The following is a 53,311-nucleotide window of genomic DNA, read 5'->3' as shown; positions in this document are numbered from 1 at the left end:
TCCGGCGGGGCTTTTTATTCTTGCCCGGATGGGGACGACGAAGGCTTAAGCCTCGTCTTCGCCCTGGATCAGGTAGTCGCCGGCGTCGGCGTCAGTGCCGTGGGTTTCCCCTTCGACTGCCGCCAGCGCATCGTCGCCAAGGTCATCAGCAGGATCGCGCCGCAGTTCGGCGGCGTGTTCCGCTGCCGCGCTTTCAGGCGCGATCAGCGATTCCTGCAGCTTGCGGTAGGAAGCACGCAGCGCGGCGTCGCGGCTCGACGCGGTGACGCGGACGCGGTTCATGCCCGCACCGGTCCCCGCCGGGATCAGACGGCCGACGATGACGTTTTCCTTCAGACCGATCAGCGAGTCCTTCTTCCCTTCGACCGCCGCCTGCGTCAGCACGCGGGTGGTTTCCTGGAACGAAGCGGCCGAGATGAACGAACGGGTCTGCAGCGAGGCCTTGGTGATGCCTAGCAGCACCGGCTTGCCTTCGGCGCGGCGCATGCCGTCCGCGAGCTTGCCGTTGATCTCGTTCATTTCCTCGTAATCGACCTGCTCGCCCGGCAGCAGCGTGGTATCGCCGCCGTCGGTGATCTCGACCTTCTGCAGCATCTGGCGAACGATCACCTCGATGTGCTTGTCGTTGATCTTCACGCCCTGGAGACGGTAGACTTCCTGAATTTCCGCCACCAGGTATTCCGCCAGCGCCTCGACGCCGAGGACTTCCAGAATGTCGTGCGGATCCGGCGAACCGGAGATCAGGTTGTCGCCCTTCTTGACGTAGTCGCCTTCCTGGACGTCGATCACGCGGCTCTTGGGGATCAGGTACTCGATCGGCTCACCCTCTTCCGGGATGATCGCGATCTTGCGCTTGGCCTTGTAGTCGCGGACGAACTCGATCCGGCCGGAAACCTTGGCGATGATCGAATTGTCCTTGGGCTTGCGGGCTTCGAACAGTTCGGCAACGCGCGGCAGACCGCCGGTGATGTCGCGGGTCTTGGCGGCTTCGCGGCTGGCGCGGGCGATGATGTCGCCCGCTTCGACCGTCTGGCCATCCTCGACCGACAGGGTGGTGCCGGGTGCCATCATGTAGCGCGCGGCCTCGCCCGATCCGGCATCCAGAAGGGTGATGCGCGGACGCAGGTCTTCCTTCTTCTTCGAACGGTTCGACGAACGGTCTTCCGTCACCACGCGGCTGGTCATGCCGGTGGCGTCGTCGACATGCTCGGTCAGCGTGCGGGTGTCGATCAGGTCCTGATACTTCACCACACCCGAGGTTTCGGTGATAATCGGCAGGGTGAACGGGTCCCACTCGGCCAGGCGTTCGCCTTCCTTCACCGCCGCGCCGTCGGTGTGCAGCAGCACGGTACCGTAAGGCACGCGGTGAAGCGCGCGCTCACGACCTTCGCTGTCAAGCACCACGACCTCGCCGTTGCGGGCGAGCGACAGGCGACGGCCGCGCTTGTCGACGATGGTCGGAATGTCGCGATACTGGACCGAACCTTCGCAGATCGCTTCGAGGTGGCTGGTTTCGTTGAGCTGAGCCGCACCACCGATGTGGAAGGTACGCATGGTCAACTGGGTGCCCGGTTCACCGATCGACTGGGCGGCGATGACGCCGACCGCTTCACCGATGTTGACCGGGGTACCGCGGGCCAGATCGCGGCCATAGCAGGTGGCACAAACCCCCTGCTCCGCTTCGCAGACCAGCGGCGAGCGGATGCGCGCAGCCTGGAGGCCGGTGGCTTCGATCGCCGCCACGGCAGGTTCGTCAAGAAGCTGACCCTTGGCCGCGACGACCTGGCCTTCCTTGTTGACGATGTCCTCGGCCAGGGTCCGGCCCAGGATACGCTCGGCAAGCGAGGCGATGACCGAACCGCCCTGCACGATCGCGCGCATTTCCAGCGCACGCTCGGTGCCGCAATCGTCGATGACGACCACGCAGTCCTGCGACACGTCGACCAGACGGCGGGTCAGGTAACCCGAGTTCGCCGTCTTGAGCGCGGTGTCGGCCAGACCCTTGCGGGCACCGTGAGTGGAGTTGAAGTATTCAAGGACGGTCAGACCTTCCTTGAAGTTCGAGATGATCGGCGTCTCGATGATCTCGCCCGAAGGCTTGGCCATCAGCCCGCGCATACCCGCCAACTGCTTCATCTGCGCCGGGCTGCCGCGGGCGCCCGAGTGGCTCATCATGTAGATCGAGTTGATCGGCTTCTGACGGCCGGTCTCCGGGTCGATCGGCGAGGCCTTGATCTCGTCCATCATGGCGTTCGCGACCTGGTCGCCGCAACGGCTCCAGGCGTCGATCACCTTGTTGTACTTTTCCTGCTGGGTGATCAGGCCGTCCTGGTACTGCTGTTCGTAATCAGCCACCAGTTCCTTGGTCTCGTTGACCAGCGCGTCCTTCGAATCCGGGATGATCATGTCATCCTTGCCGAAGGAAATGCCCGCCTTGAACGCGTTACGGAAGCCCAGCGCCATGATCGCATCGGCGAACAGCACCGTGTCCTTCTGGCCGGTGTGGCGATAGACCTGATCGATGACGTCGCCGATTTCCTTCTTCGTCAGCACCTTGTTGATGACGTCGAAAGGCACGGTGTGGCTCTTGGGCAGGCATTCGCCGATCAGCATGCGGCCCGGCGTGGTTTCGAACCGCTTCATGTACTGATCGCCGTTCTCGTCGGTCTGCGGCACGCGGGCCTCGATCTTCGAGTGCAGCGTGACCGCGCCGGTGAACAGCGCCTGGTGCACTTCGGCCATGTCGGCGAACTTCATGCCCTCGCCCGGCTCGCCGGTGCGATCCAGCGAGAGGTAGTAGAGGCCCAGCACCATGTCCTGCGAAGGCACGATGATCGGCTTGCCGTTGGCGGGCGACAGGATGTTGTTGGTCGACATCATCAGCACGCGCGCTTCAAGCTGGGCTTCCAGCGAAAGCGGTACGTGGACGGCCATCTGGTCACCGTCGAAGTCGGCGTTGAAGGCCGAGCAGACCAGCGGGTGAAGCTGGATCGCCTTGCCTTCGATCAGCACGGGTTCGAACGCCTGGATGCCCAGACGGTGCAGCGTCGGCGCGCGGTTCAGCATGACCGGGTGTTCGCGGATCACTTCGTCCAGGATATCCCAGACTTCCTTGCGTTCCTTCTCGACCCACTTCTTGGCCTGCTTGAGGGTCATCGACAGACCCTTGGCATCGAGCCGCGCGTAGATGAACGGCTTGAACAGTTCGAGCGCCATCTTCTTGGGCAGGCCGCACTGGTGCAGCTTGAGCTCCGGCCCGGTGACGATGACCGAACGGCCCGAATAGTCGACGCGCTTGCCGAGCAGGTTCTGACGGAAGCGGCCCTGCTTGCCCTTGAGCATGTCGGACAGCGACTTGAGCGGGCGCTTGTTAGCACCGGTGATCACCCGGCCGCGACGGCCGTTGTCGAACAGTGCGTCGACCGCTTCCTGAAGCATGCGCTTTTCGTTGCGCACGATGATATCGGGCGCGCGCAGTTCGATCAGGCGCTTCAGGCGGTTGTTGCGGTTGATGACGCGGCGATAGAGGTCGTTGAGGTCGGACGTCGCGAAGCGGCCGCCGTCCAGCGGCACCAGCGGGCGCAGTTCCGGCGGAATGACCGGCACCACATCGAGGATCATCCATTCCGGACGGTTGCCCGAATCGATGAACGATTCCACGACCTTGAGCCGCTTGATGATCTTCTTCGGTTTCAATTCCGACTTGGTGGTCGCCAGGTCTTCGAGCAGATCGACCTTTTCCTGTTCGAGGTCGAGGCTCATCAGCATCTGCTTGACCGCTTCGGCACCGATCCCGGCCGAGAAGGCGTCTTCGCCATACTCGTCCTGCGCGTCCAGCATCTCGTCTTCGGTGAGGAGCTGATACTTTTCGAGCGGGGTCAGGCCCGGCTCGATGACGATGTAGCTTTCGAAGTACAGGACGCGCTCAAGCTGCTTGAGCTGCATGTCCAGCAGCAGGCCGATGCGCGAAGGCAGCGACTTGAGGAACCAGATGTGCGCGACCGGCGCGGCCAGTTCGATGTGGCCCATGCGCTCGCGGCGCACCTTGGTCACAGTCACTTCGACGCCGCACTTCTCGCAGACGACGCCCTTGTACTTCATGCGCTTGTACTTGCCGCAAAGGCACTCGTAGTCCTTCACCGGGCCGAAGATGCGCGCGCAGAACAGGCCGTCACGCTCGGGCTTGAACGTGCGGTAGTTGATCGTCTCCGGCTTCTTGATCTCGCCGAAGGACCACGAACGGATGCGCTCGGGCGAGGCAAGGCCGATCTGGATCTGGTCGAAGGTTTCGGGCTTCGCCATCTGGTTGGTGAACTTGGTCAGGTCGTTCATATTTCGCTCCGGTCCCCCTCCCGCTTGCGGGAGGGGCTAGGGGAGGGCTTGTTCTGTCACCGGGGAGACGGGCTTGCCCTAACAGGCCCTCCCCCGGCCCCTCCCGCAAGCGGGAGGGGAGAATGCGGTGCCCGGGTGAACCGGGCCGGCTGGCTACTCCGCCGCGATCGCGATGCCGTCGTCGTCCTCGTCGGTGTCGAGCGAGGAGAGTTCGACGTTGAGGCCCAGCGAGCGCATTTCCTTGACGAGCACGTTGAAGCTCTCGGGAATGCCGGCCTCGAAGGTGTCGTCGCCCTTGACGATCGCTTCGTAGACCTTGGTGCGGCCGACCACGTCGTCCGATTTCACCGTCAGCATTTCCTGCAAGGTATAGGCGGCGCCGTAGGCCTGGAGGGCCCAGACCTCCATTTCGCCGAAGCGCTGGCCACCGAACTGCGCCTTGCCGCCCAGCGGCTGCTGGGTGACGAGCGAGTAGGGCCCGATCGAACGCGCGTGGATCTTGTCGTCGACCAGGTGGTGGAGCTTGAGCATGTAGATGATGCCCACGGTCACCTTGCGGTCGAACGCCTCGCCGCTGCGGCCGTCATACAGGGTCGACTGGCCCGACTTGTCGAGACCGGCCAGTTCCAGCATCGCCGCAACGTCCGCTTCCACCGCGCCGTCGAACACCGGGGTGCCCATCGGCACGCCGTTGACCACGTTGTTGGCCAGTTCGAGCAGGCTTTCGGTATCGCGCCCGGCGATATCGGCCGAGTAGTGATCGCCGTAGATCGTCTGCAACCGCTCGCGCACCGCCTCGGGCGGCGCTGCCGCTTCGGGGTTCGGGTTGGCGTGACGCCAGTCTTCCAGCGCCTGCTTGACCTGCTGGCCCAAACCGCGCGCGGCCCAGCCCAGGTGGGTTTCGAAGATCTGGCCGACGTTCATGCGCGAAGGCACGCCCAGCGGGTTGAGCACGAGATCGACCGGGGTGCCGTCCTCCAGGAACGGCATGTCCTCGACCGGCAGGATGCGGCTGATGACGCCCTTGTTGCCGTGACGGCCGGCCATCTTGTCGCCCGGCTGCAGCTTGCGCTTCACCGCCACGAAGACCTTGACCATCTTGAGCACGCCGGGGGCCAGCTCGTCGCCGCGCTCCAGCTTTTCCTTGCGGTCCTCGAACTTCTCGCTGATCGCCTTGACGGTCGCGTCGTACTGCGCCTTCACCGCTTCGAGCTGACCCTGCATGTGGTCGTCCGCCACGGCGAACTTCCACCATTCGTGACGCTCGACCTCGGCCAGCACGTCCTCGTCGATTTCCACGCCCTTCTTCACGCCCTTGGGAGCAGACGCGGCGGTCTGGCCGATCAGCATATCCTTAAGGCGGTTGTACGTGGCGCGGTTGAGGATCGCACGTTCGTCCTCACGGTCCTTGGCGAGGCGTTCGATTTCCTCGTTCTGGATCGCGCGGGTACGGTCGTCGATCTCGATGCCGTGGCGGTTGAACACGCGCACATCGACGATGGTGCCCGAAACGCCAGGCGGCAGGCGCAGCGAGGTGTCGCGCACATCGCTCGCCTTTTCGCCGAAGATCGCGCGCAGCAGCTTTTCTTCCGGCGTCATCGGGCTTTCGCCCTTGGGCGTGATCTTGCCGACCAGGATGTCGCCCGGGTGCACTTCGGCACCGATGTAGACGATGCCCGCCTCGTCGAGGTTGCGCAGGGCTTCCTCGCCGACGTTCGGGATGTCACGGGTAATGTCTTCCGGCCCCAGCTTGGTATCGCGGGCCATGACCTCGAACTCGTCGATGTGGATCGAGGTGAAGACGTCGTCCTTCACGATCCGCTCGGAGATGAGGATGGAGTCTTCGTAGTTGTAGCCGTTCCACGGCATGAACGCGACGAGGCTGTTGCGGCCCAGTGCCAGTTCGCCCAGTTCGGTGGACGGGCCGTCGGCGATGATGTCGCCGGCCTTGACCACGTCACCCACCTTCACCAGCGGACGCTGGTTGATGCAGGTCGACTGGTTCGAACGCTCGAACTTCTGCAGGCGGTAGATATCGACGCCCGACTTGCCGGGTTCGATATCGCCGCTGGCGCGGATGACGATACGGGTGGCATCGACCTGGTCGACCACGCCGCCGCGCAGGGAGGAGATCGCCGCGCCCGAATCGCGCGCCACGGTCTCTTCCATGCCGGTGCCCACGAACGGCGCGTCGGCCTTGACCAACGGCACCGCCTGGCGCTGCATGTTCGAGCCCATCAGCGCGCGGTTGGCGTCATCGTTTTCCAGGAACGGGATCAGCGACGCGGCGACCGAGACGAGCTGCTTGGGCGAAACGTCCATCAGCGTGATCTGCTCGCGCGGGCTCATCACGAATTCGCCGTTCTGGCGAGCCGAGACCAGTTCTTCCACGAAGGAGCCGTCATCGTTCGTCGCGGCCGAAGCCTGCGCGACGGTGTGCTTCTGCTCTTCCATGGCCGACAGGTAGACCACGTCCTTGGTCACCTTGCCGTCGATCACCTTGCGGTACGGCGTCTCGATGAAGCCGTACTTGTTGACGCGGGCAAAGGTGGACAGCGAGTTGATCAGACCGATGTTCGGGCCTTCCGGCGTTTCGATCGGGCAGATGCGGCCGTAGTGGGTCGGGTGAACGTCGCGGACTTCGAAGCCGGCGCGCTCACGGGTGAGACCGCCCGGCCCGAGCGCCGAAACGCGGCGCTTGTGCGTGACTTCGGACAGCGGGTTGGTCTGGTCCATGAACTGCGAGAGCTGCGAAGAACCGAAGAACTCGCGAACGGCGGCCACGGCGGGCTTGGCGTTGATGAGGTCGTTCGGCATCACGGTCGACACGTCGACCGAGCTCATGCGCTCCTTGACCGCGCGCTCCATGCGCAGCAGCCCGACGCGGTACTGGTTTTCGAGCAGCTCGCCCACCGAACGCACGCGGCGGTTGCCGAGGTTGTCGATGTCGTCGATCTCGCCCTTGCCGTCCTTCAGGCCGACCAGCTCCTTGACCACGGCAAGGATGTCCTCGACGCGCAGCGTGGTCACGGTGTCTTCGGCATCAAGGCCAAGGCGCATGTTCAGCTTGACGCGGCCCACGGCCGACAGGTCGTAGCGGTCGCCATCGAAGAACAGGCCGTCGAACAGCGATTCAGCGGTTTCCTTCGTCGGCGGCTCGCCCGGGCGCATGACCTTGTAGATCGCCTCAAGGCCCATGTCGCGGTTTTCGGCCTTGTCGGCCTTCATGGTGTTGCGGATCCACGGGCCGATGTTGACATCGTCGATGTCGAGCAGGTCGATCTGGTCGATCCCGGCCTGGTCCAGCGCCTCAAGGTTCTCGGGGCTGACTTCGTCGCCCGCTTCGATCCAGATGCGGCCGGTCGTCTCGTCGATCAGGTCCTTGGCGGAGAAGCGGCCGAAGATTTCCTCGGTCGGGATCAGCAGTTCCTCAAGACCGTCCTTCTGCGCCTTGTTGGCGGCGCGCGGGCTGATCTTGTGACCGGCACCGAACACGACCTCGCCCGACTTGGCATCGACCACGTCGAACGCCGGCTTGGCACCGCGCCACTGCTCGGGGGTGTACGGCAGACGCCAGCCACCCTCGCCGCGCTTCCAGGTCACGGTCTGGTAGAAATAGTCGAGGATCTGCTCGCTATCGAGGCCCAGCGCATAGAGCAGCGCGGTGACCGGGAGCTTGCGCTTGCGGTCGATACGGACGTTGACGATGTCCTTGGCGTCGAACTCGAAGTCCAGCCAGGAGCCGCGATAGGGGATCACGCGCGCGGCGAACAGGAACTTGCCCGAAGCGTGCGTCTTGCCGCGATCGTGATCGAACAGCACGCCCGGCGAACGGTGCATCTGCGAAACGATCACGCGCTCGGTGCCGTTGATGAAGAAAGTGCCGTTTTCCGTCATCAGGGGCATGTCGCCCATGTAGACGTCCTGCTCCTTGATATCGAGGACGGAGCGGGTTTCGGTCTCGGCGTCCACCTCGAACACGATCAGGCGCAGCGTCACCTTCATCGGCGCGGCATACGTGATGCCGCGCTGGCGGCATTCGGTCACGTCGTACTTGGGCTCTTCCAGTTCGTAATGGACGAAGTCCAGCTCGCTGGTGCCCGCGAAATCGCGGACCGGGAAAACCGAGCGCAAGGTCTTTTCGAGGCCCGAAACGTAACCCGTTGCCGGGTCGGAGCGCAGGAACTGTTCGTAGCTCTCGCGCTGCACCTCGATGAGGTTGGGCATCTGGACGACTTCGTGAATATCGCCGAAGATCTTGCGGATCCGCTTCTTGGCCGAACGGCCGGCGGGATCGAGGGGCTTGGTCGCCATGGAGTGGTCTTGCCTCTTCGCTTCTCAAAGGCCGATTCGCAGGAAAGCGAACGCGGCCGGACATTTTCTGTCGCGAGGACTGCCGGCAGCCCCGAAACGGGGACGAGCCGGCGTCATCCGCAACGCGAAAAGGCCGCTTTTGCGCGCACAATCCCTCACCTGAGATCTATGCGGCCAGCAGCCTTACACGTCGGATGAACCCGATACCGTTTCCTTCCCGGGCAAGTCCCCGCGCATGGACCCGCCTTGCTCGAAACGGTCGAGCGAGGGGCGCATATAGGGGGTGGGGTTATTGGTGTCAATCAGCGGAGCCGGCTTGCACCGGCACCAAATGAAGCGTGCACTTGAGCACAATAGACCATTCAAAACTGATTCTTGCGCTGAATGCCTGATGAACAAACTGAAAGCTGTTCATCTGACCGAAATGTTACCCAATACGATTGACGAGAAGCCAAGTAACCGATTCAACAACTCGTCCCTTCGATGCGCACGACTTGTCGGATATTCGCCCCTCTCGGCGTGACTTCATCGCGTTTCGCGCTTTGCTTGGCGTATGACACACGCACCCGCCCCTCGCTCGCCCCGCGCCCTTACGGCGATTGCCGCCGTTCTCGCGCTTGGTTCCACCCCGCTGCTGATCGGTACCGCATCGGCGCAGGAAGCCGCGCCGCTGGACATCGCTCCCAGCGCCCCGGCCCCCGCCGCCCAGCCGGCTCCCGCAGCCCAGCCATCCGCTACCGCGCCTGCTGCGCCGGTGACGATGTCCGCGCCTGTCACGCAGCCGACGATCGTCCTGCCCGACGTGAGCCAGCCGGTATCCGCCGTCCCGACGGTCTCTGCGCCGTCTCCGGAAGCCGCAGCCCCCACGCCCAAGCCCGCTGCCGCTGCCGAACCGCGCGCCAGCCGCCCGGCAGCGCGTACTGTCGCCGCACCAGCCGCAGCCCGTGCTGAGCCCACTGCCCCGGCCGCCGCGCCTGCACCGGTCGCCGATCCGGCCCCCAGCGCTGCGCGTGACGCGACGCCCGTCGCTGGCCCGGCTCCGTTCGAGGCTCCCGCCCAGCAGACGGCTCCGGAGCAGCCTGTCCCTTCGAGCGCCGACGCGTCGGAAGAAACCGCCGTGATTGTCGCCGGGATTGGCCTGCTCGCCGTGCTCGGCATCGGTGGTGCGGCTTATGCGATGACCCGCCGCCGCCGCATCGAAGACGAGCCGCTGACCCGCGAGGACGTCGCTCCTTACGAGCCGGTCGCGCGCGAACCCGCGCCGGTCGCCTCGACTCCGGCGCATAACATGCGCGTCGAACGCGATGTCTTTGCCGCCCGCGAACGTGCCGCCGCGTTCGCCGCCCCCGCTGGTGCCAGCCTGACGGCCCCGGTTCTGGCCCCGGTTCTGGAACGCAGTGCCGCGACCGTTGCCGAAACGCGCCGCGATGCGATGCAGGGGCCGGTACCAATGGGTGAGGATCGCCAGGCCCTGCTCGACCAGATGGTCGCCGCCGAGCCCGATGCGCTGAACCCGTTCGGGTCGCGCAAGGCCCGCCTGCGCCGCGCCCGCCTGATCCTGCAGCATCGCGAGCATCTGCAAACGCAGGGCAAACCGTTCGACTGGCGCACGTATCGCCCGACGTCCGGCCAGCCGGCCGATCGCGAGCCCGCCGTTGCCCAGCCGTCCAGCGCGCTGCGCACCCCGGAGTTCGAGCCCGCCTGATTGGCTGACCTCCTTCCTCAACCCCTGATCGCGGGGCGGCAACGTGCAATTGCCGCCCCGCTTTTCTGTGCCCGGCCAAAGCCGCTTGCCCGCTCCCGTCGCGTGATGCACTCTTGGTGCGGGAAGGGGATCAATGTTGGGGAAAGTGCTGGCCTGTCTGGCGCTTGGCATGGCCTGCTGGCCGGCCATGGCGCACGCGGAAGCGGAAACCGATGCGTGGACGGGCGATATCGGCCTCTACAGCCGCTATCTGGACTATGACCTGTTCCCGCTCACCCCCGGCCCGGTCTTCCAGGGCGCGCTCTATTACCAGTTCAGCAAAGGGTGCCAGGGCATGGCGTGGGGCAGCCACGGCATAGAAAAGTCCACCGGCGGCGAACTGGACCTCGGTGTCTATTGCTCGCTGGAGGTCGCGGAGGTGACGGTGACCGCCGGCGCGCTGCGCTCGTTCCTGCGCCGCGTTCCCGACAGCACCACCGTGTCCTTCGGGCTTTCCCATGCGAATTTCGATGTGACAGCCGAACGCTATGTCATGCCCGGCCCGGACGGTACCCGCATCTATGGCGGATACACCGCGCAGCCGATGAACGGGCTGACGCTCTATCCGATGCTGGTCTATGAAACCGGGATGGGCCTGCCCGATCTGTTCGGTGGTGGCCTGCGCACCGAGCTCGACGTGGTGGAAGACGTGTCACTGTTCGCGCTCGCCCTGCTGCCGATCACCAAGGGCGATGGGGACACCCGCTCCAGCGAACTGGCGGTCGGCATTCGCTACAGTTTCTGACCGGGCGGGGGTTCGCGCGGGGCAGCGTTTGACGGCACCGGCACAGTGGATTGCCGGACATAGAGGTCCTGCACTTTCGATCCGATCGGTGCGCGCAGCGCCAGCCGATAGCGCCCGGCCAGCCCTTGCTTCAGCGCGGCGATGCTGCGCGGGTTCTCTTCGGTCCGGGGGGCCCGGTACATGACCACGAAGGCGGGGCCTGCCGCCATGATGCGGCGAACTTCGGCCACTGGATCGACCCCGATCGCGCGCCGCTCGTTCAGCCGCGTCAAATGGCTGGGATAGGCATAGCGGCTGAGCAGGCAGGCATGCGTTGCGGAATAGAGCGCGACCGGGCCTACGAACACATAGAGGCATCCCGTCGGCCGGGTGCCGATGATCCGCACAAACGGCGCAAGCTGGTGCCGCGTGCCATAACGCACCTGTGCCGTCCATGACAGGAAGGTTCCCACGATCAGCCCGAAGGCAATCGCGAAAAGGCCGGTCCACCGCGTCCGCCCTGCCACGTCGAACACCGGCGCGCCGCAGACGGCCAGCGGGGCCAGCAGCACCAGCGCATAGTGATCGTAATAGGTGCCGGTCACCACCACCCCGAACACCGCACTGCTCAGCCAGGCCAGCGGAACCAGCGCCGCCCCCGCCCGATCCTGCCGCAGCAGCACCGCGATGCCCGCGACCGCAGCCGCCGCCAGCGGCAGCGTCAGCGCGATCATTTGCGCCAGATCGGCCAGCACCGACGCGTTGGCGGCATCGTCGCGGGCAAAGAACGATGTGAAGTTGGCGAAGACGAAATCGTCCAGGTGCCCGCCCAGCGCATAGCCCGCCACCGCCAGCGCCGTCGGCAGCAGCGCCACGCCCGCCCATCCGGCGCTGATTGCCGCCCCGGCCACCAGCGACACCCGGCCGCGCAGGGCCCGCATCAGCAACAGACCCAAGCACAGCCCTTCGAACACGGCGCTGTACTTAACCTGCAGGGCCAGCCCCACCAGCAGCATCGCCAGCCCCCCGCGCAGGACGAGCGCCCGCGCCGTGGCCGCATCGAACGCCGCTTGCACCAGCAGCGCGGCGGCGGCGATGAACAGGTTGTAGAACACCGGCGATTGCCCGCCCTGCCCGCCCAGCAGTTGCAGGCTGGCCAGATAGGCCAGCGCGGCCAGCAGCGCCGCCTTGTCCGAGGCATGCCGACGCGCCAGCGCGCGGACCACCACGGCGGTCGCCGCCGCGAACAGCGTCGCCGCCACCTGATAGACCCACACGCCCTCGCCGATCCGCGCGAACATGGCATAGAGCGCGAACAGCCCCGGCGGCTTGCGGTCCCAGATGTCGACATAGGGCACCTGCCCGTCCCAGATGCGCTGGCCGACCAGCAGATAGAACTGCTCGTCCGTCAGCATCAGCGGGTTACCCAACTGCCAGCCCCGGATGGCAAACGCCGCCAGCACCAGGACCGCAACGGTGCGCAGGGAGCGCAGTCTGGCGATCCGGTCCGTCATCCTCGGCGCAGTGCGACGCCGCTTTCGCCACCGCAAGAAATTTGCGCGGCCGTCACGCAAGCACGCCTTCATGACCGCCCGCCTCACCACCCAGCTTGACTTATCCGCCCGATTTCGCCATTGGCCCGCCCCGAAAGGCACAGGATTCGTCCCGTGTCGTTCATCCGTCCGAGACAGTTGGTGCACGGGGTCCGCCCGCGCTTAATTTCCAGCCTAGACGGGGAACAGGAAATTTCCGGCAACGCGCCTCTCCTTTGAAGCGTGGTGCCACCCTCGCGTTTCGGCGCGAAACTCCTTCCCCATCGAACGGACTCGCCCGTTCCGGCATGCGCACTGCATGGCGGGGCGGACAATACGTAGCCGGTCGTGCGGGGCATGCCTCTCACGGCCATTGTGAAGGAGTAAGGCATGGATCGTTCGCAGAAAGCCGAATCGGTCGCTCAGCTCAACGCAACTTTCGGCGAGGCCGGCGCGGTGGTGATCACCCGCAACCTCGGCATGTCGGTGGCCCAGTCCACCGCCCTGCGCACGAAGATGCGGGACGCCGGCGCGACCTACAAGGTTGCGAAGAACCGTCTTGCCAAGCTTGCCATCGCGGATACCGACTATGCCGGTATCGGTGACTTCCTTATCGGCCCCACCGCGATCGCCACTTCGGTCGATCCGGTTGCCGCCGCCAAGGCCGTCGTCGAATTCGCCAAGACGACCGACAAGATCGAGATCGTCGGCGGCGCGATGGGCACGCAGGTTCTGACCCCCGAAGGTGTCAAGGCGCTCGCCTCGATGCCCTCACTCGACGAACTGCGCGCCAAGCTCATCGGTCTCGTCCAGGCTCCGGCCACGAAGATCGCCCAGCTCACGACTGCTCCGGCAGCGAAGCTGGCCCGCGTCTTCAACGCCTATGCCGAGAAGGACGCCGCCTGAGCGCAAGCAAAAGCATCGCGTTTCTAACGATTTATTCCGGCGCGTCGCATGAGGCGGCCGTCGGACCACAGATCAGGAGTTAAAATCATGGCCGATATCGCCAAGCTTGTTGAAGAACTGTCGCAACTGACCGTCCTCGAGGCCGCTGACCTCGCCAAGGCCCTCGAAGAAGCATGGGGCGTGAGCGCCGCTGCTGCTGTTGCCGTGGCTGCTGCCCCGGCCGGTGACGCCGCTGCCGCGGTTGAAGAGAAGACCGAATTCGACGTGATCCTCACCGGCGACGGTGGCAAGAAGATCCAGGTCATCAAGGAAGTCCGCGCCATCACCGGTCTGGGCCTCGCCGAAGCCAAGGCTCTCGTCGAAGGTGCCCCGAAGGCTGTCAAGGAAGGCATCAACAAGGCCGAAGCCGAAGACATCAAGAAGAAGATCGAAGAAGCCGGCGGTACCGTCGAGCTCAAGTAATCTTCTTCCGGTTTCGTCCGGTCGAAATTGGAAAGGGCGGCTCCGCGGGGCCGCCCTTTTCTTTTTGGGCGGCTACCGCCCCGGCCCTGCGCCTACTTCAGCGTCTCAAGATAATCGATGATCGCCGTGCGCGCCTCGGCGTTGGGGACCGAGATGACCATGCGGGTGCCGGGCACCATCTTCATCGGCCCTTGAAGCCAGGTGTCGAGCTTGGCGCGGTCCCAGACGATGCCCGAACTCTTCAGCGCCGGGCTGAAGTTGAAGCCGGGGACCTCGCCCGCCTTGCTGCCGACGATCGCGAACAGGGTCGGGCCGATGCCGTTCTTGCCGGCTTCCACAGCGTGGCACGATTTGCAGATGGCGAAGGCGGCGGGCGCTTCGCCGGTCGGGGCGGCCGCCGCAACCGGAGTGGCCGAAGCGGGCGCGGTATCGGCTGCCGGGGCCGGCGACGGCGCGGGCGAGGCGGCGGGGCTGGCGTTATCGTCCTGCGAACCCGATCCGCCGCAAGCGGCCAGCAGTGCCAGCGGGGCAAGGGCAAGAGCAGCGTTTCTTCTGGTCAACATCGAGCACTCCCTATGCAGTCCGGCAGCGTCGCGCGCGGCGAACGGTGACTGCGGCCATTGTTTCGGCGGGGGGCTGTTCCCCCTTGAACGGCCCGTCTGCGGCAATCCATGACCGCGATCAAGTGGCAGGCGTTTCCCCGCGCCCGGAAATGCTCTACCGCGCGGGCCATGTTGACCAGTGCCCCTCCTGCCGCGCGCGCGCCGGCCATGCCGCGCCCCGCCGGAATGCGCGGCGAACTGGCGGCTACCCTGCGACTGGCGGGGCCGCTGGTGCTGTCGAACCTGCTGCAGATGGCAGTCTATGCGACAGACGTCATCTTCCTCGCCCGGCTTGGCCAGCGCGATCTCGCGGCGTCGAGCCTGGGCGTCGCGGTGGTCATGCTGCTGATGATGGCGATCATCGGCGTGACCGGCGCAGTGGCCCCGCTGATCGCCGCCGAACTGGGCCGCCGCCTCCACTCGGTACGCGAAGTGCGCCGCTCGGCGCGGATGGGGCTGTGGCTGGCGGGAGCGATGGGCCTGATCGCGATAGCGCTGTGCCAGGGCGGCGAGACGCTCCTGCGGGCAACCGGGCAGCCCGCCGACCTGGCCGATCGCGCGGGCGGCTTCGTGGCGCTGCTGTCGCTTTCCCTGCCGATGATGGGCGCGGCGCAAGTCCTGCGCACCGTGGTCTCCGCGCTGGGCCGGCCGCACTACGCGATGCTGATCACCGCCTTCGCCATTCTGGTCAACGCGGCGGGCAATTACACTTTCATCTTCGGGCATTTCGGCTTCCCGGCGCTGGGCCTGCCGGGATCGGCGCTGGCCAGCATCCTGACCAGCGTGGTCATGGCCGGGGCCTATGTCGTCGCCATCCGCAGCGACCGGGTGCTGCGCCGCTATCACCTGTTCGGCCGTTTCTGGCGCGCCGAACCGGAGCGGCTGCGGCAGATGCTGGTACTGGGCGTGCCGATCGCGCTGACGCTGGTGGCCGAAGGCGGGCTGTTCAGCGGCGCGGCCTTCCTGATGGGGCGCATCGGCGAGGTGTCGCTCGCGGCGCACGCGATCGCCCTGCAGATCGCCTCGATCGCCTTCCAGGTGCCCTATGGCGTCGGTCAGGCGGCAACGATCCGCGTCGGCTATCACTTCGGCGCAGCGGATCGCGCCGCGATCGGCCGCGCCGGTGCGGCGGCGTTCCTCGTCAGCCTGTGCTTCAGCGTGCTGGCCACGGCGGCGATGTTCGCCGCCCCCCACGCCTTCCTGTCGGCGTATATCGACGTCGCCGATCCGGCCAATGCGCGGCTGGTGGCGCTGGCCACCGGGTTCCTGTTCATGGCGGCGGTGTTCCAGTTCTCGGACGGGCTGCAGGCGGTCGCCGCCGGTGCCCTACGCGGCCTGCAGGATACCCGCGTGCCGATGGCGATCGCGCTGGCGGGATACTGGCTGGGCGGGTTCGCCACCGCCTATGTATTGGGTTTCCACACCCGGCTGGCCGGGCTGGGGGTATGGATTGGGCTGGCGGTCGGCCTTACCATCGCCGCCGTGCTGCTGCTCGCGCGCTGGATCGGGCGCGGGCGGTTCAACCTCTTGCCCTGACCGGCACCGCCGCCGGCACGCCCCGTCCCGCGCCGAGACCGGGCCGCAAATTTTTTCGACAGCGCGCGCTTGACGCTGTCTGCGCGGCGACCCATATGCCGGCGCGTTGGCACTCTGACATACGGAGTGCCAAACCCAGTTTAGTGTTCATAGGACTAAGGGAGAACCCCATGACTTTCCGCCCGCTGCACGACCGTGTTCTCGTGCGCCGCGTCGAGGCCGAAGAAAAGACGGCCGGTGGCATCATCATCCCCGACAGCGCCAAGGAAAAGCCCGCTGAAGGCGAAATCGTTGCCGCCGGCAACGGTGCCGTCGTCGATGGCAAGGTCCAGGCGCTCGACGTCAAGGTCGGCGACCGCGTGCTGTTCGGCAAGTGGTCCGGCACCGAGGTCAAGGTCGATGGCCAGGACCTGCTCATCATGAAGGAATCGGACATCCTCGGCGTCATCGCCTGAGCCGCACTTCTTCACGATCACTGATTTACCGAAAGGATTTTTGAAATGGCAGCCAAGGACGTAAAGTTCTCGCGCGACGCCCGCGAGCGCATTCTCGCCGGTGTGGACACCCTCGCCAACGCCGTGAAGGTCACGCTGGGCCCCAAGGGCCGCAACGTCGTGATCGACAAGAGCTTCGGCGCACCGCGCATCACCAAGGACGGTGTCACCGTCGCCAAGGAAATCGAACTCAAGGACAAGTTCGAGAACATGGGCGCACAGATGCTGCGCGAAGTGGCTTCGAAGGCCAACGACGCCGCCGGTGACGGCACCACCACCGCCACCGTGCTGGCCCAGGCTATCGTGCGCGAAGGCATGACCGCCGTCGCCGCCGGCATGAACCCGATGGACCTCAAGCGCGGCATCGACCTCGCCGTCGGCAAGGTCGTCGAAAACCTCAAGGCGCGTTCGAAGGACGTGTCGGGCTCTTCGGAAATCGCCCAGGTCGGCATTATCTCGGCCAACGGTGACACCGAAGTCGGCGAGAAGATCGCCGAAGCCATGGAAAAGGTCGGCAAGGAAGGCGTCATCACCGTGGAAGAGGCCAAGGGCCTCGAATTCGAACTCGACGTCGTCGAAGGCATGCAGTTCGACCGCGGCTACCTGTCGCCCTACTTCGTCACCAACCCCGACAAGATGACGGTCGAACTCGACAACCCGTACATCCTGATCCACGAAAAGAAGCTCTCGAACCTGCAGTCGATGCTGCCGATTCTCGAAGCCGTGGTGCAGTCGGGCCGTCCGCTCCTCATCATCGCCGAAGACATCGAGGGTGAGGCTCTGGCCACGCTCGTCGTCAACAAGCTGCGCGGTGGCCTCAAGGTCGCAGCCGTCAAGGCTCCGGGCTTCGGCGATCGCCGCAAGGCCATGCTGGGCGATATCGCCACGCTGACCGCCGGCGAGATGATCTCGGAAGACCTCGGCATCAAGCTCGAGAACGTGACCGTCGGCATGCTCGGCCAGGCCAAGAAGGTCTCGATCGACAAGGACAACACCACGATCGTCGACGGTGCCGGTTCGGCCGACGACATCAAGGCCCGCGTCGAGCAGATCCGTTCGCAGATCGAAGTCACCACTTCGGACTACGACCGCGAGAAGCTGCAGGAGCGTCTGGCGAAGCTGGCCGGCGGCGTGGCCGTCATCAAGGTTGGCGGTGCTTCGGAAGTCGAAGTCAAGGAGCGCAAGGACCGCGTCGATGACGCTCTCCACGCGACCCGCGCTGCGGTTGAAGAAGGCATCGTCCCCGGCGGCGGTACCGCGCTGCTTTACGCCACCAAGGCTCTCGACGGCCTCAAGGGCGCGAACGACGACCAGACCAAGGGCATCGACATCATCCGTCGCGCCATCACCGCTCCGGTGAAGCAGATCGCCGCCAACGCCGGTCATGACGGCGCTGTCGTCGCCGGCAACCTGCTGCGCGAGAATGACGAGACCCAGGGCTTCAACGCTGCCACCGACGTTTACGAGAACCTCGTGGCCGCCGGCGTCATCGACCCGACCAAGGTCGTGCGCACTGCCCTCCAGGATGCGGCTTCGGTCGCCGGCCTGCTGATCACCACCGAAGCGGCGATCAGCGAAAAGCCGGACGACAAGCCCGCCATGCCGGCAATGCCGGGTGGCATGGGCGGCATGGGTGGCATGGACTTCTGAGTCCACGCCAACCCGTACCGAGTTCGAAGAACAGGCCGGGGAGGGAAACCTCTCCGGCCTTTCTTGTGATTGCTTCTGAACACATTCGCGACAGAATCGTTCACCCCGGCGCAATTGCCCGCATGGGGATGGCAATTCATCGCTCTCCACTGGCAATTGATCGCGCTGCGGTTAACCTCGCGGGAACTACGTCTGGCGTATTGCGGGTGGGTATGAACGAAGCAGCCAAAAGTCTGGTGCCCGGTTGGTTGGCGCGGTGCAAGGATGGTGCCGTGCACCTGCGCAAGACCGTCTGGCGCGCCGGCACTATGCTGGCCGCGCTGGCCCTGCCGCTGGTCCCCGCCCATGCCAACGATCTAGTCACCGGCGATCTGACCGATCTGCAGGCGAGTTTCGATGCGCAGTTCGGCACCGACACGCGCGGGCCGCGGACCTATTCCACGCCGTTCGAACAGCAGCTCGTCAGCCTCGCCAACGCCGGGCGCGGCCGCATCGGTGTCGCCGCGATGGACCTTGCCACCGGCCGCTCGGTCGATGTGCTGGGCGATCAGCGCTTCCCGATGGCCTCCACCAGCAAGATCGCCATCGCCGCCACCTTCCTTGAAGGGGTCGACAAGGGCCGCTGGAGCCTGACCAGCGAATTTCCGCTGATGGTGCCGGTGCCTTCGGCTCCTTTCTCCACCCCGGTCGCTCCGGTGCGCGCGGGCCAGTATCTTTCGGCCACGCAACTGATCGAGCTGATGCTCACTCGCTCCAACAACTATGCCACCGATGCCCTGCTCAAGGTCGTCGGCGGGCCGCAGGCGGTCAACGAATGGGTTCGCCGCGCCGGGATCGAGGATTTCCACATCGATCGCGACATCGCCACCCTGGTGCGCGATGACGGCGCGATCGATCCCGCGCAAGTGATCGACAAGCGGGACAGCGCCACCCCGCGCGCCATGGTCCAGCTCGTGTCTGGGCTCTATCGCGGGGCCTGGCTGTCGGACAGCAGCCGCAGCGTCCTCCTCGGCGCGATGGGCCGCTGCCTTACCGGCAAGCACCGCATCCCGGCGATGATGCCGGCCGGCGTTTCAGTGGCGCACAAGACCGGCTCGCTCAACAACACCTCCAGCGATGTCGGCATCATCCAGACGCCGGACGGGCGCGCCTATGCCGTAGCGATCTACGTCACCGGCCAGGGCGGGCGGCCCGGCCGCGAAGAACGCATCGCCTCGATCGCAAAGGCGATCTTCGACGGGTACGAATCGGAGCCTTCGTCAGGCTTCCGGCGGACGGCGGCGCGGTAATTTCGGCTCCTTCCGTAAAAGGCCTTGGAACACAAAAAGGGCGCTGCCGGCAGACCGGCAGCGCCCTTTTTGTTGAGCCGAAGCTCCCGGCCTTACTGGGCCTTGGGCTTTTCCGCAGTGCCTTCGTCCATCGCCGCCTCGGCGTCGGCCGCAGCCTTCGCGGCAGCATCGGCGGTATCGCCCACGGCATCGGCAGCGTCGGCACCGGCGTCCTTGGCTGCATCGGCGGCGTCGTTCGCGGCATCCGAAGCGTCGGCACCCAACTGACCCGCCTTGTCGGCCGCGTCGGACGCCAGGTCGCTCAAGTCATCGGCGGCCGACGAAGCGGCGGCATCGGTGGCATCCTGCGTCTGCTGCGAGCAGGCGGCCAGCGACAGCGCGCTCAGGGCTACGGTGGCGGCGATCACGATCTTACGCATCTTTAGGTCTTCCCTCGCTAAATCTCTATGAAAGGACGGAAATCCGCTGGCAGGATGCCACCGGCTTGCGGCCCTTCGCGCGCCTGACAGGACCCGATCCATAAGTCGCCTCCAGTGGGAAAACAAGCGTCGGGCCGATCAGGCATCTGCGCGCAACGCACGACAAGCCTGTCGGTTCCGCCCAATCGCCTGCTGACGGTGCCCGCGCACGCTGCTACCAAGCGGGTCATGGAGCCCAAGCAGCATCTCTATCTCGTCGATGGTTCGGCCTATATTTTCCGCGCCTATCACCGCCTTCCGCCGCTGACCGACCCGGAAGGCACGCCGGTGGGCGCGGTCTATGGCTATACCACCATGCTGTGGAAGCTGGCTGACGATCTGCACAAGGCCGACGGGCCAACCCATCTGGCAGTCATCCTCGATGCCGGCAGCCATTCGTTCCGCAACGACATCTACGCCGATTACAAGGCCAACCGGCCGCCGCCGCCCGAAGACCTGGTGCCGCAGTTCCCGCTGGTGCGCGATGCCACCCGCGCTTTCTCTCTGCCCTGCATCGAAGAAGCCGGGCTGGAAGCCGACGATCTGATTGCATCCTACGCCCGCGCCGCCACCTTGCGCGGCTGGGACGTGACGATCGTCTCGTCCGACAAGGACCTAATGCAACTGGTGGGCAAGTGCGCCACCGGCGGCGGCTGCGTCGATATGCTGGACACCATGAAGAACCAGCGGATCGACATTCCCGAAGTGATCGAGAAGTTCGGCGTCCCGCCCGAAAAGGTCGGCGATGTGCTGGCCCTGATGGGCGACGCGGTGGACAATGTGCCCGGCGTCTACGGCATCGGCCCGAAGACCGCGACCAAGCTGATCCAGGACTATGGCGATCTCGAATCGGCGCTGGCGGCAGCACCGGCGATGAAGAAATCCAAGCTGCAGGAACGGCTGATCGAACAGGCTGACCAGGCGCGCCTGTCGCGCGTGCTGGTGACCCTGCGCGAGGATTGCCCCTTGCCGATGCCGCTGGACGATTTCGTGCTCGATGCGATCCCGCCCGATCCACTGGCGGCGTTCCTCGGCAAGCATGGCTTCACCAGCCTGCTCAAACGCTTGGACACCGGCACGGGTAGTCCCTCCGCCCCGACACAGTTGCACCCCGCCAAGCCCCAAGTGGTCGGCGCCGGTCCGTCCGAGGGCGCGTCGCGTCAGCCGTTGCCGGAATGGCCTGCGATCGATTATGCCGCTTACGAATGCGTCCAGACCGAAGAGGCCCTGCAGCACTGGGTGGCGCGGATCGCCGATGCGCGGCTGGTGGCGGTGGATACCGAAACCTCGATGCTCGATGCCATGCGCGCGGACCTTGCCGGCATTAGCCTGGCACTGGGCCCGAACGATGCGTGCTATATCCCGCTCGGCCATGGCGGCACCGACATGTTTGCCCAGCGGCCGGAACAGGTGCCGCTGGACCTCGCGATCGCGCTGCTCAAGCCGGTGCTGGAAAGCGATGCGGTGCTCAAGGTCGGGCAGAACATCAAGTACGACCTCAACGTGCTGGCCCGCCACGGCATCGCCATGGCCCCGGTTGACGACACGATGATCGAAAGCTTCTGCCTCGATGCCGGCCGCTCGATCGACGGGATCGGCGGCGGCCACGGAATGGATGAACTGGCCCAGCGCCACCTCGCTCACGCCACGATGACCTTCAAGGACGTCTGCGGCACCGGCAAGAAGGCGATCCCCTTCGGCGAAGTGCCGCTGGATCGTGCCACGCCTTATGCGGCCGAGGATGCCGACGTGACCTGGCGGCTGCACGCCCTGCTCCAGCCGCGACTGGCGCAGGAAGCTGCGACGCGCATCTATCAGCGGGTGGACCGGCCGCTGATCCCGGTGGTCGCGGCGATGGAACGCCACGGCATCCGCGTCGATCGTGATCGGCTGGCCCGCCTCTCGGGCGAATTCGCCGAAGCGATCAAGGGCATCGAACTGGATATCTTTGCCGAAGTGGGCCAGGATTTCACCATCGGCAGCCCCAAGCAGCTCGGCGATATCCTGTTCGACAAGCTGGGCTACAAGGGCGGGAAAAAAGGCAAGAGCGGCCAGTATTCAACCGATCAGTCCGTCCTCGAAAGCCTCGCCCTGCAAGGCGCGAGCGTTGCCACCAAGGTGCTGGAATGGCGCCAGCTTTCCAAGCTGCGCTCCACCTATACCGAGGCGCTGCAGGCCGCGATCAACCCCGACACCGGTCGCGTCCACACCAGTTATAGCCTGGTCGGCGCGCAGACCGGGCGGCTGTCGTCCACCGATCCCAACCTGCAGAACATCCCAATCCGCACCGAAATCGGCCGCCAGATCCGCGAATGCTTCGTGGCAGAACCCGGCAACGTGCTGCTTTCGGCCGACTATTCGCAGATCGAACTGCGGCTTGCCGCGCACATGGCCGACGTTCCCAGCCTCAAGGAAGCCTTTGCCAACGGCGAGGATATTCACGCCCGCACCGCGATGGAGATGTTCGGCGAGGTCAACCGCGATACGCGCGGCCGCGCCAAGACCATCAACTTCGCCATCCTCTACGGAATCTCGCGCTGGGGCCTCGGCGGCCGGCTCGGCGTTCCGGCCGACGAGGCGCAGGCGATGATCGACCGCTATTTCGAGCGCTTCCCCGGCATCCAGCGCTATATCCACGAGACGCTCGAAACCGTGCGGACCTGCGGTTATTCACAGACCCTGTTCGGCCGCAAGACCTGGTTCCCGCGCATCACCTCCAAGAACCAGGCCGAACGGCAGGGATCGGAACGCGCCGCGATCAACGCGCCGATCCAGGGAACCAGCGCCGATATCATCAAGCGGGCGATGGCGCGGATGATGCCCGCGCTGACCGAGGCGGACCTTGGCCATGTGCGGATGCTGCTGCAGGTGCACGACGAACTGGTGTTCGAACTGCCTGAAGCCGATGTGCCGGCCGCATCCGCCGTGATCCGCGCGGTCATGGCTGGGGCGGCCGAACCGGCGGTGCGGCTGGACGTCCCACTCGGCGTCGAGGTGGGCCACGGGATCAGTTGGGGCGCGGCGCACTGACCGTCCGCGCGGGATCGGTCGCCGCCCGCGCGCGGCGGGTGGTAGCGTTCAAAACTGACCTTGGGTTGCAACCGCAGCGCCGCAGCATAGTTTGGGCGGCATGATCGACATCATCGAACGCACCATCGCGCCCTTGCCGGACTGGGCGGAAGCCCCGCTGGTGGCGCTCGTCGCCGCCGCCATCGGCATGGCGCTGGGCCTTGCCGTCCACGCGGTGCTGTTTCGGGTGCTCCGCCGGTTCGCCCGGTCCAGCCAGAGCGAGGCCGACGATCTGGTGGTGGAGCGGCTGGCGCGCCCCACCCGCTGGGCCTTCGTGGCGATGGGGGTGGTGCTGGCGGCGCGCGATACGCCCGCGCTCGATTCGGTGTGGTCGCGGTTCGCGCCGTTCGTGATGCCCCTCCTCACCGGATGGATCGCGGTGGCGGTGCTGCGGTCCTTTGTCGAAGCGATGATGGTGCGCAACGACATCTCGATCGCCGACAACCGCAATGCCCGCCGGCGGCGCACGCGGCTGGCGATCTTCAGCCGCATCGGCACCTTTCTGATCGTGTTCCTGACCATCGCCGGCATTCTCGCCTCTATCCCCGGCGTGCGCGAGATCGGCGTGACGCTGATGGCCTCGGCCGGGCTGGCCGCGCTGGCGGTGGGCGCGGCGGCGCAGCCCGCGCTCAAGGCGCTGATCGCCGGGTTCCAGATGGCGCTGACCGAGCCGATCAGCATCGACGACGTGATCGTGCTGGATGGCGAATGGGGGCGGATCGAGGATATCCGCACCACTTACGTCGTCGTGCGGCTGTGGGACGAGCGGCGGCTGGTGGTGCCGTCGAACCGCTTCCTGGAAGATACCTTCCAGAACTGGACCAAGACCGGCTCGCAACTGCTCGGCACGGTGATGCTCTATCTCGACCCCGCAACCGACATCGCGCCGCTGCGCGAGGAGTGGGGCCGCTTCATCACCGCTCATCCCTTGTTCGACGGTCGCGCGCAAGTCCTGCAGGTGACCGACCATTCGCCCGACGCGATGGAAGTGCGCCTGCTGATGAGCGCGAAGGACGGCCCGACGCTGTTCGATCTCAGGTGCTTCGCGCGCGAACACATGCTCGACTGGATCCGGCGCGAACTGCCCGAAGCGGTCGTCCGCCGCCGTACCCTGCCGGTGGCTCCGGTCGAAGTGGCAGCGGATGCCGCGATGCTCGAAGCGATGGCCGCAACGCCCCCGCGAAAGGGCGATGCGGGGTAGGTTTTCGAAACCAGATCGAACTCGCGATCCACTCCCTGTTCGTCACCCGGGGGACGACGGAATTGGTACCTATTCCGCCAAAATCAGTGCAACTGCTTCAGGTAATCAATAATTTCCTGACGCTTGGCCGCATCCTTCAGGCCGGGGAAGCTCATGCGGTTGCCGGGCACCAGCGCGCGCGGGTTTTCCAGCCATTTGTCGAGCGTCGCGTCGTCGAGCGTCAGGCCGGCATTGCGCGTCGCGTCGGAGAAGGCGAAGCTGCCTTGCCCCATCTTGTGGCCATAGACCCCGAACAGGTTGGGCCCCAGCTTGTCGCCCGCGCCCTTCTCGGCATTGTGGCACACCGCGCAGCGCGCGAACGTGGCCGGGGCGACCACCGCGACCGGCGGCGGAGCGGCGGGCGCGGCCTTGGCCGGCGCGGCGCTGGCCTTGGCCGTCGGCGTGGCAGAAGGGGTCGGCGTGGGGGTCGGTTCAGGGGTGGCGCTTGCTGCCGGGGCGGGCGTCGCGACGGCAGCCTCCGCCGGGGCGGCGGTTTCGTCAGCCACCGGCGCTTCGCTGGTCGTGGCGGCAGCGGGCACGGTCGTCTCTTCGCTGTCCTTCGCGCCTGAGCAGGCGGCCAGCGCCAGGGCCGAAAGGCTGGCGGCCAGGCTTGCGGTGAGGCGGAAACCCATGTCGAAACTCTCCCTCGTGTTCTGTGGTCGGCGCTTGATTGCCATGGCCCGCGCCGCGAACGCTATTGCACTTTCGGCCGGTTCGCGGCGGACGGCTTGCTGTGCAGGCCCGGACATGGTCTCATCGCCACAGGGTTACGGGGTTCAGGACAAGGGGGTCGGGCATGCGCGCGGAGCATCCACTGCGGCGCACGGTGGTCAATGAAATGCACTTGCGCCGCTGGCCGCGCTTCACCGCGCCAGCATCGATCGTGCAATACCTGCGCATGGTCGAGGATGGCGATGAGCGCGAGGCCGAACGCCGCGCGCTCGAAGCGCTGGGCGGCGCACCGCTGGCACCGGGGCAGCGCCACCTTATCAGCAGCTTCGCACCGGGCATCCGGCTGTGCTGGGAACGCCATAACGAAGCGACCACGCTGACCCTGTTTCTGGAGGGCACGGAGGCGGTGCTCGCCATGCGCGACGATCCCCGGCTCGCCCCCGCGCTCGACTGGGCAGAGGCCTTGCCCGGCACGGTGCTGCGCGCCACCCGCGTGGCGGTGGTGGCCGACGAGGCACAGGCGCAGGCGCTGCTGCCGCGCCTCGCGTTCGTCGAAACCGATCTGGTATCGTGCCATGTCGGGGCCCAGCCGGGCAGCGACAGCGGCGGCGTGCGCATGTGGTCCGACTATGTGCTGGGCGACGATGGCTTCGGCCTGCTGCTGATCGCGGCGGGCGATTGCGATCGCGGCACCCTGTCGCGCACGGTGCAGGGGCTGCAGGAGCTGGGCAACTATCGCAACCTCGCGCTGCTCGGCCTGCCCGATGCGCGCGCCGGGTGGAAGGTGCTGGACGGGATCGAGGCGCAGTTCGATGCCGCCTTTCGCCGCATGACCCGGTCAGACGTCTCCGACGACAGCCTGCTGGACGAGGTGAGCGCGCTGGCGCTGGCGCTGACCACGCAGGCCGCCGCCGTCGATTTCCGCATGAGCGCGACCGAGGCCTATGCCGGGCTGGTGGAGGAACGGCTCGCCGATCTGCGCGTGCGCCCCTGCCCCGGCTTCCTGACCCTCGCCGATTTCACCCAGCGCCGGTTCCAGCCGGCGGTCCGCACCTGTTCGGCCCACCGCCGCCGCACCGAGCAGCTTTCCGCCCGGCTCGGCCAGTTCATGTCGCTGCTGCGCACCCGCGTGGAAACCCGCATCGAGAACCAGAACGCCCGGCTGCTGGCATCGATGGAACAGAGCGCCGCGCGCCAGTTGCGGTTGCAGCAACTGGTGGAAGGCCTGTCCGTGGTGGCGCTCAGCTATTACCTGATCGCCCTGCTCGGCCATGTGCTGGAAGCGGCCGAAGGCTTTGCGCCTCGGCTTCACGCGCATCTGGTGCTGGGCGTGCTGACGCCGGTGGTGGTGCTGGGCATGTGGTGGGCGATCCACGCGCTGAAGAAACGGATGCTGGATTGAGGGGGGTGGGTTTGATGATCGACTATACCCACTGGAAGGCATTTGCCGTGAGTTCATGACGCTTCGTCGGACAAAACTGCCGGCATTCCCGCTGCTAGGAACGTCGGGTTACGCCGACACCAGCCAATGTGTGGATCCGCTTGAGCCCTCAGATTTGCCGAAGTCGGTCCCCTTTGGCTCCTACCTCATAGAATCCGCTGGAAACCGTCTCGGAAATGCTGATCAATGTGGGCCAGAGCGTCAGAATCCGGGCGCATTGGCGTTCGGTTGACCATTTGGCGACGGCTGGGGCTGGAAAGAACCCGATTAGTCCGCCCTGGGCAAATATATGGCGGGACGGTCGCTTTTTTGCGATATTCCGGTCGGCCGTCAGGACGCACCACCGGCCTTCCTTACTGAGTAGTTCGATCCACTGTTCGTCTTTAGGCTCCCAGTTCCAAACTTATCCTTAATATGGATAACCGTATGAATACCGTCGAAGAACGCGCCAAGACCCCGACCAAGTCTCGGAGCCAAATTGTTGTCCACCAGCAGCTTCATGCCGCCTTTTGTGCGCCAAGACTGGCCTCGTAAGCCAGCGCATCGCGTATAAGCCTCGGCTTGATCTCATAAACCTTGGCGGCTTTTTCAACGGAGCCTTCACCAGCGACAACCTCGACGATGCGCGCCGTGGAGATACCATGGTCGGCTAAAATGGGCTGACCAAAGGATCTTGCGGGGTCAGCGACAACCGTTTTCTTGCCATGCAAAAGCCACCAGCGCTCGGCACCAGAGGGGCCGAACTCGAGATCCTGCAGGCTGGGTTCGACCACGCGCTTGAACACGCCTTGGCTTTTTCTAAGGTCAATGAATTCCGGCTCGTCGATATTCCTCGTGATTTCTAGAAATATTGTCTTGCCATCGGTGCGGAATTGCTGGGTCGAAAAGGGGCGTTCGTCGCCGACGATGGCTCGTGCCCGCTCGATGCATCTGCGTATTGTTGTGAGCCCAATGCGCCGTTCACGCAGTGCGTTGACGATCCGCGCTTCCACAAGATCGCGGAAGCCTAGCAGCACGCCGTCGTCGCCTGGTTCGTACTGTGGTTGCCAGAGCGCTGGCTCATCCTTGCTATCGTGCTGATAACCTAGGAGCCATCGACGCAGAGTGGCTTGGCTCATCCCGACCATTCGGGAAGCCTCAAGCGCCGTGTAGGCTCCAATGCCGTAAATCGCGTCCATGTACGTCGTATAATCACAAGCTGTGAATCTTGGCCAAACAAATTCGCAGTAGGCCGCGTCTCTCACTGAACCGCAACCGGATTGCGGCTCAAAGTGACCTTGGCGTTAGGCGCAATCCGCCCCATTGGTTCAATGGTCTCTAACAGTTCATTTACCTCTGCAAACGGCCAGTGCTCGCATGTGCGGACGTATGAGGGTCTTCTGGAAAGCGACCGGCTCCGATCAATAGCCGACAAACATTCACCCCAGATTCCTCCCCCCACCCCCCACACCACCCTCACACCGGCACCGGCCCCGACAGCGCCACTTCGCGGAAGTAGGCCGCCATCGCCTGCACCGCGCGGTCGCTCAGTTCGATGAAGGCGCGGCGGCGGTCGTTGTCGTCGCAGGCGCGGGTGAAGAGGCCGGCTTCGACCATCTGGCCGATCCAGCGCAGCGCCGTGGTGGGCGGGACGCCCGAGGCGATGCACAGCGAGGTGACCGAGACCCGCACCCCTTCCGCCCGCGCGGCGGCCAGATCGAGCAGCATATCCCAGGCGGGATCGGCGAACAGATCGCCATCGAAGAACCGCGCCCGCAACTGACGCTGGCGGATGATCCGGCGCACCAGCCGCGCTTCGGGAAGGTCTGCCGGCCTGTCCTTGTCCGCCGCGAAAAATGCCGGTCGCCCGCCGGCACCTATGCCAACACCCGCATCGGCGAACGGCGGCGGCATGGCTGCGGCCGGGGCTGGTCCGCCGGGGGCCAGCTTTTCGATCCGCCCGGCGATCGCGCCGACCTGTTCGGTCAGCCGCATCAGCATCATCCGGTCATCATCGGACAGTTCGCGCACGCCGCCGCCCGCCGGGCGTTCGGCCATGACCCGCGCCAGCGCGATCACCCGATCGACGCGGCCGGGATCGACCAGCAGCAGCGGCACCGACTGGTCCATCCAGCCATAGATATCATCGAGCGCATCCACCGTGGTCGACACCACCAGCCGAACCGCCCCGGTGGCCGCGCGCATGTCCAGCCCCGCAAGCACCGCCAGCCCTTGCGCATCGATCAGCGGGCAATCGAGCCAGACGACATCGCCCAGCGGCCGATCGGGCGTATCGGCGATGTCCGCCAGCGACCCCGCGAACTGCACCCGCGCGCCCGCCGCCACGGCATCATCACGCAAGGCATCGCGCACATGGGCGCGGTTCGCGAAAATGCTGATCGCGGTCCGCCCGGCCCCCGCCGCCGCATCCGCGCCATAGGCAAAATCCCCGTGTTCCATCCCGTCCGACTCCATGCGATCGCCGCCGGAACGAATATAGAACGGGTAGGGATTAGTACTGCAGTGAAATTGTTGTAATGCCGAAGCTCACTACGGGTGCCCCCGTTTCGTCTTTGCAAGCGACTGAAGGTCGCGCGGCAATCCAGGGCGGTATGCGCTGCTCTGGATTGCGTCACCCGCTACGCGGGTTAGCAATGACGATATGAAGCTATAAGGCGTAGCCTGCGGCTTAGACCGTCGAGCGTTTAAGCAGCACCGCAAGTCCCGTTCGTGTCGAGTGAAGTCGAGGCACGCTGGCGCTGTGCTCAGGTGTCTCGACTTCGCTCGACACGAACGGCAAGTGATTGAGATTTCAAGCCCTGATCGACCCACCCGGCCAGTTCGCGCCGGACCAGCGTTTCCAGCATCGCCATGCCCGGTTCGCCCGCGTTAAGGCACGACAGCACCGCATAGTTCTGGCCCCCGGCGGCGGCGAAGACCTCGCGCCCGCGGATCGCCAGTTCTTCCAGCGTCTCCACGCAATCGGCGGAGAAGCCCGGTGCCGCCACCACCAGGCCCCGCACGCCCGCGCCTGCCTCGGCGGCCAGCACCGTTTCGGTCGCCGGTTCGAGCCACTTCGCCCGCCCGAAGCGGGACTGGAACGCGGTCTCGATCCGCAGCCCCGGGTAGCGCGGGCCCAGCCGTTCGCCCAGCAGCCGGGCGGTCTTGCGGCAATGGCAATGATAGGGGTCGCCAAGATCGAGCGTGCGCTGGGGCATGCCGTGGAACGACAGCACCAGCACTTGCGGCACGAACGCCAGCGCATCGAGCTGCGCCCCCAGATCGGTCGCCAAAGCATCGATGTAGGCCGGGTAGTCATGGTAAGGCGGCAGGGTGCGGATCGCCGGTTGCCAGCGCATCGCCGCCAGCGCCTGGCCCAGCCGGTCCATCACCGATGCCGTCGTCGCCCCGCAGTATTGCGGGTAGAGCGGCGCCACCAGAATACGCTCGCAGCCGGCCTGCTTCATCGCCGCCAGCCGGTCCGGCAGGGCGGGATTGCCGTAGCGCATCGCCCAGTCCACCCGCACCGCATCGCCCAGCAGCGCCTGCAACGCGCCCGCCTGCGCCGCCGTGATCGCGGCCAGCGGCGAGCCTTCGCTGGTCCAGACCTGGCGATAGGCGTGCGCCGATTTCTTCGGCCGGGTGCGCAGGATGACGCCGTGGAGGATCGGCCGCCAGACCACGGCGGGGATCTCGACCACGCGCCGGTCGGACAGGAATTCGGCAAGATAGCGGCGCACGGCGGCCGGGGTCGGCGCGTCGGGGGTGCCGAGGTTGACCAGCAGCACACCCACGCGCCCGCCGCTGACGGGCGGGTGATCGGCAGGAAGCGTGGCAGGGGTCATGTTCAGAAATCCTCGGCCGAAAGCGGCAAGCGGCGATAGCGCACGCCGGTGGCGGAGAACAGGGCATTGGCGATGGCCGGGGCAACGGCGGCCACGCCCAGTTCGCCCGGGTCCACCGGATCATCAGCACTGTCGATGAAATCGACCGCGATCTCGGGGCATTCGCCCAGTCCCGGCAGCGATAGCTGGCCGATCCGGTCCACCGTCGGCCAGCCGCCCTCGAAGCCGACCGCGCAGCCCAGCGCCAGCCCGAGGCCGAAGATCAGGCCGCCTTCGATCTGCTGGCGGGCGATGTCGAGATTGACGATGCGGCCGATGTCCACCACCGCGCTCAGCATATCGACGCGAAAGCCGGCCTCGTCGTCGCGCCGGGCGCTGGCGACCACGGCGATCCGCCCCGCCCCCATCGTGTGCGCGGCGATGCCCTGCCCGCTGTTGTCACCGCCGCCGCCCCACTGCGCCAGCGCCGCCGCGCGTTGCAGGCAATCGGCAAGGCGCGGATCGTGGCCCAGCATCGCCATGCGATAAGACAGCGGCTCGCGCCCGGCGCGGTGCGCCATCTCGTCCACGAAGCATTCGGTGAAGAACGCCGTATAGCCGTGGGCCTGCCCGCGCATCCGCCCGCTGGGCAGGCCGGTTGCCACCGGGATGTGATCGATCGCCAATCCCTGCACGGCATAGGGCGGGCGTGCCCCGTCCACCGCGACGGGATCGTGTTCCCCCGCCACCGCCGCTGCGGCTTCGGCTGCCGTCTTGCCGCCGACCAGCCGCTCCCCGAATTCGCGAAAGGCGGCCGGCGCGACGATCCGCGCGCGCCAGCCGGCGATGCCGCCGGCGACGTCCGGGGTAGCCCCCATCACCGCCGCGACCGGCGCCCGCGGCATCCCCGCCACATGCTCCTGCCGCCGCGACCAGACCAGTTGCACCGGGCGGCCGATCTTCTTCGCCAGCACCGCCGCCTGTGCCGCTTCTTCGGACGACAGCCGCCGGTCGAAGCTGCCGCCGATCGACAGCGGATAGAGCACAACATCGGCGGGCGACAGGCCCAGCGCGCGGGCGGCGGCGCGGCGGGTCGCCTCGGGTGCTTGGGTCGCCGCCCACAGTTCCAGCCGCCCGTCCGCCAGCCGCGCGGTGGCGCTGGCGGTCTCCAGCGTGGCATGCAGCGCCGGGGCGACATCGTAGCGATACTGCACCGGCAGCCCCCCGGTCACCAGATCCTGATCGCCCTCCGCCACCAGCCTTTGCGCATCACCATAAGCCATCGCGTGATCGATGGCTTCAAGGATGCGCTGCGAATCGGCGGCGTGCGAAACGCGGAATTTCGGCCCGGCGCGGTCGAGCGCACGTTCGGCGCTCCACCAGTCGGCAGCGACGGCGGCTGCCCAGCGCTCCTGCTCCACCAGCCGCACCACGCCGGGCAGCTTCGCGGCCCCCGCATGATCGCGCCAGCCGGCGAACGCGGCATCGCCGATCGGGGCATGACGGATTGCGGCGTAGACCATATCGGGCAGGCGCACGTCTGCCGCGAACACCCACGAGCCATCGACCTTGGCCGGCAGATCGAGCCGGGGATAGCGCAATGGTCGCCCCGGCAGCACCGGCCCCGGCTTTTCCGCCACCGGATCAGCCCGCTGCGGGGGAGCCGAAGGCGGTGAAAGCTCCGCCGCATCCGCCGCCAGCGCACCGAAACCCAGCGTCCTGGCACCCTGCCGGACCAGCCCGGCGGAGACGCGGCATTCCTCTTCCGCCACGTCCCAGCGCGCTGCCGCCGCCTGCACCAGCAGTTCCCGCGCAGCCGCTGCAGCGGTGCGCAGCGCCGGCTCGTAAGCGGCCAGCGCGGTCCCTTCGGCGGTCACGTTGAAGCGGTTGTCCTGCGCCCAGCGCCGCGCCAGCACGCTACTGTCGCTCTCGGCCAGGCCGGGCAGGAACGGCATCCACAGCGGGGCCCAGCGCGCCGCCAGCGGCAGGTTGGCATAGATCGGGCTGACCGGTGCCGGCTCGACCGCCACCTGCCGCCAGTCCGCGCCCAGCTCGTGCGCCACCACTTGCGGCAGCAGCGTGGTCACGCCCTGCCCCATTTCCACTTGCGGCACCGCCACGGTGACGACGCCCTCGCGGTCGATCTTGATCCACGCCCCGAACGCCCATTCGTCGCGGCCCGGCTCCAGCGGCAGGGGAAAGCGGCGCGGCCGCAGGAGATACCCGACGGCCAGCCCGCCGCCCGCCAGCGCGCCGATCAGGAGGCCGCGGCGGGTGACCGGCATCAGGCCGCCGCGCCCCGATCGAGCCATTCGCCCACCCTCTGCGCCAGCGCACGGAATGCCTGCCCTTGCGGCGCATCACCCGCAGCAGGGGGTGTACCGGCATCGCTTTCCAGCCGGATCGCCATGTCGAGCGGGATGCGACCCAGGAACGGCACCCCACGCTGGCCTGCCACCGCTTCCGCACCGCCGCTGCCGAACGGATCGCTCACCTCGCCGCAATGGGGGCAGGCATAGCCGGCCATGTTCTCCACCACGCCGATCACCGGCACCTGGCTCTTGTCGAACAGTTCCATCGCGCGGGTAGCGTCGATCAGCGCCAGGTCCTGCGGGGTGGAGACGATCACCGCTCCGGCCGGCTTGAATTTCTGCAGCATCGTCAACTGGATATCGCCAGTCCCGGGGGGCAGGTCGACCACCAGCACGTCGCAATCGTCCCAGTGGCCTTCCAGCATCTGGGTCAGCGCGCCCGCCGCCATCGGCCCACGCCAGGCGATCGACTGGCCGGGATCGGACAATTGCCCCATCGACAACACCGGCACGCCCCACGCGGTGGCCACCGGTTCCAGCTTGCTGTCACGCGCTTTGGGCTTCATCCCTTCGGCCCCCAGCAGCCGCGCCTGCGAGGGGCCGTAAATATCGGCATCGACCAGCCCCACCTTGCGTCCCTGCCGCGCCAGCGCCACCGCAAGATTGGCGGAAACCGTCGACTTGCCCACACCGCCTTTGCCCGAAGCGACTGCGATGATGCGGCGGGCCACCTTGTCGGCCATCATCGCCACGCGCACGTCCGCCACGCCCGGCATCCCGGCAAGCGCAGCACGGGCATCGGCCTCCAGCGCCTCGCGCGCGGCCGCCGCCAGCCCGGTGGCATCCAGAACCAGCGTTGCCCGGCCATCGCTCAGGCGCAGCGAACGGGTGCGCCCTGCCACAGTTTGCGGCAACCGGGCTTTGAGCGCTTCAGCGTCCTGGCCGTTCATCGTCAGCGGGTTCCTTCGTCGCGATCGTTGCGGTTCCCGTGGCCCAGCACGGCAAAAAGGACAAGAGAGACACTGTTTTTGTGCGCAATGCCTTCCTATAGAAGGGCGCATGACACTTTTTGGCAGTGCGAAATTGGGGCGTGGCACAGGACGGTGGTCACTGGCCATGACCGGCCGCAAGAGCCCTTGGGGCGGCAACGGCGATTCCGGCGACGATGGCGAACCCGGCCCGCAGGCCGCGCCCGAACAGCCCGAAGGCGCGCCGGAGCAGGCCCCCGGCCCGCGCAACCCTTGGCTTCCCGGCGGCAACCAGCCGCCGCGCCGGTCAGCCGGCATCGAGGAAATCTTTCGCCCGCGCGGTCCCCGTGGCCCCGGTTCGCGCGGCCCCGGCGGGTTCCCGTCGCTGCCGCCCCGGCCCGATGGCAAGTCTTGGCTACCGCTCGCCGCCGGAGCGGTGGCGCTGGCGTGGATCGGCTTCACCAGCGTCCACGTGGTCGGCCAGAAGGAAGAGGCGATCGTCACCCGCATGGGCCAGTATTCGCGCACGCTCGGCCCCGGCATGTCGATGACCCTGCCTTGGCCGTTCGAGCAGACCGCCGTCACCGACGTGACCTCGTTCACCGTCTACTCGATCCCCGAGGGCGAGGCCGAGAAGCTGATGCTCACCAGCGACAAGAACCTGGTCGATCTCAGCTATCTGGTGCGCTGGAACATCAAGAACCTGAAAAACTATTCCTTCCAGCTCGAAGACCCCGAGGAAACCGTGCGCGAAGTGGCCGAGGCCGCGATGCGCGCCTCTATCGCCCAGGTCACCCTGATCGACGCGATTTCGGGTGCCGGCCGCGCCGATGTCGAGGCCGATGTGCGTGAGCGGATGCAGCGCGTGCTCGATTACTATCACGCCGGCGTCGGCATCCAGGGGGTCGAGATCAAGAAGGCCGATCCGCCGGCCAAGGTCGTCAACGCTTTCCAGCAGGTCACCGTGTCGCAGCAGGAAGCCGAGCGGGACCGTTCGGACGCGCGCGGCTGGGCCCAGCAGTTGCTCGCCCGGGCCCAGGGCGATGCCGCCTCGTTCGACAAGGTCTACGAGCAATACCGACTGGCTCCGGACGTTACCAAGCGGCGGATGTACTATGAAACGATGGAGCGGCTGTTGCGCAAGAACGGCTCGGTCGTGCTCGAAGCAAACGGCGTAACGCCCTACCTGCCGCTGCCGCAGGTCGAAAAGCGCGCACTGCCGGCACCCGATGCCACCCAGGCGGGAGGCCAGTGATGCAGCTCTGGCAGGATTACAAAGCCGCGTTCGTCGCCGCCGGGCTGGTGCTGGTTGCCCTGCTCGCCAGCGTGATCGTGGTCGATGAAACCGAACAGGCGGTGATCGTCCGGTTCGGGCGGGTCGTCAAAGTGATCAACCCCTATCGCCCCAACACCGATTTCGGCCACAGCGGCGCGGGCCTTGCCCTGCGCCTACCTTTCGTCGATCGGGTCGAGCGGATCGACAAGCGGCTGCTGTCGGTCGACATGGAGCAGCAGCAGGTGCTGTCCACCGATCAGCAGCGGCTGAACGTCGATGCCTATGCGCGCTTCCGCATCGTCGATCCCGAACGGATGGTCCGCACCGCCGGCACCACCGCGCGCGTCACCGAACAACTCGAACCGATCCTGACGTCGGTGCTGCGCCAGGAACTGGGCAAGCGCACTTTCCAGTCGCTGCTGACCGCCGAGCGCGGCGAAGCGATGGTGAAGATTCGCGACGGCCTGGATCGCGAAGCCCGCGAATATGGCGCGCAAGTCGTCGATGTGCGGATCAAGCGCGCCGATCTGCCCGAAGGGGCGCTGGAAAGCGCGTTCAGCCGGATGCAGGCCGCGCGGCAGGAAGAAGCCAAGACGGTGGCGGCACAAGGCCAGAAGGATGCCCAGATCATCCGCGCCGATGCCGAGGCGCAGGCCGCCAAGATCTATGCCGACAGCTTCGGCAAGGACCCGCAGTTCTACGACTTCTACCGCAGCATGCAGAGCTACGACTATGCATTCGGTTCGGATACGACCCAGACCACGCTCGTGCTTTCGCCCGACAACACCTATCTCAAGCACTTCAAGGAACCCTGATCCCGTCGACCGGCGGGAACCCGTGCTTTTGGGCCGGGTTGAACCGGGCGTCATTCAATTCCGGTTAAGCCGTTCCGGCTTCAATCGGCACAATCCCGCCCCGTAGCGATCGGGGCGGTATCGGACCGGGGGCAGACCCACCGCCAGACGGAGGAACCAGAGGACGTGAAGGCCGTGAAATACGTATATGGACTCAGCACCGCGCTGTTGCTCGGCGGCGCCACCCTCTCGCTCGCCACCGGCTATACCGCCGGGGCCCAGGTCGCCCAGAACGACACTGCCAAGATTGCCCAGGTCGTGCCCCGCAGCGGCGCGCCGACCAGCTTTGCGGATCTGACAGAACAGCTCGCACCGGCAGTGGTCAACATCTCCACGCGCCAGCGCATCGAAGTGGCCGACAACAGCGCCAACCCGTTCGCCGGAACCCCGTTCGAGAACTTCTTCGGGGGCGGCGGTAGCGGCGGGTCGCAGCCGCAGACCCGCGAGGCGCAGTCGCTCGGTTCGGGCTTCATCATCTCGGCTGACGGCTATGTCGTGACGAACAATCACGTCATCACCGCCGAAGGCAAGGGCCAGGTCGAATCGATCACGGTCACCATGCCCGATGGTACCGAATATCCCGCCAAGCTGATTGGCAAGGACGCCGCGTCCGATCTTGCGGTGCTCAAGATCAGTGGCCCCAAGGCCTTTCCGTTCGTCACCTTCGGGGACAGCTCGCACGCGCGGGTCGGCGATTGGGTTGTGGCGATCGGCAATCCGTTCGGCCTCGGTGGCACGGTGACGGCGGGGATCATCTCTGCCGTCCTGCGCAATACCGGCACCGGCGGCGCTTACGACCGCTATCTCCAGACCGACGCCTCCATCAACCGCGGCAATTCGGGCGGCCCGATGTTCGACATGAAGGGCCAGGTGATCGGGATCAACAACGCGATCTTCTCACCTACCGGCGGCAGCGTCGGCATCGGCTTCGCGATCCCTGCCGAAACCGCCGCGCCGATCGTCCAGAAGCTGATCAAGGGCGAGAAAATCCAGCGCGGCTATCTGGGCGTCCGCATCCAGCCGATCAACGATGATCTGGCCGATGCGCTGGGGATCGATCGCCGCAAGGGTGAATTTATCCAGGGTGTCGAGCCGACCGGCGCAGCCGCCAAGGCCGGGCTCAAGGCCGGCGACGTGGTGGTGCGGGTCAACGGCAAGGAAGTGACCAAGGACCAGACCTTGTCGTTCCTCGTCGCCAACACCGCGCCGGGCACGCGAATCCCGCTCGACATCATCCGCGACGGCAAGGCGATGACGGTGACCGCCACGGTCACGCAGCGCCCCTCGGAAGAGGAACTGCAGCAGACCTTTAACCCGGACAGCGACAGCGCCGATCCGTTCGCCGGCAAGGACCCGCAGCAGCAACAGCAGAAGGGCACTGTCGAACAGACCCTCGGCCTTTCGGTGATCGAGGTCACCCCGCAGATCGCCCGCCGCCTGGGCGTTCAGGAAAGCCTCAAGGGGGTCGTCGTCGTCGGTGTCGATCCCAACTCCGATGCCGGCCAGAAGGGCTTCGCGCGCGGCTTCCTGATCCTCTCCGCCGGGGGCCGCGATGTCGCCACTCCGGCCGATCTCGATGCCGCGATCAAGGCCGCCAAGGCCGAGGGCCGCTCCGCCATCCTGCTCAAGGTCCAGCCCCGCGGCCAGCCCGCCACGCTGGTCCCGGTCCGTATGCGCTAACCCCGCCGGACCTGCTCAAACAAGAAGCCCGCCGGACGCGCAGTCCGGCGGGCTTTTTATTCGTGCGGTTGGAGTAAAATCCGATGAAATCACCCACGTTGCCTGGCAAGGCTCAGGAGCGCGCGCGCCCTCATACCAAGCTCAGTAACTTTGACTCATGTCGCTCTCTCCCCTTCAGGGGAGAGATACGCAGGCTTGGCGGCTTGTCCGCCTAGCCGGAGTAGAGAGGGGGTGAAGGGGCACCATCCCCCTCTCCCAACCCTCTCCCCTGAAGGGGAGAGGGCTATCAGTTCGGATAAACGAGTCTTGGTATCAGTTCCCGCGCGGTGTGGCGGGGACCGTAGGCACCGGGGTCAGGGTCGGCACCGGGGTGCGCACGCCGACCGGGCGCGGGGCAACCACGCTCTGGCCGGGGCGCAGGCCGGGATCCGGCGCGCGGCGGCCGGTGGCACGATCGAGGAAATCGTCGGCAGCGGCGGGTGGCGCGCCGTCCTCCGGCGGGGGAGCGCCCGGCCCCGGACCCGGTCCCACCGAGCCGTCATCATAGCGCGGGTCTGCCCCGCCTGGCCCGCCAGTCTGCGGGCGGACCAGATTGCCGTTCTCGTCGGTATAGTAATAGTCGTCCGGATTGCCCTGAAGATGCTCGTCATCGGGCTCCAGTTGCCACTCGGGCAGTTGCAGCTTGGTATCGAACTCCTCCACCGGCCGCCGCGCCACCGCCACCTTCATGTAATCGGCAAAGGCGCGCGCCGGAGCGTGGCCGCCGGACAGGCCGCCCACCGCACGGGCATCGTCGCGGCCCATCCATACGCCGGTGGTCACCCCGCTGGAGAAGCCGAGGAACCAGCCGTCCTTGTTCGAGCTGGTGGTGCCGGTCTTGCCGGCGACCGGCCGGCCGATCTGCGCCGCGCGGCCGGTGCCGGTGGCCACCGCCGACTGCAGCAGGTCGGTGATGCCGGCGGCAACGTAATGCGGCACCAGCACCTGGCCCTGCACGCTCTTGTGCTGATAGAGCAGTTCGCCCGAAGTCGTCGTCACCTTGACGATGCCGTATGGCTCGACCGAGGTGCCGCCGGCGGACACGGCGGCAAACGCACGGGTCATGTCGATCACGCGCACTTCCGAGGTGCCCAGCACCATCGCCGGCTTGGTGTTGATCGGCGTGGTGATCCCGAAACGCCGCGCCATCGACGCCACGGTGCCGAAGCCCACTTCGTTGCCAAGCTGTGCCGCAACGGTGTTCTTGGAATAGGCGAAGGCGGTGCGCACATCGATTTCGCCGGCATAGCTGCGCCCGGAATTCTGCGGGCTCCAGCCGTCGATCGTCACCGGCTCGTCCACCACCCGGTCATCGGGGGTGTAGCCCGCTTCCAGCGCCGCCAGATAGACGAACAGCTTCCACGCCGATCCCGGCTGGCGCACCGCGCTGGTGGCGCGGTTGTAGTTCGAATTGACGTAATCGGTGCCGCCCACCATCGCCAGCACCGCCCCGTCGCGGTCCATGCTGACCAGCGCGCCTTGCGTTCCCGCCGGCACGTTATTGTCCACCGCCGCAGTCGCCGCCTTTTGCAGCGACGGGTCCAGCGTGGTCCACACCTCGATCGGCTCGTTCGTTTCGGGCAGCAGCAGATCGAGCTGGGGCAGCGCCCAGTCGGTGAAGTAGCGGACCGAATTCTGCGCCTTCTCCTTGACGATGCTGACGTCGGCCAGATCGACCTGGCTCGCCTCGCCCGGCGAGATCACGCCGTTATCGACCATCACCGACAGCACCACCTTGCCGCGCGCGATCGCCGCGTCGACATCGGCGGTCGGCGCGTAGTTCGACGGAGCCTTGACCAGCCCGGCGATGATCGCCGCTTCGGCGGTGGAGAGCGTGGTCGCCGGATGGCCGAAGAACTTGCGGCTGGCGGCATCGATTCCATAGGCCCCGCCACCGAAATAGACCTTGTTGAGGTACAGTTCAAGGATCTGGTCCTTGGTGAACTTGCGCTCCAGCGCCAGCGCCAGAATCATCTCGCGGCCTTTGCGGCCGAAGGTCTTGGCGTTGTTGAGGAAGATGTTGCGCGCCAACTGCTGCGTGATGGTCGATGCGCCTTCCTTGAAGCGCCCGCTTTCCGCCCGCACCATGATCGCGCGGGCCAGCCCCACCGGATCGATGCCGATATGGCTGCGGAACCGCCGGTCCTCGACCGAGACCATCGCGTCTTTCATCACCGTCGGGATCTGGCCGTAATCGAGCCACTTGCCGTAGCTCGGGCCCAGCGAGACCAGTTCAGTGCCGTCGCGCGCGCGCACCACGATCATCTGGCCGTTCTGGCTGCTCTTGAGCGAGCCGTAATCGGGCAACTGGCGCATCGTGAAGAACACCGCCGAACCCAGGAAGATCGCGCCCAGAAGCGCGAACGCAAAGCCCCAGATCGTCAGCCCGCGCAGAACCCTGCGCCAGAGCGGCTTGCGCCCCGTTTCGGGCGAAGGACTCTCCGGCGGACGCCGACGCCCGGAATTACTCGCCATTGTCTGGTGCCAACCCCTTCATCGGCAAACATGCCGGAACAGACAGTCCCGCCGTCCCCTACACCCTGGCATCGGCTTTTGTAACCCGGGCTTAACAAGCCTGTCGAAAACGGTGGACCCGATCAGCCCTGTTCAGGCTTGAAGTCCAGGCTGGCGCTGTTGATGCAGTAGCGCAGGCCATCGGGGCCGGGCCCATCGGGAAACACGTGGCCCAGGTGCCCGTCGCACTTTGCGCAGGTCACCTCGACCCGGACCATGCCGTGCGAGGTATCGCGATGCTCGTCCACCGCGCCGCCATCGACCGGGGCAGTATAGCTCGGCCAGCCGGAACCGGAATTGTACTTCGTGTCCGAAGAGAACAGCGGCGCGCCGCAACCGGCGCACAGGTATGTGCCTTCCTGCTTGTTGCTCTCGTACTTGCCGGTAAAGGCGCGCTCGGTGCCGGCCTGGCGCAGGACCTGATACTGTTCCGGGCTCAGCTTCTCGCGCCACTCGGCATCGGTCAGATGGATCTTGTCGGTCATCGCGGGAGGTCTCCTTATGCCCGCCATATGGGGTGGCGCTGCGGCCAGTTCCATATGCGCCGGTCACGTCACGCCGGCGGGGCGACCATCAGCACCGTGCCGTCGTGGCCCACCACCTTGAGCCGCGTGCCGACCGGGCAATCCGCGCCCCGGGCCAGCCACTCGCCATCGCCCAGCCGGACCCGCCCCTGCCCGCCTTCGATCGCCTGCGTCACCATCACCGTCTCGCCGATCACCCGCTCTCCGCGCAGGTTCATGTTGGGATCGGCGGACACCACCGGGTGGCTGGCCAGATAGCGCCGCCCGCCGAACACGGCGAGGATCGACAGCAGCGCGAACAGCACGATCTGCACCGGCAGACCGATCGGGACTACCCAGGCGACCAGCCCGGTCACCAGCGCCGCCCCCGCCATCCAGATCAGGAAGACGCCGGGGATCGCCATTTCCCCCACCGCCAGCACCAGCCCGAGCGCAAGCCAGGCGTAATGGGGTTCGAGCGCGTTGACTGCGTCCATCGTCGGCCTCCCGGCTTACTGGCCCGAAGGGGGATAGGGCGGATTGGGCGTCACCGGCGGCACGGAAGAACGGCGCGGCGCGACCGGCGCGGGCGGAGTGGTCCCGCCGCCGCCACTGCCGATTTCCTTCACCAGTTCGCCGATCCCGCCCAGCGAGCCGATCAACTGCGTCGCCTCCACCGGGAACAGGATGGTCTTGGCATTGGGCGACGTCGCGAACTTGCCCACGGCCTCGGTGTACTTCTGCGCCACGAAGTAGTTGATCGCCTGCACCCCCGAACTGGCGATGGCGTCCGACACCATCTGAGTCGCGCGGGCTTCCGCCTCGGCCTCGCGCTCGCGCGCCTCGGCATCGCGGAAGGCGGCTTCGCGGCGGCCCTCCGCCGCCAGGATCTGGCCCTGCTTCTGGCCTTCGGCCTTGAGGATTTCCGAAGCGCGCTTGCCCTCCGCCTCAAGTATTTCCGCGCGCTTCTCGCGCTCGGCCTTCATCTGGCGGGCCATGGCGTTGGAAATGTCCAGCGGCGGCCGGATGTCCTTGATCTCGACGCGGGTAATCTTCACCCCCCACGGCGACGTGGCGTGATCGACCACCGACAGCAGCCGGGCGTTGATCTCGTCGCGCTTGGACAGCGTCTCGTCGAGGTCCATCGAACCCATCACCGTGCGCAGGTTGGTCGTGGTCAGCGCCATGATCGCGGCATAGAGGTTGTGCACCTCGTAAGCGGCGCGCCCGGCGTCCAGCACCTGAAAGAACACCACCGCATCGACGCCGACCATGGCGTTGTCCTTGGTGATGATCTCCTGCCCCGGAATATCCAGCACCTGTTCCATCATGTTGACCTTCTGGCCGACGCGATCGACGAACGGGATGATGATGTGCAGGCCCGGCTGGGCGGCGAGCGTGAACCGGCCGAGGCGCTCGATGGTGTAGACATAGCCCTGCCGGACCACGCGCACACCCATCATCAGGAACACGACAACCAAGAAAACCAGCGCAAACAGGAACTGGAACATGAAAGCCCTCCGAGCCCCGCGCGATGCGAGATCGCCACGATCCTAGCGCCGCCTCGGCAGGCAGCAAGAAAATCCGGTCAGAGGTTCGCGAACAGCGCCAGCATGCGCTCGAACGCCTTGTCGGCAGCGACAGGGTCCCAGGCCGGCGCATCGGCCACGCACCAGCCGTGATCGGCGGGATAGACCTCGATCTCGGCCGGGCGATGCGCGGCGTCGGCGGCGGTGCGCAGCGCGTCCTTGTCGGCCGGCTGCTTGGCATCGTCGTCCCTGGCGATGGCGAACAGGTATGACGCTTTGGTCCGTTCCAGCAGGCGAACCGGGCTGTCCGGTTCCGCCCCGACCAATCCGCCGCCGTGGAACGAAGCGGCCGCCCCCACCCGCTCCGGCGCGGCGGCAGCGGTGCGCACGGTGAACGGCCCGCCCATGCAGAACCCGTAAGTGCCCAGCTTGCGCTTGCGATCGACCGCCGCGTTGCCATCCAGAAAAGCCGTGAATGCCGCCGCGTCGCGGGTGATCGCAGCAGGCGTCAAAAGCGCGCGCATCGGCTTGACCTTGTCCATCCCGCCAGCGGCGAACACTTCGCTGATCGAATTGAAAACCGGGGCCGGGGCGGAGCGATAATAGGGGTTGATGACCAGCACGGCATAGCCCTGCGCCGCCAGCGCCCGCGCCATGATCCGCTTGACTTCGCGCAGACCGGCGATGTCGGGCCACATCAGCACACCGGGATGCGCGCCTTCGGCCGGATGGACCAGAAACCCGTCGCACACCCCATCCGCAGTGGAGATCGAAACCGATCGTTCCGCCAACGCCGCATCACCGGCCGCCGCGCGCATGCTGCCACATCCGGCCAGCATGCCGGCCGTGCCCAGCGCCGCAAAACTGCGCCGCGTCAGCCCGCGCCGGGCCAGCAGCGTATCGATATGCTGCGGGGTCAGATCGTCACACATGCCGGTCGCTCCCTGGCCGAGGTCAGGCGAATTCCTCGGTGTCGATGGCCGCCTGGGTCGCGGCGTTATAGCGCGGTCCCGAAACGCTGGCGTGATTGATGAGTTCCCCCGCCGCCGCGATCACATCGGCCGGCACATCGATCGCGCTGGCCCCCAGATTTTCCGCCATGTGCGCGGGCGAGGTGGTGCCGGGGATGACGTGAACGTGCTCACCCTGCGCCATCGCCCACATCAGCGCCAGTTGCGCCGCCGTGACCCCCGCGCTCAGCGCCAGTGCCTCGAACCGTTCGATCAGCGCGCGGTTATGCGGCCAGTGATCGGCGGTAAAGCGCGGCATCGTGCGGCGCAGGTCCTTGTCCATCAGACCCGAGGCATCGCCCAGCGTCGCGCATAGCGCCCCGCGCCCGACCGGCGAAAAGGCCACCATCGCGATCCCCAGCTCGGCCGTGGTCTGCAGCACGCCCAGTTCGACGTTGCGGGTCCACAGCGAATATTCGTGCTGTACCGCCGTCATCGGGAACACCGCATGCGCCTCGCGGATATGCGCGGCAGACCATTCCGAAACGCCGTAGCCGCCGATCTTGCCTGCTTCGACCAGCCGCGCCATCGCGCCCACGCTATCGGCGATCGGCACTGTCGGATCGAACCGGTGCATATAGACGAGATCGACGAAATCGGTTCCCAGCCGCACCAGGCTTTTGTCGATCGATGCGGTGATGGCTTCTGGCCGGCAATCGATGGCCCGGTCGGGGCCAGTCGCGACGATTCCCGTCTTGGTGGCCAGATAGAACTCGCCGCGCCGGTCCATCACTGCATCGCGCAAGATTTCCTCGCTACGACCTTGGCCATAGATATTGGCGGTATCGAAGTGATCGTAACCAGCATCGAGCGCGCCACGAAACAGCGCCACCGCCGCATCGCGATCGATCGCATCACCATAGGCCCAGCACACGTTCATGCAACCGAGCCCGACCGGGTTGACGAGACGGGGTCCCAGACGGCGGGGGGTATGGGGTACGATCATGGAAGAAGCCTCAACCCTTGGCAGACAGGAACCGGGGCACGCTAAGGGGAAAAGGTCAGGTCCGGCAACCCCCGCGCGACGCGACGCATCACGCCGCGACGAAGTTCAATTCGATGTTCACCGCATCCGGCCCCTGAACCACGATCTGGCGCAGCGTCATGCCCGCGAAATGCCTCGGCCGATAATCTATGCCCAGTTCTTCCAGCCGGGCGCGGCAATCGTCGAACCCGGTGCAACTGAACGCGACGTGGTGGAAACCGTTGGTGGAAGCGCCCGGATTGTGGCCCGCGTAACTTTCCGGCATGGACAGCCGGTCGATCAGGTGGATCACCGCCTGCCCGTCGCCATCGCGCAACCACACGCCGCGCAAGCCACCGAGGTCAATCGGTATATCGCTGCGCGCCAGCCCCAGCACCAGTTCGTAGAACGCAGCCGAAGCGTCGAGATCGTCGGTCAGCAGATTGACATGGTCGATGCCGTTGATGCGCATGGCCGTTCCTCTCTCACCCCGCGCTCGCCGTTCCACGGGCCGCGCGCCGGGAGCCTGCCCGTGCGCGCAGCGGGAGGTGTATCAGGCCGCCGCGCGGCTGGTAAGTGCCTGTTCGCATTCGCCGAGCAGCGCGGCGATGATGTCCGCCACCGGCTCTTCGCGGGTGACCATGCCGACCGACTGCCCGGCCATGATCGACCCGCTTTCGACATCACCGTCGATCACCGCGCGGCGCAGCGCGCCCGCCCAGAAGTGTTCGATCTGCAATTGCGCTTCGCCCATGTCCACCGTCCCGGCATCGAGCAGCCGGGCCACTTCCACCTGCTTGGCGGTGAATTCCTCGGTACCCTTGTTGCGCAGCGCCCGCACCGGGATCACCGGCAGGCGTGGATCGACCTGCACCGAGGCCACCGCGTCGCGCGCATTGGCGCGGAAGAACGCTTTCTTGAAATCGGGATGAGCGATGGATTCGCTGGCGCAGGCGAACCGCGTGCCCAGTTGCACCCCGGCGGCACCCATTTCCAGGTAGCTGGCGATCATCTCGCCCCGGCCGATGCCGCCCGCCACGAACACCAGATGGTCCGCCGCCAGCGCCGGGAGGAATTCCTGCGCCAGCACCGAAGTCGATACCGGGCCGATATGGCCGCCCGCTTCCGATCCCTCGATCACCAGCGCATCGGCACCCGACCGCAACAGCTTCTTCGCCAGCGCCAGGGTGGGCGCGAAAACGATGACCTTGGCACCGAATGCCTTGATCGCCTCGACACTGCCCTTGGGCGGGATACCGCCGGCCAGCACGACATGGCCGACGGCGTGCTTTTCGCAGACCGCGATCAGATCGAACAGTTGCGGGTGCATGGTGATGAGGTTGACGCCGAACGGCTTGGCGGTCAGTTCCTTGGTGGCGGCGATCTCGGCATCGAGCAGTTCCGGCGTCATCGCCCCGCAGGCGATCACCCCGAATCCGCCGGCGTTGCTGATCGCGGCCACCAGATTACGCTCGGAAACCCAGCTCATCGCGCCGCACAGGATCGCGTGTTCGCTGCCCAGAAATGCACATCCCCGCGCCATCATCGCGGCGGTCTTCGAACTGGCGGTCATCGGTGCTCCCTGAGCGCGCTTTATCCCTGTCGGCTGCGCCATAGGATGCCGCGGCAGCGCACACAAGCGGGCGGGCGTTCGGGTAATCGCGAAACTCGCGATGGTTTCCGCATACTGATTGAAAAATCCGATGACTGTCAGGGTACCAATCGGCTTCGCTCCGGCCCCATACAGCGCTAACCTCTCCCTATCAGCCCGCTATGGGCCTCCAGAACAGGAAAGAGGAGCCAGACATGACCGGATCCGACACCCCGAACGGCCAGTGCCCCTACGCTCACGGCAGCGCCGGTGCCACCCCGCTGACCACGGCCTTCGGCGCGCCCGTGGTCGATAACATGAACTCGCTTACCGCCGGCCCGCGCGGGCCGCTGCTGATGCAGGACGTATGGCTGATCGAGAAGCTGGCCAACCTCAACCGCGAAGTGATTCCCGAACGGCGCATGCACGCCAAGGGTTCGGGCGCATTCGGGACCTTTACGGTGACGAACGATGTCAGCCGCTACACCCGCGCCGCTTTCCTTGGCGAAGTGGGCAAGAAGACCGAGATGTTCGCGCGCTTCACCACGGTGGCCGGCGAGCGCGGCGCGGCCGATGCCGAACGCGACATTCGCGGCTTCGCGCTCAAATTCTATACCGAGGAAGGCAACTGGGACATGGTCGGCAACAACACGCCGGTCTTCTTCCTGCGCGATCCGCGCAAGTTTCCCGACCTCAACAAGGCGGTGAAGCGTGATCCGCGCACCAACATGCGCAGCGCCACGAACAACTGGGATTTCTGGACCCTGCTGCCCGAAGCGTTCCACCAGGTGACGATCGTGATGTCCGACCGCGGCATCCCCAAGAGCTACCGCCACATGCACGGCTTCGGCAGCCACACCTATTCGTTCTACAACGAAGGTGGCGAGCGGTTCTGGGTGAAGTTCCACTTCCTGACCCAGCAGGGGATCGAGAATCTGACCGATGCGGAAGCGGCAGCGGTGGTCGGCGGCGATCGCGAAAGCCACCAGCGCGACCTGTACGACGCCATCGAACGCGGCGACTTTCCCAAGTGGAAGATGATGATCCAGGTCATGCCCGAGGCCGAGGCGGAGACTTGCGGCTTCCACCCGTTCGACCTCACCAAGATATGGCCGCACGGTGCCTATCCGCTGATCGAGGTGGGCGAATTCGAGCTGAACCGCAATCCGGAGAACTTCTTCGCCGATGTCGAGCAGAGCGCGTTCGCGCCTAACAATCTCGTCCCCGGCATCGGCGTCTCGCCCGACAAGATGCTGCAGGCCCGGCTGTTCGCCTATTCCGATGCCCAGCGATACCGGTTGGGGGTGAACCATCACCAGATCCCGGTGAACGCGGCGCGCTGCCCGGTGTTTTCCAACCACCGCGACGGGGCCGGCCGGGTTGACGGCAATTACGGCGGCATGCCGCACTACCAGCCCAATTCGTTCGGCAAGTGGCAGGACCAGCCCGAATTCCGCGAGCCGCCGCTGCGCCTTTCCGGTGCGGCCGATTTCTGGAACTTCCGCGAGGACGATGACGATTATTTCAGCCAGCCGCGCGCGCTGTTCCGCCTGATGACCCCGGCCCAGCAGCAGGCGCTGTTCGATAACACTGCGGCGGCGATGGGCGATGCGCCGGACTTCATCAAACAGCGCCACATCGCCAACTGCACGCGCTGCGATCCGGCCTACGGCATGGGCGTTGCCACCGCGCTCGGGCTGCCGGCCCCTGCGCCGCAATCGCTCCCGGCCGAACCGGAACTGGCCGACTGAACACGCCCGAGGGTCGCACAACCCGTCGCCGCCGGCAGCGCGTCACCCGACGCCTGTCGGCGGGTTCACAGTCTGTGCCAAGGCCGAGGCGGCGTCGCTTGCGGGCTGCTTCGCCGCGCCGCAGCGACGCACTACAATCCCTTGATTTAATGAAACTTATTCAAACCATTGCATAAATGCGACGGCGAAGTCGCGAAGCGCGGCTTTCCGTCGGTTTCGCGTTGCAAAAGACCAGCCTTACCGTTAGTTAACCCGCATTCCAGCCCGGAAACCCGTCGATGTTGTTGCAGCGCGACGATCCGGCCGCTGGATGGCGCAAAAATGGCGGACTGCCTAAGCCCGCATTGACGTCTTTGTAACGGATTCAATTTACAATCGCTTGCATTCCGCACGCGCGGCGGGGCGATTTGGTTAGTTTCTGGATGCAATCGATCGCCGGTCCAGCCGGCATCGACACGGATCGCGAAAAGATAGCCGGGAGCCCCGGGTTAGGCCGCCCCCATGTGGCCGGGACTGGTCAGTTTAACCGCTGGCCAGTCCTTCTGCGTTCTGTGGGCGCGCAATCGCACACCACTGGCGCGATCGCCTGCAGGCTCAGGCAGCGGCGTCCAGTTCGTAAGCGGTGTGGAGCACGCGCACGGCCAGTTCGGTCTCGTCGGCGTCGATCAGGACCGAGACCTTGATCTCGCTGGTGGAGATCGCCTGGATATTGATACCGCGATCGGCCAGCGCCCGGAACATCGTGCTGGCAACGCCGGCATGGCTGCGCATTCCCACACCGACGACACTGATCTTGGCGACATTGCCCTCCGCGATCATGCGGAAATAGCCGATCGCATCCTTGCGTTCTTCCAGCAGCGCCTGGGCGCGGACCAGATCGGCCTGCGGGACGGTGAAGGTGACATCGGTCTCGCCCTTGTCCTTGGCGATGTTCTGGATGATCATGTCGACGTTGATGTTGGCTTCGGCCAGCGGCCCGAAGATCGATGCCACCGCGCCCGGACGGTCGGCGATGCGGGTGAGCGTGACTTTCGCTTCGTTCTTGTCGGCGGCGATGCCGGTGATCAACTGGCGTTCCATGTCGCTTCCTTCGAGTTCTTCGTCGCTGACGATCATCGTTCCGGGCAGGGTGTCGGCGGCGGGCGCGTTCTCGTCGATGAACGAGGACAGCACCTGAATGCGGACCTTTTCCTTCATGGCGAGGCTGACCGAGCGGGTCTGCAGCACCTTCGAGCCGACCGAGGCCAGTTCGAGCATCTCCTCATAGGTCACCAGCGGCAGCTTCTTGGCCTTGGCGACGATGCGCGGATCGGTGGTGTAGACGCCGTCGACGTCGGTATAGATATCGCAGCGATCGGCCTTCACCGCAGCCGCCACCGCCACCGCCGAGGTGTCGGAACCGCCCCGGCCCAGCGTGGTCACCCGGCCCGCCGGCGAAACGCCCTGGAAGCCCGGGATCACCGCGATCTCGCCCGATGCCATCGAGGCGATCAGGGCTTCGGCGTCGATATCCTCGATGCGCGCCTTGGCGTGGGCATCGTCAGTGTTGATCGGTACCTGCCAGCCCAGCCACGACCGCGCCTTGCAGCCCAACGCCTGCAGCGTCAGTGCCAGCAGGCCCGACGTCACCTGTTCACCGCTGGCGACCACCACGTCGTATTCGGCGGGATCGTACAGCGCATTGGCTTCGCGGCAGAAATTGACAAGCCGGTCGGTCTCGCCGGCCATGGCCGAAACCACCACCGCCACTTCGTGCCCGGCTTCCTGCTGGCGCTTGACGATCCCCGCCACGCGCCGGATGCGCTCGGTGCCGGCCATCGAGGTGCCGCCGAATTTCATCACGATACGTGCCAAGGGTCTTGTGCTCCTTTGGTCGAGCCTTGCGGTGGATAAGAGTCGGGCGCGCTGTTAGGGGTGGTTCATGGACAATGCAACCGCCACCAGCGCCGCCGCACCGACGATCGATCCGAACGAGGCCGCTCATTTCGGCTCTCTTGCCTCGCAATGGTGGGACCCCAACGGCTCTTCCGCGATGTTGCACAAGCTCAACCCGGTGCGCCTTTCGTTCATCCGCGAGGCGATCGACGCCCATTTCGGCAGCGATTCCCGCTCTGTCCGCCCGCTCGCCGGCAAACGCGCGCTTGATGCCGGATGCGGTGCCGGCCTGCTGTGCGAACCGCTCGCCCGGCTCGGCGCGGCGGTTTGCGGCGTCGATGCCGCGCCGGAAAATATCGCGGCGGCAACCGCACACGCAGAGGCGATGGGCCTCCTTGCCCCCCTCCCCTACCCCTCCCCTGAAGGAGAGGGGGCTGCCGGAACGGTAACCTATCTCTCCGGAGAACTGGGCACCCTCAACCTCGGCACCTTCGATCTCGTCACGGCGCTCGAAGTGATCGAGCATGTGACGGACAAGGCGGCCTTCATCAGCCAGTTGGCCGCCCGCCTCGCACCCGGCGGGCTGATGATCCTGTCCTGCCCCAACCGCACGCTGACCTCGCGGCTGCTAATGGTCGAGGCGGCCGAACGGCTCGGCCAGGTGCCGCGCGGCACGCACGACTGGAACCAGTTCGCCACACCCGAGGAACTGGCCGCGCTGGCCGCCGATGCCGGCCTTGAGCTGGGCGAACCGAAAGGGATCGCCTGGTCCCCGCTCAAGGGGCTGGCGCTGTCGGACGATCTTTCGCTCAACTTCATCGTCACTGCTACGAAAGGCTGATCCTCAGCCCAGCGCCGCGCGCCACTCCGGCTCCTTGAAGCCGACCAGCAGGCCGCCCGGATGCTCGACCACCGGGCGCTTGATGCAGCTCGGATTGGCGACCATCAAGGCCACAGCCTTGCCCTCATCAAGGTCAGCCCGATCCGCTTCGGGCAGCTTGCGAAAGGTGGTGCCGGCACGATTGAGAACTTTCTCCCACCCCGCCTCGGCCACCCAGCGTGCCAACCTCACGGGATCGGCCCCCTCCTTCTTGTAATCGTGAAACGCATAGGCGATGCCCTGGGTATCAAGCCAGACGCGCGCTTTTTTCACGGTGTCGCAGTTGGGAATGCCGTAGAAGCTCAAAGTCACGCAATATCCCTTTTTCAAATTCTCTGGGCCGATCTAGCGCGGGGAAAGCGGCGGGCAAGATAGGAGATGCCATGTTCGGCTGGTTTAAAAAGAAGCCGGCCCGGCTTCAGCCCGAGAGCAAGTGGGTCGTCGATGGCACCGGCGATCAAATTGCGGTGAGCGATGACGACGGTCATCGCCGATCCATTGCCAAACGCGACCTTTATGGCGTCGCGATAGAAACCAACGACAGTGGACCGTGGGGGGCCGATCTTTGGTGGCTGCTGTATAGCGCTGACAAGAAACTGGCATGCGCCTTTCCTCAGGGCGCGGCAGGTGAAACTGCCATGATCGAATTTCTTTTCGCGCTACCGGGTTTTGATCACGCCGAAATGACCCTTGCGATGCGGTCAACGGACAACGCAACATTCATGCTGTGGCAGAAAGCACCCGATAGCACCGCCTGATCCTATCACTTGCCTGCCAGCCTAAAGCCCGGCTTGCCCGTGGGCTGGAAATCCTCCCTCGCCATGTCGATGGCAGGTGCTTGAAAAGCAGGCACGAATCAATCGAAGCAGGGCAGCAACACGTGGTCACCAATTTCATGCGTCGCACCGCGCGGCTCGGGCGGCAGGCGGCGACCGGGCATCTGGGCTGGTTGCGCGGGGCGATGGGCAGTGTCATCGGGATCTCGCTGGCCGGGCTGGTGACCATGGCGCTGCTGGGATCGCAGGCGCAAAGCCTGCCCTGGCTGGTCGCTCCGCTCGGCGCATCGGCGGTGCTGGTGTTCGCGGTGCCGGCAAGCCCGCTGGCGCAGCCCTGGCCGGTGATCGGCGGGGACTGGCTGTCCGCCGCCGTCGGTATCGCCGCCGGGCACCTCTTTCACATCCCCTGGCTCAGCGCGGCGATCGCGGTCGGCGCGGCGATTGCGGTGATGTCGCTATGCCGCTGCCTCCACCCGCCCGGCGGGGCCTGTGCCCTGCTCTGCGCGCTCGGAGCGACCGGGGCGCAGGCGTGGAGCTGGCCCGTGCTGCTGCCGATCGCCGCCAATATCCTCATCCTCGTCGCGGTCGGCTACGCCTACAACGGCCTGACCGGCCACCCCTGGCCGCACCGGGCAACGACGGTGCCGGTGCCAGTGGCCAACCGCCCCGGTTACGAAATCGCCGATCTGGAAGCGGTGCTGGGCGAATGGAACGAGGTGCTGGACGTGGACGTCGCCGATCTCGACGCGCTGTTCCGCGCGGTGGAACGGCGGGCCGACCGGCGCGAGCGGGGGCTGGTGGACTAGGTCGTGAACCTAGGCTTCGGCTTCCGGCCCGAACCGGTGCACGCGCGGCTGGTCGCAGGCGAACAGGGTGTAGCTCTCGTAGTACTGCGCCCGGCCCCGGCCCTGCACGCGGGCGTGTTCAGCCTGCCGGCCCCAGGCGCGGGCTGATGCCTCGTCCGCCCATTCGGACAGCGCGATGACCTCGCCATCCTCGGCAGCATAGGATTTGAACGACAGGAAGCCCGGCTGCGCGCGCGCCAGCGCCGCCATCGCATCGGCATCGGCCGCATAGGCGGCGGCATCGATATCGGTGCGCTTGCGGTTGCGAAAGACGACGAGGAACATCTTCTCCTTCTGACTCTTCCGCGACCGCCGGACAAGCCCACCCCGTTACGACTAGCTTCGCCTGCGGCTCAGCAAGTCTCGCTCCCCTCCCGCGCGCGGAGGGGCTAGGGGTGGGCCTTATCAGGCAGGCACGTCGGACCCGATGGACTTTTCGCCCTTCTTGCGACAAAGCGCTCTGCCATGTCGTTCAACACCTTTGGCCACCTGTTCCGTTTCACTACCTGGGGCGAAAGCCATGGTCCCGCGATCGGTGCCGTGGTGGACGGGTGCCCGCCGGGCCTTGCCATCGATGAAGGCATGATCCAGCCGTTCCTCGATGCCCGCCGCCCCGGCCAGTCCAAGTTCACCACCCAGCGGCAGGAGCCCGATCAGGTCCGCATCCTGTCCGGCGTGTTCGAAGGGCGCACCACCGGCACCCCGATTAGCCTAATGATCGAGAATGTCGATCAGCGCTCGAAGGACTATTCGGACGTGGCGCTGGCCTATCGCCCCGGCCATGCCGATTATGCCTATGATGCCAAGTACGGCTTTCGCGACTATCGCGGCGGCGGTCGTTCGTCGGCCCGCGAGACCGCCAGCCGCGTCGCTGCCGGCGCGGTCGCCCGCCTGGTCATCCCGGAAGTGACGATCCGCGCCTATGTCTCGGAAATCGGCGGCGACATGATCGACCCGGGCAACTTCGATGAGGCCGAGATCGGCGAGAACCCGTTCTTCTGCCCCGATCCCGCTGCCGCCAAGCGGTGGGAGAAAATCGTCGATGATGCCCGACTGAACGGTTCCTCCGTCGGCGCGGTGGTCGAATGCTATGCGCGCGGCGTGCCCGCCGGCTGGGGCGCTCCGCTCTACGGCAAGCTTGATGCCGATCTGGCGGCAGCGATGATGGGCATCAACGCGGTCAAGGGCGTGGAGATCGGCGACGGGTTTGCGGCCGCGCGGCTGACCGGCGAAGGCAACGCCGATCCGATGCGCCCGCCGGTAGAGACCGGGCCAGACGGCGCGCCCGAATTCCTGGCGAACCACGCAGGCGGCATCGCCGGCGGCATCTCCACCGGCCAGCCTGTGACCTGCCGGGTTGCCTTCAAGCCGACCAGCTCGATCCTCACCCCGCAGCAGACCATAACCCGGGACGGGCAAGCGACCGAGATGTTCACCAAGGGCCGTCATGACCCCTGCGTCGGTATTCGCGGCGTACCGGTGGTGGAAGCGATGATGGCGCTGGTGCTGGCCGACCACAAGCTGCGCCATCGCGGCCAGTGCGGCTGAAGCAGTTCCCCATTCGTCTCGGGTTGGGTTGCGGGTCTGACACGGCCCGATATCAGCCAGTTCTTCGTCACCCCGGGCTTGACCCGGGGCGCCGCTCTCTTCCCGCAACACTGTGAAAACCAGCGGGG

The 53,311-nt window shown here is 66.2% G+C and carries 41 protein-coding genes and 1 pseudogene; 19 read left to right on the top strand and 23 right to left on the bottom strand.

Going from position 1 to position 53,311, the window contains the following annotated elements; all coding sequences use genetic code 11:
- Positions 1-45 precede the first annotated feature (45 nt).
- Both rpoC and rpoB read right to left on the bottom strand, forming a co-directional pair.
- Positions 46-4,332, bottom strand: a complete 4,287-nt coding sequence (gene rpoC / locus IE122_RS09050) for a DNA-directed RNA polymerase subunit beta' (RefSeq protein WP_189620842.1) — start codon at positions 4,330-4,332, stop codon at positions 46-48.
- A gap of 153 nt (positions 4,333-4,485) precedes the next feature.
- Positions 4,486-8,646, bottom strand: coding sequence for a DNA-directed RNA polymerase subunit beta (gene rpoB, locus IE122_RS09045; protein ID WP_189620841.1), 4,161 nt, complete (start codon positions 8,644-8,646; stop codon positions 4,486-4,488).
- 553 nt (positions 8,647-9,199) lie between these two features.
- On the opposite strand from rpoB, the gene IE122_RS09040 reads away from it, so the two are divergent.
- Together IE122_RS09040 and IE122_RS09035 are read left to right on the top strand one after the other, a co-directional pair.
- Positions 9,200-10,351: a hypothetical protein gene (locus IE122_RS09040; RefSeq protein WP_189620840.1), complete on the top strand. Its 1,152-nt coding sequence runs from the start codon at positions 9,200-9,202 to the stop codon at positions 10,349-10,351.
- 133 nt (positions 10,352-10,484) lie between these two features.
- Complete coding sequence (locus IE122_RS09035; RefSeq protein ID WP_189620839.1) at positions 10,485-11,135, top strand: hypothetical protein; 651 nt, start codon at positions 10,485-10,487, stop codon at positions 11,133-11,135.
- On the opposite strand, the gene IE122_RS09030 is transcribed toward IE122_RS09035, so the two are convergent.
- Positions 11,123-12,628, bottom strand: a complete 1,506-nt coding sequence (locus IE122_RS09030; RefSeq protein ID WP_189620838.1) for a glycosyltransferase family 39 protein — start codon at positions 12,626-12,628, stop codon at positions 11,123-11,125. The genes IE122_RS09035 and IE122_RS09030 overlap by 13 nt on opposite strands.
- Positions 12,629-13,036: 408 nt before the next feature.
- Here IE122_RS09030 and rplJ point away from each other — a divergent pair, with 408 nt between their 5' ends.
- Both rplJ and rplL read left to right on the top strand, forming a co-directional pair.
- Complete coding sequence (rplJ, locus tag IE122_RS09025) at positions 13,037-13,552, top strand: 50S ribosomal protein L10 (protein WP_189620837.1); 516 nt, start codon at positions 13,037-13,039, stop codon at positions 13,550-13,552.
- Positions 13,553-13,639: 87 nt separating this feature from the next.
- Positions 13,640-14,014, top strand: a complete 375-nt coding sequence (rplL, locus tag IE122_RS09020; RefSeq protein ID WP_189620836.1) for a 50S ribosomal protein L7/L12 — start codon at positions 13,640-13,642, stop codon at positions 14,012-14,014.
- A gap of 92 nt (positions 14,015-14,106) precedes the next feature.
- On the opposite strand, the gene IE122_RS09015 is transcribed toward rplL, so the two are convergent.
- Positions 14,107-14,577, bottom strand: coding sequence for a c-type cytochrome (locus IE122_RS09015; RefSeq protein WP_189620835.1), 471 nt, complete (start codon positions 14,575-14,577; stop codon positions 14,107-14,109).
- Positions 14,578-14,802: 225 nt separating this feature from the next.
- Here IE122_RS09015 and IE122_RS09010 point away from each other — a divergent pair, with 225 nt between their 5' ends.
- From IE122_RS09010 to IE122_RS08995, 4 genes are all read left to right on the top strand, one after another.
- Complete coding sequence (locus tag IE122_RS09010; protein ID WP_189620965.1) at positions 14,803-16,152, top strand: MATE family efflux transporter; 1,350 nt, start codon at positions 14,803-14,805, stop codon at positions 16,150-16,152.
- Positions 16,153-16,322: 170 nt separating this feature from the next.
- Positions 16,323-16,607, top strand: coding sequence for a co-chaperone GroES (locus IE122_RS09005; RefSeq protein WP_189620834.1), 285 nt, complete (start codon positions 16,323-16,325; stop codon positions 16,605-16,607).
- Between the two features lie 45 nt (positions 16,608-16,652).
- A complete protein-coding gene (gene groL / locus IE122_RS09000) occupies positions 16,653-18,296 on the top strand; it encodes a chaperonin GroEL (protein WP_189620833.1) in 1,644 nt (547 codons plus the stop codon).
- Positions 18,297-18,508: 212 nt separating this feature from the next.
- Positions 18,509-19,585 carry a serine hydrolase gene (locus tag IE122_RS08995; RefSeq protein ID WP_229813941.1) on the top strand — a complete coding sequence of 359 codons (1,077 nt, stop codon included), beginning with the start codon at positions 18,509-18,511 and terminating at the stop codon, positions 19,583-19,585.
- 92 nt (positions 19,586-19,677) lie between these two features.
- Here the strand turns inward: IE122_RS08995 and IE122_RS08990 are convergent, their stop codons facing one another.
- Positions 19,678-20,004: a hypothetical protein gene (locus tag IE122_RS08990; protein ID WP_189620832.1), complete on the bottom strand. Its 327-nt coding sequence runs from the start codon at positions 20,002-20,004 to the stop codon at positions 19,678-19,680.
- A gap of 228 nt (positions 20,005-20,232) precedes the next feature.
- On the opposite strand from IE122_RS08990, the gene polA reads away from it, so the two are divergent.
- A complete protein-coding gene (gene polA / locus IE122_RS08985; RefSeq protein ID WP_189620963.1) occupies positions 20,233-23,073 on the top strand; it encodes a DNA polymerase I in 2,841 nt (946 codons plus the stop codon).
- 100 nt (positions 23,074-23,173) lie between these two features.
- A complete protein-coding gene (locus IE122_RS08980; RefSeq protein ID WP_189620831.1) occupies positions 23,174-24,313 on the top strand; it encodes a mechanosensitive ion channel family protein in 1,140 nt (379 codons plus the stop codon).
- An 83-nt stretch (positions 24,314-24,396) separates the two neighbouring features.
- Here IE122_RS08980 and IE122_RS08975 read toward each other — a convergent pair whose 3' ends face one another.
- Complete coding sequence (locus tag IE122_RS08975; protein WP_189620830.1) at positions 24,397-24,984, bottom strand: c-type cytochrome; 588 nt, start codon at positions 24,982-24,984, stop codon at positions 24,397-24,399.
- A 164-nt stretch (positions 24,985-25,148) separates the two neighbouring features.
- Here IE122_RS08975 and IE122_RS08970 point away from each other — a divergent pair, with 164 nt between their 5' ends.
- Entirely contained in the window at positions 25,149-26,426 is a 1,278-nt protein-coding gene (locus tag IE122_RS08970) for a DUF3422 domain-containing protein (RefSeq protein WP_189620829.1), read from the top strand.
- 148 nt (positions 26,427-26,574) lie between these two features.
- Here the strand turns inward: IE122_RS08970 and IE122_RS18555 are convergent.
- The 6 genes and pseudogenes from IE122_RS18555 to IE122_RS08935 all read right to left on the bottom strand — a co-directional run.
- Positions 26,575-26,838 (bottom strand): annotated as a pseudogene (locus IE122_RS18555) (PIN-like domain-containing protein); the annotation flags it as partial.
- 124 nt (positions 26,839-26,962) lie between these two features.
- The gene (locus IE122_RS08955; protein WP_189620827.1) at positions 26,963-27,643 is read right to left on the bottom strand and encodes a DUF433 domain-containing protein; all 681 of its coding nucleotides are present in this window, start codon (positions 27,641-27,643) and stop codon (positions 26,963-26,965) included.
- A gap of 277 nt (positions 27,644-27,920) precedes the next feature.
- Positions 27,921-28,904, bottom strand: a complete 984-nt coding sequence (locus IE122_RS08950; protein ID WP_189620826.1) for a helix-turn-helix domain-containing protein — start codon at positions 28,902-28,904, stop codon at positions 27,921-27,923.
- 305 nt (positions 28,905-29,209) lie between these two features.
- On the bottom strand, positions 29,210-30,289 hold the full coding sequence (gene hemH / locus IE122_RS08945; protein ID WP_189620825.1) for a ferrochelatase: 1,080 nt from the start codon (positions 30,287-30,289) through the stop codon (positions 29,210-29,212).
- A gap of 2 nt (positions 30,290-30,291) precedes the next feature.
- Positions 30,292-32,553 (bottom strand): molybdopterin cofactor-binding domain-containing protein, encoded by a 2,262-nt coding sequence (locus IE122_RS08940; protein WP_189620961.1) that lies wholly within the window; start codon positions 32,551-32,553, stop codon positions 30,292-30,294.
- Positions 32,553-33,356 carry an Mrp/NBP35 family ATP-binding protein gene (locus tag IE122_RS08935; protein ID WP_373299127.1) on the bottom strand — a complete coding sequence of 268 codons (804 nt, stop codon included), beginning with the start codon at positions 33,354-33,356 and terminating at the stop codon, positions 32,553-32,555. The genes IE122_RS08940 and IE122_RS08935 overlap by 1 nt, the downstream gene beginning before the upstream one ends.
- Positions 33,357-33,696: 340 nt before the next feature.
- Between IE122_RS08935 and hflK the strand changes: the two genes are divergently transcribed.
- The 3 genes from hflK to IE122_RS08920 all read left to right on the top strand — a co-directional run bounded on the left by hflK (position 33,697) and on the right by IE122_RS08920 (position 37,358).
- Positions 33,697-34,803 (top strand): protease modulator HflK, encoded by a 1,107-nt coding sequence (gene hflK, locus IE122_RS08930; RefSeq protein WP_189620823.1) that lies wholly within the window; start codon positions 33,697-33,699, stop codon positions 34,801-34,803.
- Positions 34,800-35,639 carry a protease modulator HflC gene (gene hflC / locus IE122_RS08925; RefSeq protein ID WP_189620822.1) on the top strand — a complete coding sequence of 280 codons (840 nt, stop codon included), beginning with the start codon at positions 34,800-34,802 and terminating at the stop codon, positions 35,637-35,639. Before hflK ends, hflC begins: the two co-directional genes overlap by 4 nt.
- A 174-nt stretch (positions 35,640-35,813) precedes the next feature.
- Positions 35,814-37,358 (top strand): Do family serine endopeptidase, encoded by a 1,545-nt coding sequence (locus tag IE122_RS08920; RefSeq protein ID WP_189620821.1) that lies wholly within the window; start codon positions 35,814-35,816, stop codon positions 37,356-37,358.
- A 312-nt stretch (positions 37,359-37,670) separates the two neighbouring features.
- Here IE122_RS08920 and IE122_RS08915 read toward each other — a convergent pair whose 3' ends face one another.
- From IE122_RS08915 to IE122_RS08880, 8 genes are all read right to left on the bottom strand, one after another.
- On the bottom strand, positions 37,671-39,872 hold the full coding sequence (locus IE122_RS08915; RefSeq protein WP_189620820.1) for a transglycosylase domain-containing protein: 2,202 nt from the start codon (positions 39,870-39,872) through the stop codon (positions 37,671-37,673).
- 122 nt (positions 39,873-39,994) lie between these two features.
- On the bottom strand, positions 39,995-40,396 hold the full coding sequence (gene msrB / locus IE122_RS08910) for a peptide-methionine (R)-S-oxide reductase MsrB (protein WP_189620819.1): 402 nt from the start codon (positions 40,394-40,396) through the stop codon (positions 39,995-39,997).
- A 68-nt stretch (positions 40,397-40,464) separates the two neighbouring features.
- Positions 40,465-40,911, bottom strand: coding sequence for an NfeD family protein (locus IE122_RS08905; RefSeq protein ID WP_189620818.1), 447 nt, complete (start codon positions 40,909-40,911; stop codon positions 40,465-40,467).
- Positions 40,912-40,926: 15 nt separating this feature from the next.
- Complete coding sequence (locus IE122_RS08900) at positions 40,927-41,925, bottom strand: SPFH domain-containing protein (protein WP_189620817.1); 999 nt, start codon at positions 41,923-41,925, stop codon at positions 40,927-40,929.
- Between the two features lie 77 nt (positions 41,926-42,002).
- Complete coding sequence (locus IE122_RS08895; RefSeq protein ID WP_189620816.1) at positions 42,003-42,875, bottom strand: dienelactone hydrolase family protein; 873 nt, start codon at positions 42,873-42,875, stop codon at positions 42,003-42,005.
- A gap of 22 nt (positions 42,876-42,897) precedes the next feature.
- Entirely contained in the window at positions 42,898-43,899 is a 1,002-nt protein-coding gene (locus tag IE122_RS08890) for an aldo/keto reductase (protein WP_189620815.1), read from the bottom strand.
- 88 nt (positions 43,900-43,987) lie between these two features.
- Positions 43,988-44,389 carry a VOC family protein gene (locus tag IE122_RS08885; protein ID WP_189620814.1) on the bottom strand — a complete coding sequence of 134 codons (402 nt, stop codon included), beginning with the start codon at positions 44,387-44,389 and terminating at the stop codon, positions 43,988-43,990.
- Positions 44,390-44,470: 81 nt separating this feature from the next.
- Complete coding sequence (locus IE122_RS08880; RefSeq protein WP_189620813.1) at positions 44,471-45,490, bottom strand: NAD(P)H-dependent flavin oxidoreductase; 1,020 nt, start codon at positions 45,488-45,490, stop codon at positions 44,471-44,473.
- A gap of 233 nt (positions 45,491-45,723) precedes the next feature.
- On the opposite strand from IE122_RS08880, the gene IE122_RS08875 reads away from it, so the two are divergent.
- A complete protein-coding gene (locus IE122_RS08875) occupies positions 45,724-47,259 on the top strand; it encodes a catalase (RefSeq protein ID WP_189620812.1) in 1,536 nt (511 codons plus the stop codon).
- A gap of 594 nt (positions 47,260-47,853) precedes the next feature.
- Here IE122_RS08875 and IE122_RS08870 read toward each other — a convergent pair.
- Positions 47,854-49,113, bottom strand: a complete 1,260-nt coding sequence (locus IE122_RS08870; protein ID WP_444544219.1) for an aspartate kinase — start codon at positions 49,111-49,113, stop codon at positions 47,854-47,856.
- Between the two features lie 67 nt (positions 49,114-49,180).
- On the opposite strand from IE122_RS08870, the gene ubiG reads away from it, so the two are divergent.
- The gene (ubiG, locus tag IE122_RS08865) at positions 49,181-49,975 is read left to right on the top strand and encodes a bifunctional 2-polyprenyl-6-hydroxyphenol methylase/3-demethylubiquinol 3-O-methyltransferase UbiG (RefSeq protein WP_189620811.1); all 795 of its coding nucleotides are present in this window, start codon (positions 49,181-49,183) and stop codon (positions 49,973-49,975) included.
- Positions 49,976-49,978: 3 nt separating this feature from the next.
- On the opposite strand, the gene IE122_RS08860 is transcribed toward ubiG, so the two are convergent.
- A complete protein-coding gene (locus IE122_RS08860) occupies positions 49,979-50,326 on the bottom strand; it encodes an arsenate reductase (RefSeq protein ID WP_189620810.1) in 348 nt (115 codons plus the stop codon).
- 71 nt (positions 50,327-50,397) lie between these two features.
- On the opposite strand from IE122_RS08860, the gene IE122_RS08855 reads away from it, so the two are divergent.
- Positions 50,398-50,772 (top strand): hypothetical protein, encoded by a 375-nt coding sequence (locus IE122_RS08855; RefSeq protein ID WP_189620809.1) that lies wholly within the window; start codon positions 50,398-50,400, stop codon positions 50,770-50,772.
- Positions 50,773-50,894: 122 nt separating this feature from the next.
- Complete coding sequence (locus IE122_RS08850; RefSeq protein ID WP_229813939.1) at positions 50,895-51,596, top strand: HPP family protein; 702 nt, start codon at positions 50,895-50,897, stop codon at positions 51,594-51,596.
- A 9-nt stretch (positions 51,597-51,605) separates the two neighbouring features.
- Here IE122_RS08850 and IE122_RS08845 read toward each other — a convergent pair whose 3' ends face one another.
- Positions 51,606-51,920 carry an antibiotic biosynthesis monooxygenase family protein gene (locus IE122_RS08845; RefSeq protein WP_189620808.1) on the bottom strand — a complete coding sequence of 105 codons (315 nt, stop codon included), beginning with the start codon at positions 51,918-51,920 and terminating at the stop codon, positions 51,606-51,608.
- Between the two features lie 180 nt (positions 51,921-52,100).
- On the opposite strand from IE122_RS08845, the gene aroC reads away from it, so the two are divergent.
- Entirely contained in the window at positions 52,101-53,183 is a 1,083-nt protein-coding gene (gene aroC, locus IE122_RS08840) for a chorismate synthase (protein ID WP_189620807.1), read from the top strand.
- Positions 53,184-53,311: the final 128 nt, after the last annotated feature.

This window comes from Novosphingobium colocasiae (genome assembly GCF_014652555.1).
GTDB lineage: Bacteria > Pseudomonadota > Alphaproteobacteria > Sphingomonadales > Sphingomonadaceae > Novosphingobium > Novosphingobium colocasiae.
The sequence above is the reverse complement of the archived record's forward strand: the minus strand, read 5'-3'. Positions and strand labels throughout refer to the sequence as shown.

Bases quoted from the DNA above. Each gene is read 5' to 3' on its own strand.
- IE122_RS08955 (WP_189620827.1), bottom strand. From the start codon at position 27,643: ATGGACGCGATTTACGGCATTGGAGCCTACACGGCGCTTGAGGCTTCC.
- rplJ (WP_189620837.1), top strand. From the start codon at position 13,037: ATGGATCGTTCGCAGAAAGCCGAATCGGTCGCTCAGCTCAACGCAACT.
- IE122_RS08995 (WP_229813941.1), top strand. From the start codon at position 18,509: ATGAACGAAGCAGCCAAAAGTCTGGTGCCCGGTTGGTTGGCGCGGTGC.
- IE122_RS08880 (WP_189620813.1), bottom strand. From the start codon at position 45,490: ATGACCGCCAGTTCGAAGACCGCCGCGATGATGGCGCGGGGATGTGCA.
- IE122_RS08905 (WP_189620818.1), bottom strand. From the start codon at position 40,911: ATGGACGCAGTCAACGCGCTCGAACCCCATTACGCCTGGCTTGCGCTC.
- IE122_RS09010 (WP_189620965.1), top strand. From the start codon at position 14,803: ATGCGCGGCGAACTGGCGGCTACCCTGCGACTGGCGGGGCCGCTGGTG.
- IE122_RS09040 (WP_189620840.1), top strand. From the start codon at position 9,200: ATGACACACGCACCCGCCCCTCGCTCGCCCCGCGCCCTTACGGCGATT.
- hemH (WP_189620825.1), bottom strand. From the start codon at position 30,289: ATGACCCCTGCCACGCTTCCTGCCGATCACCCGCCCGTCAGCGGCGGG.
- IE122_RS08875 (WP_189620812.1), top strand. From the start codon at position 45,724: ATGACCGGATCCGACACCCCGAACGGCCAGTGCCCCTACGCTCACGGC.
- IE122_RS08975 (WP_189620830.1), bottom strand. From the start codon at position 24,984: ATGGGTTTCCGCCTCACCGCAAGCCTGGCCGCCAGCCTTTCGGCCCTG.
- rpoC (WP_189620842.1), bottom strand. From the start codon at position 4,332: ATGAACGACCTGACCAAGTTCACCAACCAGATGGCGAAGCCCGAAACC.
- IE122_RS09035 (WP_189620839.1), top strand. From the start codon at position 10,485: ATGTTGGGGAAAGTGCTGGCCTGTCTGGCGCTTGGCATGGCCTGCTGG.
- IE122_RS08950 (WP_189620826.1), bottom strand. From the start codon at position 28,904: ATGGAACACGGGGATTTTGCCTATGGCGCGGATGCGGCGGCGGGGGCC.
- IE122_RS08980 (WP_189620831.1), top strand. From the start codon at position 23,174: ATGATCGACATCATCGAACGCACCATCGCGCCCTTGCCGGACTGGGCG.
- IE122_RS09005 (WP_189620834.1), top strand. From the start codon at position 16,323: ATGACTTTCCGCCCGCTGCACGACCGTGTTCTCGTGCGCCGCGTCGAG.
- IE122_RS08935 (WP_373299127.1), bottom strand. From the start codon at position 33,356: ATGCCGGGCGTGGCGGACGTGCGCGTGGCGATGATGGCCGACAAGGTG.
- msrB (WP_189620819.1), bottom strand. From the start codon at position 40,396: ATGACCGACAAGATCCATCTGACCGATGCCGAGTGGCGCGAGAAGCTG.
- IE122_RS08990 (WP_189620832.1), bottom strand. From the start codon at position 20,004: ATGCGTAAGATCGTGATCGCCGCCACCGTAGCCCTGAGCGCGCTGTCG.
- IE122_RS09015 (WP_189620835.1), bottom strand. From the start codon at position 14,577: ATGTTGACCAGAAGAAACGCTGCTCTTGCCCTTGCCCCGCTGGCACTG.
- IE122_RS08915 (WP_189620820.1), bottom strand. From the start codon at position 39,872: ATGGCGAGTAATTCCGGGCGTCGGCGTCCGCCGGAGAGTCCTTCGCCC.
- IE122_RS09030 (WP_189620838.1), bottom strand. From the start codon at position 12,628: ATGACGGACCGGATCGCCAGACTGCGCTCCCTGCGCACCGTTGCGGTC.
- rpoB (WP_189620841.1), bottom strand. From the start codon at position 8,646: ATGGCGACCAAGCCCCTCGATCCCGCCGGCCGTTCGGCCAAGAAGCGG.
- IE122_RS08845 (WP_189620808.1), bottom strand. From the start codon at position 51,920: ATGTTCCTCGTCGTCTTTCGCAACCGCAAGCGCACCGATATCGATGCC.
- polA (WP_189620963.1), top strand. From the start codon at position 20,233: ATGGAGCCCAAGCAGCATCTCTATCTCGTCGATGGTTCGGCCTATATT.
- IE122_RS08900 (WP_189620817.1), bottom strand. From the start codon at position 41,925: ATGTTCCAGTTCCTGTTTGCGCTGGTTTTCTTGGTTGTCGTGTTCCTG.
- aroC (WP_189620807.1), top strand. From the start codon at position 52,101: ATGTCGTTCAACACCTTTGGCCACCTGTTCCGTTTCACTACCTGGGGC.
- IE122_RS08895 (WP_189620816.1), bottom strand. From the start codon at position 42,875: ATGTGTGACGATCTGACCCCGCAGCATATCGATACGCTGCTGGCCCGG.
- groL (WP_189620833.1), top strand. From the start codon at position 16,653: ATGGCAGCCAAGGACGTAAAGTTCTCGCGCGACGCCCGCGAGCGCATT.
- IE122_RS08940 (WP_189620961.1), bottom strand. From the start codon at position 32,553: ATGCCGGTCACCCGCCGCGGCCTCCTGATCGGCGCGCTGGCGGGCGGC.
- IE122_RS08890 (WP_189620815.1), bottom strand. From the start codon at position 43,899: ATGATCGTACCCCATACCCCCCGCCGTCTGGGACCCCGTCTCGTCAAC.
- IE122_RS08885 (WP_189620814.1), bottom strand. From the start codon at position 44,389: ATGCGCATCAACGGCATCGACCATGTCAATCTGCTGACCGACGATCTC.
- hflK (WP_189620823.1), top strand. From the start codon at position 33,697: ATGACCGGCCGCAAGAGCCCTTGGGGCGGCAACGGCGATTCCGGCGAC.
- IE122_RS08970 (WP_189620829.1), top strand. From the start codon at position 25,149: ATGCGCGCGGAGCATCCACTGCGGCGCACGGTGGTCAATGAAATGCAC.
- IE122_RS08855 (WP_189620809.1), top strand. From the start codon at position 50,398: ATGTTCGGCTGGTTTAAAAAGAAGCCGGCCCGGCTTCAGCCCGAGAGC.
- ubiG (WP_189620811.1), top strand. From the start codon at position 49,181: ATGGACAATGCAACCGCCACCAGCGCCGCCGCACCGACGATCGATCCG.
- rplL (WP_189620836.1), top strand. From the start codon at position 13,640: ATGGCCGATATCGCCAAGCTTGTTGAAGAACTGTCGCAACTGACCGTC.